Genomic DNA, 51,228 nt, shown 5'->3' with positions numbered 1-51,228 from the left:
CTGCCGCCTTATTTTTAGAGAGCGACAGCAACAACGAGGCCCAAAGGCCTCTTTTTTATCTGTTTCTACTGTTGTAGCTGTATCAGCTGTGATTTTAGGAAATACATGGTTCCTTATGAGAGATTTTTTATTGTCATTTAAAACATTTCTAACAATGGATATAATGTTTAAGCTTTCTACATTAAAATCCAGATTAAATTCATTAATTCTTGCATTACAAAGCATCATATCAAGACCATGAGATAACTTTTCATTTTCTTCTAATATACTGTCAAATACAGCTCTATTATCTTCATTTATTTCATCTTGAAGTATGAGGTTCATAACAGATACAGGAGTTTTCATTTGATGTACCCACTTATTTATAAAATTTATGTATTCCTTGTGTGTTTCTTCATATTTTATAGTTCTTTCACTACATATTTTATAAGTTTTAAGCAGAAGTTTTTTAAACATTTCCTGCTCATTAGTGCTGCAACTTCCTATATTAAGTATGTTATCTAAGTCTTCCTTTGAATTTAACATTATGTTAAGTTGATTATAAAAATCTCTATTTTTTAAGTAATCATATATCAAAAATAATATGAAAAAGATTATTGAAATTAACCAGGCATAAAGTATGTTATTATTCATAAGTTCAATTTTGTTTATAATTAAAGTAAGATACATTACAAGTATAACTGCAGCAGTGGCTAAAAAATAAATCACTGCAAAAGGTATTTTATCCTTAAGAAAGTCTTTAAAATTCATTTATTTCACCTGCTTTGTTTTACCAATTTGGTACTATTTTATAACCTTGTCCACGTTTGGTTTCAATTACATTGGTAATTCCAATTTCCTCAAGTCTTTTTCTTACACGAGTCATGTTAACAGATAGGGTATTGTCATCAACAAAATCTACATCATTCCATAAAATCTCAAGTAAGCTTTCTCTGGAAACAATTTTATTTCCATTTTTAAGAAGGGAATATAGAAGTTGGAATTCCTTTTTACTAAGCTCTACTTTTTTACTTTTATATTCTACTACATTTTGATTTAAATATAAAAAAAGTCCATTTGATTCAAATACTTCACTACTGATATTTTCTGAGTAACTTCCATAAACTCTTCTTATAACTCCTTTTATCTTTGCAATGAGTACATCATAGGAAAAAGGCTTGCTTATATAATCATCCCCTCCATTTTCAATGGCCATAACTTGATCCATATCAGAATTTCTAGCCGAAAGAAATATTATAGGAACATTAGATATTGTTCTTATATCTCTGCACCAGTAGAAGCCATCATATAAGGGTAAGTTAATGTCCATGAGAACAAGATGAGGATTATTTTTTATAAACTCATTTTTTATATTGGAAAAGTCGTCTACAGAGTAAGTTTTATATCCGTATTTTTCAAGATGATTTCTTACAAGATTGTCTAATTTTTTATCGTCTTCAATTATCATTATATTGTACATTTGATACACCTCTTAAAGCAATGTCATTTATCTTTTTATTGTATCATAAATAATATAATAAAATTGACAATTTGTTTACTTGTGGAACAAAATGGATATGAATTAAAGAAGGAAAGTTAATATAATGATTGTAAATGTTATTTGGTTTTTTGCAGTTTTTTGTTCATCAACAAAGCAAACTCAAGTGTAATTACATTATGCAGATATCTAAAGGGCGCAGCCAATTAAGGAAATGTCTCAAAATGCATATATGTGCATTTTGAGAAAACTTTTAATGATTAGAAAGTGTTATTATATATTTTTTTATCTTATCAAAGCTTTCATCACTTATTACATGTTCAATTCTACAAGCATCCTCTAGTGCTACTTTTTTATTTACACCAATAAGCATTAAAAAGCTTGAAAGTGCTTTATGTCTTTCATACATTTTTTCTGCAATAGCAAGACCATCATTTGTAAGAGAAATATATCCGTCTCTATCCATTTCAATATATCCATTTTCTCTTAATTTTTTCATGGCAATACTAACACTTGCTTTAGTATAATTAAGTTCATTTACAATATCAATAGAACGTACAGCATTAAGCTCATTTTGTAATATTAAAATTGTTTCAAGATAGTTTTCTGCAGATTCTTGAATTTTCATAGTAATTTCACCATCTTTCCATTACCAATTTGTGACTAAATTAATTTTATAGTAACATAAACAATCTAGGGATTCAATTATAAACTTAATGTACAATACGCTCATATCTATTCCATAATTTTTCGGTATTCTCCAGGAAGAATGCCTACATTTCTTTGGAATAATTCCGCAAATCGGCTGGCATTGGAGTATCCTACAGTTTTAGCTATCTGTGAAATATTCAATTCAGTATTTGAAAGTAAAAATTCAGCTTGGCCAATACGTGCTTGCTGTATATATTCTGTAATGGTACAACCGTTTATTTGCTTAAAGGCCTTTTTTAATTTTGTTTGTCCCATGCAGGCAATTTTAGATAATTGATTCAAGGTAAGTGAATAGGCAGCGTGATCATTGATGTAAGAAGTAACATTTTTTATTTGATCTTTGTCAATCTCAGAAATGTGTTTTTGATTTTTGTTGCACCTATGGAAATGTTCTACTACTAGAGAAACTGCTTCATTTACTTTTGCTTCATAGAATAACTTTGCACTTATGCCATTTCCACAATATTTTGCTAATTGATTCATAAGTAGTAGCATTTCTGGGAAATTAGATGTTTCATCTATAAAACAGAAAGCTTCATAAGGGTTGAGATAATCTTTTGGATATTTTTCTTTTAAATAACTTATATAATAGTTCGGAAGGATTTCAATGCCAATAGTTTTTATAGGTATTCGTTTATGAATGACAGCTTTATAGGTATTATGATTTCCGATGTATGTTTTAATACAATTGGCATTGATTCTTCTATATGGATTCAGTTCATGACCGGAAACAGATTGATAATAAGAAATACTCATACATTCCGGAAGCATACATTCAAATAAGTAATCTTCATGAAAATAAAAATCATGTATTTTGATAACAAATAAATTTGTTTCAGAATAAATCCAATAGAAGCCCTTTCCTAATTCTTCTGAAAGAACAAAGGTTTGACCACAAGAGTTGAATTTATCATTTGATTCCACAGGAAAAAATCCTCTTTCTGTCAATATGGTCTCATAAGAATATGCAATCTTATCTTTCATAGATCCTCCTTACAAAATATGTTTTTTTACAAATAAGAATGAAAAGCATTTTTTAAAATTAAATTTTCAATGCCTCAATTGGACGTAAATTAAACACGATTAGACGTAACTAACCTAATTCTATTGAAAGCAAAAAGGTTGTGTGGTAATTTATATATTGAGGTTAGTTGTGGCTAACATATATTTATGATAGCATATATTCTTAAAACGTCAAGAATGAAAAAGTTATCTAAACAGAACTCATAAACAGTTGTTCTACAAAAATCATACATTTAGAATAGGTTTTATGAAAGGAGAGGATTTTAAATGGAAAAAGAATCTAGTATAAAAAAGCTGTTTGCATATGCTGGGAGTTTCAAGTATTTAACAATAGTTTCATGGATATTGTCTGCAGCAAGTGCTCTTATGGCATTGATACCCTTTATTTTTATATGGAAAATTATTAGAGAAGTTTTGAAAGCTGCACCAGATTTTGGTAATTCAGAAAATCTCACATACTATGGATGGATGGCGGTGATTTTTTCTGTTTTGTCCATAATCATTTATTTGGCAGCTTTAATGTGCTCTCATATAGCTGCATTCCGTGTACAAACAAATATAAGATTAAAGACTATGCGTCATATTCTCACATTACCTTTAGGATTCATGAGTGGTATTGGAAGTGGAAAACTTAGAAAAATTGTTAATGAATGTAGTGAAGCAACAGAAACTTATTTGGCACATCAATTGCCAGATCGTGCAGGGGCTTTAGCAACTCCTTTTGGTTTACTTGCAATGCTCTTGTTTTTTGACTTTCGCCTAGGACTTTTGAGTTTAATACCAGTGGTTATAGCTTTTGCAATTATGTCATCAATGACTGGAGTTAGAATGCAGCAAAAAATGAAAGAATATCAGAATTCCTTGGAACAGATGTCAAATGAAGCAGTAGAATATGTGAGGGGTATACCTGTAGTAAAAACTTTTGGTCAGTCTGTTTTTTCTTTTAAACGATTTAAAGCATCAATTGATAACTATGAAAAGTGGGTGGTTTCTTATACCAAAGATTTACGTATGCCAATGATACTTTACACTACAGTGATTAATGGAGTTTTTGCGGTATTAATTGCAGCAGCTTTATTTTTCACAAGAAATGGAGTTAACAGCGATTTTTTATTGAATCTTTTGTTTTATATTATTATTACCCCAATCATAACTGTTACCTTGAATAAAATTATGTATTCCAGTGAAAACATGATGATTGTAGAAGATGCACTAAGTAGAATTGATAGTATATTGGATATGAAACCATTACACGAAAATACATCACCTAAACATCCAAAGGATAATTCTGTTATTCTTCATGACGTATCATTTCGTTATAAGGATGCGGATGAAAATGCATTAAAGCATATTTCATTGAAAATTAATCCTGGTGAGCATGTGGCTTTTGTAGGACCTTCTGGTGGCGGAAAAACAACCTTAGCTAGTGTAATAGCACGTTTTTGGGATGTAGATAATGGTAAAGTTTCCATAGGTGGAATAAATGTGAAAGATATTTCTAAAGAAGAACTGATGAATACTGTTTCTTTTGTATTTCAAGACAGCAAGCTTTTGAAAACTTCAATTTTTGAAAATGTTCGTCTTGCAAAACGTGATGCAACCAGAGAAGAAGTATTAAAAGCATTAAAAGATGCTCAGTGCCAGGATATTATAGAAAAAATGACAGATGGAATAGATACCATAATTGGTACAAAAGGAAATTATCTTTCAGGAGGTGAAGCTCAGCGTATTTCTATTGCTAGAGCAATGCTTAAAAATGCTCCAATTTTAATACTGGATGAAGCCACTGCATTTGCTGATCCTGACAATGAATCAAAGGTACAAGCTGCTTTTTCTGCTTTGTCAAAAGGAAAAACAGTTATTATGATAGCACATAGATTATCTACTGTAGTAGGAGCAGATTGTGTTTATGTTCTAAAGGATGGAGAAATATGTGAATTTGGAAGTCATGATAAGCTAGTACAGCAGAATGGATTATATGAACATATGTGGAGAGAGTATAATCGTGCTGCTAAATGGAAGGTTGGTGCTTAAAAATGAAATTAATAGAAAAACTACAACATAAATATGCTCTTTCAGAAAAAGGTGCAAAGGACATGATAAAAGCATTTATTTCATGTACATTATCTAACATTGCATTGATGATGCCTGTTGGTCTTCTTTATTACCTTGTTGGGGATTTAATGTATAAAAATATTGGTACAAAAAATGTTCCATTTTATGTAATTGGAGTTGTAGTATGCCTTTTATTTATAGCTATTACGGCATATTTTCAGTATAATAAAACCTTCTTTGCAACCTATGTAGAGAGTGGTGTAAGAAGAATAGCATTGGCTGAAAAATTAAGAAAACTTCCACTTTCTTTCTTTGGCAAAAAGGATTTATCCGATTTAACAAGTACAATTATGGCAGATTGTTCTACTATAGAAACTGCATCATCTCATTGGATACCAGAGCTTATTGGTTCTATTATTTCAACATTCATTGTTGCGATTAGTTTATTCTTCTTTGATTTTCGTATGGCCATTGCAGCGTTATGGGTGCTGCCTGTTTCTTTTATAATTGTACTATTTTCATCAAAAGTGCAGAATAGATTAGGAAAAAAGCAGATGAATGTAAAGATGGCTTGTGCAGATGGGATTCAAGAATGTATAGAATCTGTGAGAGATTTGAAATCAAACAATGCAGAAGCTGCTTATATGGAGAAACTAAATGTAAAGATTAAAAATGTTGAAAAACGTTCAATTATTACAGAGCTTGGAACAGCTGCTTTTGTTGTGCTTGCTCAAATGGTTTTAAAACTTGGAATTGCCACAGTTGCACTAGCTGGTGGAATATTTCTTATGGATGGAAGTTTAGATCTTTTGACTTTCTTTATGTTTTTGCTTTTGATATCAAGATTGTATGATCCAATGCAGATGTCATTACAAAATTTAGCGGCCATCATTTCGGCTAATATTCAATGTGAACGCATGGACGAAATTCTTGGGCATGGTATGCAGATTGGCACAGAAAAACTCACGAACAGAGGACATGACATTGTATTTGATCATGTTGTATTTGCTTATGATAATAAAGAAACTGTTTTAAAAGATGTATCTTTTACTGCTAAACAAGGAGAAGTAACAGCACTAATAGGTCCATCAGGCGGTGGAAAGACTACTGTATCAAGGCTAGCATCACGTTTTTGGGATGTTAGCAAAGGGAAAATTACTGTAGGAGGTATGGATGTTTCAAAGATTGACCCAGAGAGGCTAATGAGTCTATATTCTATTGTTTTTCAAGATGTTACTTTATTTAATAATTCTGTCATGGAAAATATTAGAGTCGGAAGAAAAGATGCCACAGATGAGGAAGTTATAAATGCTGGGAAGCTTGCACATTGTGATGAATTTATAGAAAAAATGCCAAAAGGTTGGAATACTATGATTGGCGAAAATGGTTCAGAGCTTTCTGGTGGAGAACGTCAAAGAATATCCATTGCTAGAGCATTTTTGAAAGATGCACCAATTATACTTTTGGATGAAGCTACAGCTTCATTGGATGTTGAAAATGAAACTATGATCCAGGAATCATTATCACTTCTTATTAAGAATAGAACAGTACTTATTATTGCACATAGAATGAGAACAGTAGCAGGTGTGCATAAAATTATAGTATTAAAGGATGGTATTGTTGCTGAAGAGGGGAGACCAGATATATTAATTAAGGAAGGAGAGATATATAAGCATATGAATAAGATTCAGTTGGAAGCTGCTTCTTGGCAGTTTTAACCATGATTACTTATTTTAATGTTTATATGAATAAAAAATAAAAAACTGTTTGGAGTGAAAAAAGGACTAAATAGAGTAGTAATAAAGAAAGCTTTTTTATATAATAGTGCTAGGTTAGTTTTGACTAACTTAGCACCATTATATTTGATATATTTAAATATACAGATAAAAAATAAGGGGGAATCTATTTGAAATTAAAAAGAATTTTAGGATTAATAGTAAGTGCCACAATGTTATTTTCAACTACAGTTTTTGCAGATTCTTCATATTCATTGAACCAAAAAAGAATTTTTGGAAGAGATAGATATGAAACTTCAGCACTTATAAGCCAAAATGGTTGGGAAGCAGCTTCTACTGTAGTAATATGCAATGGAGAAAATTTTCCGGATGCTCTTTGTGCAGCACCTCTTGCTAAAAAGTATAATGCTCCAATTTTACTTACCAACAAATCAAACTTGAGTGAAAGTACAAAGAAAGAGTTATCAAGATTAAATCCTAGCAAAATAATAATCATAGGTGGAAGCGGAGTTATAACTGATACAGTGTTATCTGAAATAAAAATTGTAGTGCCTAAAGCTAGCGATATAACAAGGCTTGGAGGTGCTACAAGATATGATACTTCAAAGATAATTGCAGATAAAGTTGGAAAAAGTTCTTCAATAGTTTTAGTCTCAGGTAAAGCTCCAGCAGACGCACTTTCTATAAGTTATATAGCAGCAAATAAGGGTATGCCTATTTTATTGGCAGATAATAAAGATTCTGTAATAGGCTATTCAAAAAATAACAGTGTAGAGAAAGCATATATAATAGGTGGAGAATCTGTCATATCAAAAGATATAGATAGTATATTTAAAAATAATGAAAGAATATATGGAAAAGATAGATATGATAGCAATGAGAAAATACTTGAGAAATTTAAAGATGATATAAACTTTAGCAATATATATCTGGCATCTGCAGAGTATAATGGAGTTGATCAATTTGCAGATGCACTATCTGTTTCGGCTTTAGCAGCTAAAAATTGTAATCCCATAATACTAGTAAATGGTGCTATAAATAAGGATTCAGTTAGTATAATAAAATCTAAAGTTGATAAGGATAGTAAAATAACAGCATTAGGAGGGACTCAACTTGTAGCTGAAAATATATTAACTGACTTAGCAAATGTAAAATCTTCTAATGAAGAAAAAAAGCCAAGTAAATCAAGTGGTGGTGGAGGTGGAGGATCATCTTCAAGCACTTATATATTTGCAGGTGGAAATGGTACTGTATCTTCTCCGTATGAAATTGCTAGTGCTGCACAACTTAATAAGGTGAGAGATTATCTTGACAAAAATTTTGTGCTTGCAGCTGATATAGATTTATCAAGTTATGCAAATTGGGAACCTATTGGTGCTTTTAAAGCTATATCTGATAAACCAGAGGATGAAGAAACACCAGATCCTAAATTTGCATTTAGAGGAAGCTTTAATGGTAACGGTCATAGTATTTCCAATTTGAAAATTGATCGTAAAAATATGGCAATAGGATTATTTGGATGCATTATTGAAAATGAAAATAAATCTGTTGTTATTCATAACTTAATAGTGAAAAATGTAAATGTAACTGGATATAATGATTTAATTGGTGGTGTAATAGGACATCAAGCATCAGGGGCTCCAATAGAAAAAATAGAACTTATTGGTGACAACAAAATTACTGGAAATGATAAAAGTGCTAATGTAGGTGGAATTGTTGGTGGCGCAATGAATTCTAATATTACCGATTGTAAATCAGAAGCAAATATAATTGTTAATGGTGATGGAAACAATCTAGTAGGAATATTAGGAGGAGGATTTGGAAATTGTTCCTTAAGTGGGTGTAGTGCTAAAGGTAGTATTACTGTTAATGGAAAAGAAGTTTACTCCATAGGTGGTCTTGCAGGTTGCATTCATGAAGGAGCATATGTAAAAGACTGCAGTTCAGATGTAACTATTGTTGCTGCTGAAAAGGACTTCATGGTTGGAGGCTTAATAGGACATGCTGGAACTTTTGATGAAAATAATCCTACTGTAATTTCAAACTGCACTGTGAAGGCAAATATCAAGGCAGCTGAAAGTGCTTCACGTATAGGCGGTGTGGTAGGTAGTGGATTTTATATAGATGGTTTTGAGTATTATCCCACTCCTTCTGTATATAAAGTAGAAAATTGTAATACTGAGGGTAGTGTTATTGGTGGTAATGAAGTTGGCACTGTTGCAGGATATGCCTATAATTCTGTTTTAGAAAATTGTACAAGCACTATGACTGTTAATGACAAAGCAGATGCGCCTCAAATTGGAAAATCAGATACAGAAGCTTCACTGTTTGCAGGAGGAAGTGGAACTAAATCTGATCCTTATCAGATTGCTAATGCTAGTCAATTTAATAGGATAAGAAGATACTTAGATAAGAATTATATACTAACAGCAGATATAGATTTATCTACCTATGAGAATTGGGAACCTATTGGTGCATTTAAACCTATATCTGATAAACCAGAGGATGAGGAAACACCTGATATAACCTTTGCTTTTTCAGGCATTTTTAATGGAAATGGACATAAGACTTCCAATATCCATATTTCCAGAGATAACTCTGCAGGAGTAGGATTATTTGGCTGCGTTGCCGGGGATAATGCTTCTATCCAAAATCTTGTAGTTGAAAATGTTACAGTTCTAGGTAAGCAGTTAGTTGGAGGCGTTATCGGATATGGTTCTTTTAAAAATGATGCAGCATCAATTTCACTTATAGGTAAAAATAGCATAAAAGGTGGCTTTCTTGTAGGTGGTATTGTAGGTGGTGGATTTTGTAACATCAAAAATTGTAATGCAAATGCAGAGGTTACTTTATTTGGAGATAATGCACAAGGTATAGGTGTATTAGCTGGCGGTATGGAAGGATGCTCTTTAATTAGCTGTAGTGCAACTGGTACTGTAACAGCATTAGGTAAGGGAAACTTCAGTATTGCGGGGTTATCTGGTGCGGCACAAGAAAGTCCATCTGTAGAGAATTGTAATGCAGATGTAATAATAACTGTTGGGGAAAACAGTAGTATGGTTGGAGGACTTCTAGGAAATGCAGGCACTTATGATATAGAAAAGCCAACACTTATTAAAAATTGTTCTGTTAATGCTTCTATTAAAGCAGCAGATAGTGCTGAACGAATAGGTGGTATAGTAGGCGGTGGTTTTTATCTTGATGCATACAAGGATGTTCGTCCAGTTCCTACTGTATATAAGGTAGTAGATAGTAAAACTTCAGGCAGCATTGATGGTGGGAAAATTATTGGTACTATTGCAGGTCATGCATATAATTCTAAAGTTGAAAATTGTACAAGTACCATGACTGTTAACGGAAATTCTAATGCAGTACAAATTGGAAAATCAGAAACAGTAAAGACTTCATCCTTTGCAGGTGGAAGTGGTACTGAAGGTGATCCATATCAAATTGCTACGGCTGATCAGTTGAATAGTGTAAGAAAATATTTAGATAAACATTTTAAACTAACAGCTGATATAGATTTAGCAAGTTACGAAAATTGGGAACCTATTGGTGCATTTGATTCACAAGCTAAGGACGAGTTAGGATATTTTGCAAATGCATTTACTGGTACTTTTGATGGAGACAACCATACTATTTCTAATTTAACTATCAATAAAAAAGATGCTGTAGGTGTAGGTTTAATAGGTGCTGCTTCAAAATCTTCTGTGGTAAAAAACCTCAAAATAGAAAATATAAAAGCCGAAGGCTCAGTGGCAGTTGGTTCTGTAATAGGTTATAATAAAGGCTTAGTGGAGAATATTACACTATCTGGAACTAATAGTATAAATGCATATAGTTGTGCTAGTGGTATTGTAGGAGGTAACGAAGGCGGAACCATTAAAAATTGTAATGTTGTAGGTGCAACGATAAATATGCTTGATAACATATCATATATAAGTCCCTTTGTTGGTGAGTGGAAAACAAATATAGATAATGTAGGCACTCTTGTAGTAGATTTTAATAATGATGGCACAGCATCTACGCATTTAAATGGTAAAGCAGCTGAATCTTTTAAATATTTTGCTTATAAAGGACTATACTTTGTATTAGATGATAATGGGAATATAGAAAAAATAGCCAAGTATAAATTTTCGGATAATGGAAAAAACCTTGAATATTATGGCTTAGATAACAGTTTAATGATTACATATCAAAAATCAGAATCATTGAAGGCTGCATCATAAATCCAACAGAAAAGGCTGTTGTTTCAATATCTAAACCTATAGTAAAAAAACAATGAAATAATTGGATTTGTAAATTGTGATATTAAATTAGATGCAATTACAAATACAACAAAAGAATGTAGTAATGATGGATGCTAAATTTGTATGAAGTTTGGTGTAGGCTTTAGTTTTATTTCACAGGAACTTTTAGCATCAATTAGTGATGTGATGAAAACTATAGATAGTGTAATACAGTCTGCCAGTGAAGGAGCAAATGAAATAGTAAATATTTCAGATAAAGTTCTTGGAATTAGTGATAAGTCAAATTATATATTAGAACAAGTGCTTAAAGAAAAAGATTGTCCTGATAAATTTAAAATTTAATTTATTTAAGTCATTTGAAGACTTTAAGTTTAAAATGACTTAAATAACTATTTTAAGCTTGCAAAAAAACAATCATAAAGATATGAAATTAAGAGTTAATAAAAACAGGTACCTGAGAGTGAATTGCTCTCAGGTGATAAATAAAATATTTCTTATAAATAAAACTGAGAGTTATATATTTAAGAAAGTTTTTCAAAATAGCCGATTCTGTTATTTTTGGGGCGTAATTTAGGTGCGATGAGTGATAAAAAGATAGGTGAAAATCTTTTCATTGTATCAGTAAGGTTAAAATCTCCTAATATTTTATACATAGGACAAAGCTTGATGAAATCATCCGTAGTATCAACTCCCCATCGAAATACCGCGGTGGTTTTTTTTATTGTATCATGGATTTTTTGGTTTTTAACCATCCACTTTGACATTAATTCACACAGGACAGCACAATGTTTAAAAGATACAGAAACTGTTTCAAATAGTCTCTTAACCTCATTTTCTTCCAAATACATTAAGAGACCTTCTGCAATTACTAATACATTATCTTTGTTTTTAACTTTTTCAATCCAAGAATTTTCAAGTATAGAACTAGATACATTAGTAACTCTATCGTTTTTGGGAAATATTGTTTTTCTGATATTCATAACATTTTCAAAATCAATGTTATACCATTGGATTTTACCATTATCTACTCGATTAAACCTGGCATCAAGACCACAAGCCATATTAATGACACTGCAATTAGGATGCTTTTTAATATAGGATGAAACTTCCCTGTCCAAAATAATGGTTCTTGCAGAACATCCCCACATGTTCAATTTACTTTTACCATGTTTTTTAAAATCATAATCAAGAGAATTAATAATATTAATCGCAGTCTCATCATAAAAAGCAGGTTTCTTCTTTTTACTTTCTAATGCTCTTGCATAGACAGGCACTAACATAGTTTCGTTGACACCAGACAAATTAATTTTTGATTTTGTCATTATCAATATTCCTCCAATCATTATTATAAACTTTATTATACATCAATATGGTTAGCTTAAACTAACTAAAGTATAGCATTGAATTTAAAGTTGTCAATATATAAGCATAACTAAAACATGGTGAAGTTCTGAGAGTTCTTAAGGATATTGAGAAACAAACTAATCTAATTGGATTAAATGATGTAATATAAAACATCTAAATAGTCTGCATTGACAAGTTTACTATTATGAATATAATATACTTATACCCATAATGGTATGGAGGTGTGAATATGAAACAATGTATGGATACAGCTAATCTGCATAGAAGATTAAAAAAAATTATAGGGCAGGTTCAGGCAGTAGACCGAATGATAGATGAAGATGTTCCATGTGAGGATGTTCTTTCACAGATTAATGCGGCTAAATCTGCATTACACAAATGTGGGCAGATAGTTTTGGAAGGGCACATAAAGCACTGCGTACGAGATGGAATCGAGCATGGTGATGCAGATAAGACAATTGAGAGTTTTACTAAAGCAGTTGAACGCTTTGCAAATATGACTTAATAAATATAACTTTGAGAGCAATCAGAAATGGTTGTTTTTCTTTTTATATTATTGACAACCTATACCCCTATAGGTATAATGCAAGTATACCTATAGGGGTATATTAAAATGCAAACAGGAGGTTTTTATGAAAAAAGCAGCGGAGAAATTAGAGCAGTTATTAGAAAAAGGAGGTATTCCAAAAGATATCATTCTGCTAAGTATTTCTGGTATTGCTCTGATTGCAAGTATTTTTAATTTGTTTACTTTTAATATGGTATGGATAGCAATTATTTTTTGTGGAATTCCTATAATAATGGAAGCGGTTATTGGATTAGTTACGGATTTTGATATTAAAGCGGATGTACTTGTATCTATTGCTCTGATTGCATCTGTATGTATAGGACAGGATTTTGCAGCGGCTGAAGTAGCTTTCATTATGAAGCTGGGTGCGCTGCTGGAAGATTTAACTGTTTCCAGAGCACGGGCAGGCATTGAAAAACTTGTTCATCTTACACCACATATAGCAAGAGTTTTAGTTGATGGGAAAGAAGAAATTATTCCTTCTGAAAAAGTTAAAGTGAATGATATCATTCGGGTATTTCCTGGTGAAACAATTCCTGTAGATGGAGTTATAATATCTGGTCAGACTTCAGTCAATCAAGCAGTTATGACAGGTGAATCACTTCCGGTAGATAAAACTATAGGTGATGATGTTTCAAGCGGTACTGTAAATCAATTTGGTGCTTTTGAAATGAAGGCTGCGAAAGTTGGAGAAGACAGTTCTATTCAGCGTATGATTCATCTTGTGCAGTCTGCAGATGCAGGAAAAGCAAAAATTGTGGGTATTGCCGATAGGTGGGCAACGGGGATTGTTGTAATAGCTTTAACAGCTGCAGTATTAACATGTTTTATATCAGGAGAAATTATACGTGCTGTTACGATTTTGGTTGTGTTTTGCCCTTGTGCACTGGTTCTTGCAACTCCTACTGCAATAATGGCAGCTATTGGTAATGTGACCAAGCATGGTTTCCTTGTTCGGGAAGGTGATGCTTTAGAGAGACTTGCCTCAGTATCCAAAATTGCTTTTGATAAAACAGGCACACTTACATATGGTACTCCGCAAGTATCAGAAATTAAGTCAATTACTTCAGATGTTTCTGTTAATGAATTATATTATTATGCGGCAGTTGCAGAGTCACTTTCGGAGCATCCCTTGGGAAAAGCAGTAGTAAGATGCTACAAGCAGCAATTTTCAGATCCAATTCCCATGGCAGAACATTTCAGCATGATTCCAGGGCGCGGTATTACATCAAGAGTAAATGGAAAAGAAATACTTGCTGGAAATCCAGCGCTTATGGAAGAAAGTAATGTATCAATCTCACACTCAGTAGTTACAGAAGCAGAAGAATTCTTAAAACAAGGATGTACGATTATTTATATTGCTATTGATAAAATACTTACTGGTTTCTTGGCATTATCTGATACTATTCGTTTGGAAAGTGCAAAGATGATTCATTCTTTATCTGCTCTTGGTGTTCAACCTGTTTTATTAACTGGAGATCATGAGAATGCTGCAAATGCTATTGCAAATCAGCTTTGTATTGAAGAGGTACATGCCCATTGCCTACCGGAAGATAAACTCAATTGTATTTCAGAATATCAGAAGAGAAAACAGGAAATATGCATGATTGGGGATGGAATCAATGATGCACCTGCTTTAAAAATGGCCAACGTTGGAATTGCAATGGCTGGAGTGGGCAGTGATATTGCAGTAGATGCGGCAGATATTGCATTAGTGGATGATGAGGTTAAAGAACTTCCACACTTGTTGGCCCTGTCAAAGAGAATGATGTTTACAATAAAGTGTAATCTTGCTTTTTCAATGATACTGAATTTCATTGCTATTATACTTGCTATTACAGGCATATTAAATCCTGTTGTTGGAGCTTTAGTGCATAATTTAGGTTCTGTATTTGTTATTATAAATTCATCGCTATTATTGAAATGGAGAAGATAGAATTAATTTAAAATTAGAATATGAAGTACAATTGATGTTTTATAGGTTAATATATCAAATAAAATAGAAACATCTATTCCAATTTTAAAAAGAATATGTTACAATTTAGGTGATAATGAAATTCATTATCGCCTAAATTGTAGAAACAAATATAAAATTTTTAATCATAATATCTGTTTTACAAAGTCATTCATACAGGAGGCAATGTAATGAATTCAATAAACAGAGATAAGCAATTATATGCTAGTGAAGTAGATGTTATAAGAAGAGGTGATGATTGCACGATTTACAGGATTAATAATTCCTATGGGAATGCCATTATGACAAGATATTCTGTATTTCCTGGTATTGAATTAATCCATAATGATGTTAATACACAGTGGATAAGTGTAGATGAGGAACAACCAAAAAATATTTTTGAAATTAATTATTGTAAGGAAGGCATAGTTGAATGTAAGACCATAAAAGAAAGATATCTTTATATTTCAAAAGGAAATCTTGTCATAAATCAAAAATATAACATAAAAAATGATTACAAATTTCCTTTAAAACATTTTTATGGAATTACTGTGAATGTAAATCTTGATGAAGCGCCTAAATGTTTGTCTTGTATTTTGGAAGAAGTTTCAGTTAATTTATTAGAATTAAAAAATAAATTTTGTAAAAACGATAAGGGGTTTTTAGTGATAAAAGAAAATGAGAGCATTGAACATATTTTTTTAGAACTATACTCAGTTTCTGAAAAAATAAGAAAAGGTTATCATAAAGTAAAAATTTTAGAATTGTTTCTTTTTCTAAGTAGTTTTGGACAGAAAAAATTAAAAGAGAGTAAGAATTACTATTCGAAAAGATATATTGATGTTATAAAAGAAATAAAGGAACATCTAACAATTCACCTTTCAGAAAAAATAACTTTAGATCAATTGTCAGTGCGGTTTAAAATTCCCCTTACAACAATGAAGTTTGTATTTAAAGAAATATATGGAGACAGCATTTATTCTTTTATAAAATCATATAAAATGCAGAAGGCAGCAGAACTTTTAAAATATACTAGTGAAGGAATTAATGAGATTTCAGGAAGTCTTGGATATGATAATGCAAGTAAATTTTCGCAAGCATTTAAAAAGGTTATAGGAGTAAATCCAAGTGTATATCGAAAAAATGTAAAAAAGGAACAGTAGTGAGAAACAAGAGTAGAGAAATAAAAATGTAATGGATAGAATTAATTCAGTGCTTGTATAATTGAGCAAAAAATACACAATAGTTAGTTAGAACTAACCCAAAAGAGGCGATGTGTAGTTATAAATTTTAACTTAAAGTAGAAATGGTAATTTATTTGACAAAGATATTAAACATATGATAAGATTTGTGATAATGATAATCATTATCATATAAAAAATAATCAGGAGGCAAGGATAATGACTAATGAATATGGTATTAAATCGAAAGTTGGTTTAAAAAGCAAATTAATAAACAGCATATTTATTGCTGCAATTTTAATAATGAGTGTTTCAATTTTTATTTATTTCATTTCTTTTTACCAAAAGATAATAATGAATATAAGTGTAACAGTTTTATTGTCAGTTAGTATTGGAGTTGCTATTATTGAATTTAAAAAAGCGAGAGGTTTGAAAATATTAAATAATGTTATTATAGAAATGAAAAAAGAAAATTTTCTAGAGATAAAAGAAAAGTATTTGAAAGATGAAACAGAAGTTGGAGAAATAAGTAGGGCATTAAATGATATAATACTTGCAAATAGTAATATATTACAACAAGTCAAGAGAGGTTCAAAAGATATAGATGCTCAAGCAATAGGATTAACATATATTTCAGAAGATATGTTAGATCTAACTTCCAATATAGCTAAATCTACAGAAATTGTTACACATGCAACTAGAAATCAAAGGAGAAATGTATCCAGTATTGTAGAAAAATTATTTCAATTTGGAGAGTATGTAAATGGAGTAAGTGATAGTACTATATGTATTGATAACTTAGCTAATGGTATCGATAAAAAATGTGAAAATACAAATCAAGAATTAAAAGAATTATCTGAAGTTATTGAAAATCTCAATAATAATTTTAGTAATTTTACAAAATTTTTAAGTATGATGATGGATGATATAAAAGGTGTAAATGAAATGACAGATATAATAAATAATATTTCTGAGCAAACAAATTTATTAGCATTAAATGCTGCAATTGAAGCAGCAAGAGCAGGAGAAGCAGGTAAGGGATTTAGTGTAGTTGCTGTTGAAATAAGAAAGCTTGCAGAAATGAGCAAAAATTCTTCAAATAAGATATATCATATGGTTGATAACATATTAAAAAATATTTTAATAATAAATAAAAGAATATCAGTAATTGATACTGATATAATTAAACAAAATCTTGCTGTTGATAAAACTATAAATGTATTCAATGATATATCAAAAGAAATTGATATTATAATACCAAAGGCACATGAAATAGTAGAAGCCTTTAATAATATAAATGCTCAAAAAGAAAATATATTAACAGGAATGGAAGAAATATCGTCAATGTCACAGGAAATAATATTAACTACAGAAGAAATTTCAGATACAGCAAAGGAATTAAATTCAATGGGAGATGAAGTAACAGGTACAGCAAGTAATTTAAAAAAATCAATAAATAATATTGAAAAGATTGAAGTTATTTAAATATATAGTATGTTATAATGGAGGTTATAAATTCATATAATGATTAATATTGATTAAAATAACGGGAGAAAAAATATGGGCAGGGCATATACTTTAGAAGAAAAGAAACAAATAAAAGAAAATTTAAAAAAATTTGCAAAAGAAATATTTAAAGAAAAAGGTGTTAAAAAAGCTAGAATTGAAGAAATAACCAAAGCTGTAGGAATATCTTTAGGTGGTTTTTATACTTTTTATAAAAATAAAGAAGAATTGTTTTTAGATATTATAAATGATATAGAAAAAGAAATGTTTAAAAAGGTTATACAAGAGGCAAAAACTACTGAGGATAGTATTGAAGAATATTTCAGAAAAGTTACCTATATAATGTGTGAAAAGATGAATAAAAATAAAATTTTTATAGATAAAGATAGTGATGTGCTTAAGATTATCAATAATTCAAGTGAAGAAGATAAAAAAAGAGCTCTGGAAGAGGATTTATTTGTGATAGAAAGAATAAAATCTATTTGGAGAGAAAGAGGTTGCAATATAGATACTCCAGCTGAAAAATTGCTAGGGGTATTTAGATGTATAACGACTATCAGATCTAATGCTGACATGATAGGTGAAAATGTTATTGATGAACTTACATTACATATTATAGATAAATTTGTAGAGATATATATCACTGAAAATAGGTAAGAACTATTATGTTAATAGAAATTGATTTAGATAAAAAACATGGTATACTAAAACAGTGCTGTGAAAAAATAAATATATTTTCATAGCACTGTTAGAATTAATTGATCAAATACTTGATATGTGGAAGCCGAGATGATTATATATAAATTTATATAATATTTTTTTATTGAGTCTATGAAAAAATATATGAATTTTCATAGATTGATAAATACTAATAGGAGTGGATTAAATGTATGTTGTTGATTTAAATCATGTAAGAAAAGATGATATTTTAAAAGTTGGAGGAAAAGGCGCAAATTTAGGAGAAATGATTAAAGCTGGTATCAACGTACCAGAAGGATTTTGTATAACAAGCAAAGCTTATTCTAGCTATATAGAAGAAAATAATATACACACTAAAATAGAGGAATTATTAAAAAAAGCTTATAAAAATGAAGATAAGCTTGATATATATGCTGGTAAGATTCAAGAAATTATTATACAAGGTAAAATATCAGAAAGTATGAAACACGAAATTATAGAATACTATACAAGGTTAGGAAAAAACATAAGAGTTGCTGTTCGTTCTTCAGCAACGACAGAAGATTTGCTAGAAGCTAGTTTTGCAGGGCAACAGGAAACTTTTTTAAATGTATATAAAATAGAAGATGTATTTGATAAGATAAAAAGATGCTGGGCATCGCTTTGGACTACAAGAGCTATTAAGTATAGACAACAAATGGGCTTTGATAAAGAAAAAATTTCTATTGCTATTGTAGTACAAATTATGATAGAAGGGCAAATATCAGGAGTATTATTTACAGTAAATCCTACTACAAATAGTAAAAATGAAATAATGATTAATTCTGCTTATGGACTTGGTGAAGGGGTCGTATCTGGCACGGTAACACCAGATACTTATATTTGTTTGAAAAATAAGAGTAAGGTACTTAAAAAATACAAAGGTAGCAAAGAAATATCAATTGTCTATGACAATGTTAAAGGTATCAAAAGTATTGAAAATTCTAAAGAAAAAAGAGATGCTTTTACATTAAACGAAAATTATATTAAAAAGCTTGTTTCTACAGGAATAGATATAGAAAAATATTATGGATTTCCACAGGATATAGAGTGGACTATTAAAAATGATAATTTATATATACTGCAGTCAAGGGCAATTACTACTTTAAAGCATAATGTAACAAAGATAGCTAAAAATACAATAAATAATTTTATAGAATACTGTCCTGTAGTTCCATATCCTTTGGATTTTCAACCTTTACTAATTATGGGTGAAGAAAAGGCAAATGTATTTAAAAAGATAGGAATGAAAATGGAAAGTGAATTAGATATGAAAGATGATGGTGAATTTGTTATAAAAGAATCTAAGCTTAAACCAACCATTAAAATCTTAAAAATTCCTTTTATATTTAAAAAATTTATGAATGAAAAGAATAATATAACGGAAACAGAAAAATTTAATAAAAACATGTTATTAAGGATACAAAAGTTAGAAAATAAAAAACTTAGTAATTGTACATTGCAAGAGCTTGGAATTTTATTGCAAGATATTATGAAAATTATTCATGAAATTGGTTATGTTCGATTTAGATATAGTATATTTCCACAAGTAATATTAGGAAAAATAATTGAACACAAACTTAAAAAGATTGATAAAAGTCTTACAGAATATGATTTACTATCTGGATTAAAATATAAAACATGGTTAGTTAATAAAGAGCTTAAAGAATTATCTCAAAATGCAAAGGATAATAGAGATATACATGAGTTTATAAAAAATGAGATGTCAGATAAAGATGAAAAAATAATTATGAATGAATTAAAAGAAAAATGGCCTGGATACTATGAACAAGTTAAGAAATTTCTGAAAAAAAATGGATGGAAGTCTTCAATGTCTTATATACCTTTTTCAACTAAAAGCTGGAATGAAGATTTAAGAGGTTTTTTATTTATAATTAAAGTAATGATGCAAAGCGAAAAAAATAAATTTGATACTTATAAATATAAAAACATTGAAGAAAAAATTATAGAAAAATTTGGAAAGCACAAAAGTGAAAAATTTTTAAAACAGATAGGGGTTTATAGATATAATCATGTAAAAAGAGAGGAAAGCTTATACATGATTGAAACATGCTATGGATTAAGTAGAGGCATAGTTAAAGAAATTCTTATAAGGATACCCAATGTTTTAGAAAGTGAAAAAGATATATTATATTTGACTTTAGAGGAAATTTACAGTGTATGTAAAATGCCAAAGAATAATATTGAAGAATTAAAGAAAAAAATTTGTATAAGAAAAAGAGCAAGAATAAAAAACATGGCATTATGGAATAATTGTGAATTTATAGATGAAAAATTAGATTGTAAAATACTTAAAGGTTCATCTGGAAGTAAAGGAAGAATTTCAGGAAAAGCATGTATTGTAAATAGTGTGAAAGAATTTAACAAGTTGAAAAAAGGAGATATTTTAGTATGTAAATTTACAGATCCAGTTTGGACTCCTCTTTTTTCAATAGCTAAAGCTGTAGTAACAGACTGTGGAGGACCATTATCTCACAGTGCCATTGTTGCTAGGGAATATGGTATACCAGCAGTGCTTGGAGTAGGAAATGCGACAGTTCTTTTAAAGGATGGAGATGAAATTGTAGTTGATGGGGATAAAGGAGAGGTGATATTTTAAAGTAGCATATTAATGATGGTATCGATAGGATAAATAAGTACTATTTTAGTTAATTTGTAGAAAGTATACTAAATATGATAAAAAATATTGACGAAATAACATTATAATGATATTATGATAATGAAAATCATTATCAAATACGAAAGGAAGAGATAGATATGAAAAACATTTTTGGAAAAGAAAGATCATTAATATTTGCAGGAGGAGTTTTAGTTGGAACTTTAGGATTAAGTCTTTTAAAAAGTAAAACAGCTAAAAATTTTTATGTTAAGACATTAGCTGGCGGCATGAAAATTAGAAATGATGCTCAAAATTTATATGAAACAATAAGAGAAGATGCAGAAGATATGTGCCATGAAGCAAGTAAACAAGCTTTAGAAGAAGAAAAAAGCTGCTGCTGCGATAGTGAAAAATAAATAGTTATGTATTAAACTTAAATTATGAAACCTAAATTATGAAACATGGCTAATTTTAAAAATTAATAAATTTATTTTTTATATAGTGTGATTTTAACAAAGCAATTTTAATTGTAAGATTAGCCATTTATAAAAAGGTGTGATTAACAGATGAAGTATAAGATAATTCATGATATGCCAGGAAGAATAAGGGTAAGATGTGGTCGATTTGCATTTTCTTTGGAAGAAAGTTATAAAATTGATTATGCATTAAGTAGAAATGGATATGTTGAAGAAGTCAATTCATGTCATATAACAGGAAGTATTTTAATTTACTACAAAGAAAGCTCCAAAATGAGAGTTCTAGAATTAGTTTCTAAGTTAAATTTAAACGATTTACCATCTATTAGTGATAAAAATATAGATAATTCAAAGGAAATTGATATTACTTTTAGAAGCAAGTTATTAAATATGGTAGGCAAAAGGTTTTTTATAAAGTTCTTTATACCAATGAGTATAGGTAAATTTTTGTTATTTTACAGATCAATTAGATTCGTAAAAAAAGGATTTAAAAGTTTGTTTAATATGAAAATAAATGTTGATGTTTTAGATGCTGCATCCATTGGGGCTGCAATGATACAGAAAGAATACTCAACAGCTGGATCAATAATGTTCTTGCTCAGTGTATCGGACTTGTTAGAGGAATATACCAGAAAGAAAACTAAAAATGTTCTTACAAAAAGCTTGGCAGTAAATGTTGATAGTGTATGGTTAGCTAAGGATGATGAGGAAGTATTAGTTCCTATTTCTAATATTCAAATAGGAGATAAAATAAGGATTAATACTGGACACATGATTCCAGTAGATGGATGGGTTTATAATGGTATTGCAATGGTTAATGAAGCATCAATGACAGGAGAACCTTTAGCAATTGAAAAGAAGGCAGAGGATACAGTTTATGCGGGAACTGTTGTAGAAGAAGGTTCAGTAATAATTGAAGTGAAAAAACTAAGTTCTGAGAGTAGAATAAGCAAGATTATTGAAATGGTTGATAAATCTGAAAATCTTAAAGCTAGTATTCAAAGTGAAGCAGAAAAGTTAGCTGATAACATAGTACCATTTACTTTTCTTGGAGCATTAGCTACATATGCAATTACAAGGAATATAACAAAAACCTTAGCTATACTGTTGGTTGACTATTCTTGTGCAATAAAATTATCTACACCTATATCAGTAATTTCAGCTATGAGGGAAGCATCAACTCATAAAGTGATTGTTAAAGGTGGAAAATATTTAGAAATAATAGGGCAAGCAGACACAATTATATTTGATAAAACAGGAACTTTAACAGTTGCGAGCCCTACTGTAGCTAAGGTGATTCCTTTCAAAGGTTTTGAAAGAAACTATGTTTTAAAAACAGCAGCATGTTTGGAAGAGCATTTTCCTCACAGCGTTGCAAAAGCAGTTGTAAAAAAGGCAGCAGAAGAAAATTTGAATCATAAGGAAGAGCATGCCGAAGTACAATATGTTGTCGCTCATGGAATTGCTTCATGCATAAATGATGAAAAGGCTTTGGTTGGAAGTTATCATTTTGTATTTGAAGATGAAGGAGTAATTTTATCAGATGAACAGAAAATTATTATAGATATGGAAGGTAATGGATATTCTATCATATATTTAGCAGTAGGAGGACAAGCAGCTGGTTTTATTTGCATAAATGATCCTGTAAGAGAAGATGCAAAGAGGGTTATAGAAGAACTAAAGAATTTAGGCATTGATCAAGTAATGATGATAACTGGTGATGGAGAAAAAACTGCAAGAATAGTAGCAGAAAGTTTAGAAATAGATAATTATTATTCGCAAGTGCTTCCAGAAGATAAAGCAAAGATAATAGAAGAGTTAAGAGAAAAAGGACATAAAGTTATTATGGTTGGCGATGGTATAAATGATTCTCCAGCTCTTGCAGCAGCTGATGTTTCAATAGCGATGAAGGATGCTTCAGATGTGGCTAAGGAAGTTGCAGATGTAACATTGATATCATCAGATTTGGAAAAGATTATAACTATGCGTGTTTTAAGTAAAAAATTATTAAAAAAGATAAATAATAATTATAGTTTTATATTGCTATTTAATACATCTTTGCTCTTGCTTGGATTGGGTGAGTATATTAAACCAACTACTTCAGCATTACTGCACAATCTTTCAACTATGGCCATAAGTGCAGTTAGCATGAGACCTTGTTTAAAAAGCTAAATAAGAAAAATGTTATTTAAGATTTGCTATAACATTTTAATAAAAGGTTAAATTATAATCTCATATTGATAATGAATATCATTACCAATATGGGATTGCTGTAATATTAAGAAAAGTATATAATAAACATGTGTTTATTATAGAAAGGTGGAATATTATGAGTGAAATTGCAAAAAGATTAAATCAATGCAAGAAGCCTAATGGTGAATTAGGAAAAATTATAGCAGATGATATGAATAAATCACATTTTGAATTAACTGGATGGGGTCTTCAAAAGATAAATATAAATGCTCAGGATACTATCTTGGATATTGGCTGTGGTGGAGGTAGAACAGTAAATAGATTGGCTGGCATGGCAAAGGAAGGTAAAATTTTTGGTATAGATTACTCAATAGATTGTGTAAAATGGTCAAAGGATTATAATGAAAAGTTGATAAAGGATGGGAAAGTTGAAATCATTCATGCTAGTGTAGAAAAAATTCCTTTTGAAGATAATAAATTTGATGTTATATCTGCAGTAGAAACTATTTATTTTTGGCCTGATTTGGTTGAAAATCTTAAAGAAGTAAAAAGAGTTTTAAAACCATTAGGAAAGCTTGTTATAATATGTGAAATGTATTCTAGTGAAAAATTTAAAGAAAGAAATGATGAATTTGTTTCTACATCGAATATGAAAATATACACGCCAGAGCAACTTAAACATATAGTAGAAATGGCTGGTTATAGAAATATAAAAATAGATTTTATAGAAGAAAAAAATTGGCTTTGCTGTACAGGTGAAAAATAGAATAATTTCAAGAAATTATCAAAAGGAGGCTAGGGATAGCTTCCTTAATTTATTTTTTGTTAGATACATTTTTGTTTGAATTTAACAAGTAGTTAAAAAATTTGTCAGTATAAGAAAAATTCACATTTAATATTATCTTCCAATAAGGACATGTTATGAATAATATGGTATAATTTAATATATTAATTTAATTGTACTCAAATATAGATTAAATTTTTAAAAATAATATAATAAGTTAAGGTAAAATCATTTTGCATTGTTAAAAGGTATAACAGATTAAATTTTAAGTTCAAATATAAGGAGTTAAAAGAAATGGAAGAGTTATTAAATTTATTAAGAGTTAAACTTTGTAACTGTACTTTAGAGAAGGAAGAAATAAATGAAATTAAAAGCTATATTGAAAATGATAATGATACTTTGGATTTAAATAAAATTCATAAGTATAATATTGAAAATACCCTTAGAGGAAATTATGAAGTAAAAAAAGAATTGTGGGACTTAATAGATGGATTTAGAGAGGATAAAGAGGTTTTTAAAAGAATTTTAAAGGTATTTTGGGCTGTAGGAGGAGAAAGCTTTTTTAAGATAGTATACTCTAGACTTTTTTCAATTCCTAAATTTGTTGATTATTTGAAACCTATGGATAACAAAGAAAGAATATTGGTGTGGATAATAAAAACTTCTTCAAACTGTATGGAGCTTATAATTCCAATTGTTGAAGAAATGATAGAGGAAGATGAAGAAATACTTTTTAAGGCTTTTTCAGAAACAGAAGATAGCTTTGTAAAGTTGATTTTATCAGCTTTAGCTGTTAAAAATTCTTGCAAATTTACTGAAAATGGAGAAGAAGTTATAAAACATCATTTAGAAAATGCAGATGATATAAATAAATACTTAAGAGATAAACAAACAGCTATAATTGAAATTTTAGCCTATGCATGTAATGAAAACAAGGTATTACGAGAAATTATTAGGGATGCAGTTAATAACAGTACTAATAGAAGAATGCTTTTTGATGAATTAGTAAGGTTTATTTCTTCCTGTGATAACGAGGATCAAAGTTATGATATTGTAAGAGAATTTGATATTGATAAAAAATTATATGTACTTAGGCTTATAAACTTGTATGTTAGAGAAGAGAATAACAAGGTGCTTAAAGAAATAGATCAGAGAATAAAAGAAATACCGTCAATTTTTAGAGAAAGTTTGGAATTTATTAATAAAAATAAAATAGGAAAGAACAATTTTCAATATGTTGAAAGTTTAATGCTTGCTTTTGTTATATATAAAAATTCAAAGAAAGAGGAAGATTTAAAGCAGTTTAAGAAATTTGTAGAATATATTTTAAATGGATATATAGATACCTTTAAAGGCTTTGATGAAATACTACGTATCGAGAGAGCTAAAACCTTACAATATGTAATGAATGGTGAAAATAAGTATGTTATAGATAACTATGTTTCCAAAGTGGGAAAAGCAGCAATTGGTGAATCAATGTGGCGTTACCACAGTATTTGTTTTAAACTAATTTATTCTTTAGATGAAACTAAAGAAATTATACATAGATTTTTATATTTGGTGCTAAGTAGTCAAAAATATGCTTTAGCTTCTTCAATAATATATCATGTAGTACAAAGTCAATCTATGAGTTATATAAGCTTTGCTGAAAAACTTTTGGAAATAGGTATAAATGAAAGCTATTTAATCCTTGCTGCTGATAAAAGTTCAAACACAAAAGCTAAGGAATATTTAAGAAAGTTATGTAATGAAGGAAATACAGAACTTATAGATAATATAGATAATTTAAGTACTACAAAGGATTTTGTACTTGAAGCTTTATTCAATGCAGATAAGGAAAAGTATTCTGAAATTTTAGTGAAAAGTTTATCAGATGATTCAAAACTTATTAGAGATAAAGTAGTAAGCCTTCTTAGCACTTATGATAGTTGCAAAGAAATGGTATTAGACAGTTTTAAAAGTAGAAAAACTGTAGCAAGGGAGGCTGCTGCAAGAATTTTAATAAACTTTGATATGAGAAATTTTACAGATGAGCTTGAAAAATTTGCAGAGAAAGAGAAAAATGAAAAAATTAAAGTATTGATATTAAATATTATAAATAGAGACTATTTAGATGATAAGATACTTGAAAATGCAGAAAGTATAAGTAATTACTGCAGTGAAAGATTGAAAAAAACTGCTTATAATGCTCCAGAGTGGATTTCTGTAAGCACATTTCCAGAGGTAATGTATGAAGATGGAAAAGTAATATCAAAGGATGTATTAATTTATTTAATAAGCAAATATTCCCTGGAAAATATTGTTGAGAAAAACCTTGCTGCTGAAAGAGTAATTAAAAAGTGTAACAAACAGGATTTAGATACAATGGGATTGGAAATTTTAAGTAATTGGGTTAGTGATGGTGCAGACACGAAAAAGAAGTGGATTTTATCCTTAATTTCAGCTGTAGGAGGATTCAATGTAGTAAATGCATTAAAAGATCAAATAGATATTTGGTCTAAAAGTGCTAGAGGTGCTATTGCTTGTGAGGCTATAAAAGCTTTGGCGTTAAATGGCAGTGATGAAGCTTTAATGATTTTAGATACTATATCAAGAAAGTTTAAGCATAAGCAAATTAAAAAAGCAGCTGGAGAAGCCTTTATTTCTGCAGCAAAGATGCTTAAATTAACAGAAGAAGATTTAGCAGATAAAATAATACCTGATTTGGATTTTAATATAAGAGGGGAAAGAGTATTTGAATATGGAAGTAGAAGTTTTACAGTAACCTTAGGAGTGGACTTTTCGTTAAAGATTGAAGATAACAATGGAAAGACAATGAAGAACTTACCAAAGGCAAGTAAAACTGACGATGAATTAAGAGCTAAAGAAGCTTTATTAGAGTTTAAAGTAGTGAAAAAACAAATTAAAACTGTAGTTTCAACTCAAACTTTAAGATTGGAAATGGCTCTTTCTTCAAATAGATTGTGGAGTAAAAAAGCTTGGGAAAAGTTATTTGTTAGAAATTCCATTATGCATAATTTTTCTCTTGGTTTAGTATGGGGAGTTTATGAAGATGGAAAGTTAAAAAATACTTTTAGATATATGGAAGATGGCAGTTTTAATACAAAGGATGAAGAAGAATATGAATTGTTAGAAGAAGTCTACATAGGACTTGTACACGCTTTAGAAATGGATAAAGAAACTTTAGAAGACTGGAAACAACAATTTGAAGATTATGAAATAGTACAACCTTTTCCACAGCTTCAAAGAAAGACTTATAAAATAACTGAAGAAGAAAAGAAAATGAAAGATATAGAACGTTTTGCAGGCACTAAAATTAATGGACTTTCATTAGTTGGCAAGCTTACTAAAATGGGATGGTATAGGGGTTCTGTACAAGATGGAGGATGTTATTATCAGTTTTATAAAGAAGATGAAAAAGTTGGTATTGGAGCAGAACTTGAATTCAATTATCTTGGTGTTGGTTATGAAAATGAAGAAACTACGATTTATGAATTGATTTTTTACAAAGCTAGTACAGTAGAAAGAGGAAGTTATGTTTATGATGAAGTAACAGAAGAAAACACTATTTTACCATCAAAGGTACCAGAAAGATTTTTTAGTGAGATACTTTATGATGTAGATAGAGCCTTAGAAGCTAAGACTGGGGTTGCATCCAACTGGAGATTGGATCGTTAAAGTATTGGGTGTGGAATGATTTTCAAGATAAATAAACAAAAGGAAAAAAGAACTTGATATGAGAACTTATGTTTGCTAAAATGTATTTAAGAAAGTGGAAAAATTGTGTTAAATAATACAATAATATTTCATATTAGAAGTATGTGTATTCTGTTATTAGTTATATATACAAGGAAAGGAAGATTAGTATGGAGATTAAAATTAGACAGGTATCTATAGATGATTTAAATGAAATAGCAGAAGTGGAGAGGGTTTGTTTTCCAAAAGCAGAAGCAGCTGCAAAAGAGTCTTTTAAGAAGCGTATAGAAACATTTTCAGAAAGCTTTTTTGTGGCAGAAGTAAATGATAAAATAATTGGATTTGTTAATGGATGTATTATAAATGAAACTGTTATATGTGATGAGCTTTTTGAAGATTCTAAACTTCATGTTCCAAATGGACACTATCAAACTATTTTTGGACTGGATGTAATACCAGATTATCGTAATCAGGGAATTGCAGCTAAATTAATGAATCATATGATAGAAACAGCAAGATCATCAGGCCGAAAAGGAGTTATTTTAACTTGTAAGGAAAGGCTTATTCATTATTACATGAAGTTTGGATACAAAAATAAAGGAGTATCTAAATCAGTTCATGGTGGTGCAAAATGGTATGACATGATTTTAGAATTTTAGTTTTGATATAGAATGGTGTGTAGTAGAGGTTAAAAGCTTATGGTTGACAGTAAGCATTTAAAATTAGGAGTAACTAAATTAAGGTGGTTGCCATGCTGGATGAGAAAGTGTAGAAAAAAATATGAGTAAAAAGAAGAAATACAATGATACTGAAGAATGGTTTAGCCTAATTCCAGAACTTAAGGAATGGAATAATGGAAAAGGAATTGATCATGAATATTGGATAGAGATAGAAGGGAGAATTGAATATGCTTTAGCATATACCTCAATATTTTGGCCAAAATTTATTTTATTTAGAAATTGTATATTTATTGATTATATGAATGATGAAATATTTGAAAGATGGCATAAAAATTGTAATGGAAGTTTAGAGGCCTTAGAAGCCACTGTAAATCACAGACATTTAGAAGATTGGTTTGGAGGCGAAAGTACAAAAAGGCAGATGGAGTACATGGGAAGGACTTTAAAGGATATATGGGAAACTAAGCTTAATAAACAGTTTCCGGGTAGACAAGTAATTGTGGAGTTATTTGAGGTTAATGAAGAATATAAAATTACTGTTTATCAGAAAAATCATTAAGTTTTATAACAAGTAGAGGAGAAAAGATAATTTATGTTAAGAAAAGAATTACAACCGCCTAAAATTGATGAAAAGCTAGTAGAAGAATTAATACAGCTTATTCAAGAAATTTCCAACTTATCTGAACAATACTATGAAGAATATTATGAGAAAAATGAAAAGACAATTTTAAATGATAAGATAGATATACTTAATTCAAAGGTTCAAAAAGCATATGAGCCTGTGGATTTTCAAAATTATATGGGGGCCATGTCTCTTGATGAATTTGCAAAGGAGATATCTTTACCTAATCCACCAGTAGTTAGTGATATAACACTTGAAGAAGCTTCCCAAATAATAGAAATGATTATTGAACTTAAATCACCAGATGGAATTGAAGAAGTAGAAGAAGTAGAGAACTATATATGCTATTACATAGAATTATTAGAAAAAAGCATTCATCATAACAATATTTCAGATTTAATATATTGGTATGATGTGGAGGAATATGGACATGAGCCAAGTGCAAGAGAAATTGCTGAGAAGGCTTTTGAAACAAGAGAAATTAGAAATTTATAAGGGGAAAATACATGATTAAAAAGTATACAATAGAATTTATTTAAGAAAGGAAAGAAATCATGAGAAATATTATTATTAGTTTAAATCTTCCACAAGAAACAAAGGACCTTTTATGTAAAACAAAAATTGAAGAAGATGAATTTTATGATATTAATATTAACTTCTTTAATAAGAAACATGGATTTTTATGTGATGTGGTTGAGTGGACAAAGATAAATGATAGTACAGTAACAAGGTTAGATGAAAAATTTGTATCAGAATTTTTAAAAGATCTTGAGAAATTCAGATCATATTATGTTGTTGCGGACAACTTAGATAGTGGTAATTTGATAGCGATACAGGAAGTTACAGGAGAAATTTATGAACTTGAACATGAAGTTATAGAAGAAGTTGTAACATACTTTGTTAATTCTTCTTTTTCTAAATTTCATGAGAGTATGAATTATTTTAAGAAAATGAAAAATGAAATTCTTCAGCTTAAAGAAGAGGAAAATGCAGAAGAAATTGAAGCGTTATTTGAAAAGGCTGAAAAAGAACTTAGTTTGATAGATAGAAAAGTAATTATTAATGATGATGAAGATAACATGCAATTTTGGAATGGAGTATTGGGAAACTTTAGAGAGTGGTGTTTAGAGTGAAGAAAGACCTTTTAGAAAAAATAGAAAAACAAGGAGGTTTTAAACCTCCATATAGTATGGATATTTTAGTTTCTATAGAAGATTTTTTTGAAGGTAACAATGCAGCAGGATCATTTGCTGCTAATGCATGTACTGAAAATCTAGATGTACATGAATTTTATGAAATACTAAAAGGCATAAAGCTAAAGGAAAATGTTTTCGAGGTTTGGATATTAATTTGTGATATAGATGAGGAGTGGCCATATTCTGATACCATATATATTTCTACTACTGCAAATGAAGATGATATATATAAATGGTTTGGAGATGGATTTCCAAGCGAAGTATGGAAAGTTGATTGTAAAGAATGTGGATTGATACAAACATCAGAATTAAAAAATGGATTTAGAGTATTTGGAGTTTGGTGGGATTAATACAATGGAAAATTTTGAAAATCAAAATTTAGGAGGACAATAATGGACAAAAACATAGAGAGTGTAGTAGAAAAAGGATTAGAATTTTTAAATAATGGAGAGTATGAAAAAGCAGAACCATATTTTAATAATGTTTTAAATATAGATAACAGTTATGCTGAAGGTTATTACTTTAGAGGTTACTGTTATGTAAAAATGAAGGAATATGAAAAAGCTTTAATGGACTTAGATAAATCTATAAAGTTAGATCCAAGTGATTCAAGAGCTTATTTTTTTAGAAATAAGTACATATCTTTGTTTAAAGGCAATGGTTGCAAATCCGAGTTAAGCAAGAATTTAAGTATTGAAAATCTAGATATTAAAGTGGAAGATTTTAAAATAAATAATAATATAGGTTCAGCTGAATGTGATGTTAATACTGTAATTTGGGATAACTATATGTCAGTGTCCTTGGAAATAAGCCTTCAAGATGAGGATACTTTTGATGATGATAATATAAAAAACTACATTGATGAATTTAAAAAGTATTTGACATGGCTTGAAAATAGTAAAAAATCAGTTTTTGATGCTCTTGTTAAGGATGATATGATTGGACTTGCAGAAGAGTGGGCTGAAAGTTCAGATGAGGAGATAATTGATGGAGAAAAAGTGTATGTAGATGGTGAGGACATTTTTAGATTGCCAATTAGTGAAGAAGAGTTTTTTCAATCCTTATATTTTAATAGTATGTCAATAAGGATAGATGAAGATAAGGAAATAATGGATTCTAGAATAATGATAGAAGCATTTATAGATACAAAACCAGATTATTTTGCAGGTCATTCAATGGAAGTTACAATAACAGACGGCTATAAAATATCAGTTAATGGACTAGCTGGATAAGGTGAGGAATACATATAGATTTATATGCTAAACCTCATAAGAAAAAAGTAATTTTAGTATAAAGGAACACTAGATCATATAAAGCTTTAGTTCAATGAATTAATGGCTTGATTTTTGTAAGTGAGGAGAATGGTGATGAATAAAAAAATAGATTTCAGTAAATCTGGTAAGCCAATTTTTAAGTATGATTATGCTGAAACAGGATGGAGACCGCCATCCTTTGGTGTAGAAAATCAAATGGAAAAAATCGAAGAACATATTCATAAATACTTTGGTGAACCTACTTCAGTTTATCATGAATTAATGTCTGATCTTATACATTTAGATGTTTATTATATCAAACCAAATGAAGATAGAAATTTTCATACCTTTGTTACTTCTGGAATGAGTTTTATTCCTATGAATCCTATGGAAGGTTCAGAAGATGAAAAATATGCTGAATTGATTGTATGTTTGCCAGCTCAGTGGCCTGTTTCAGAAGAAGCTTTTAAAGATATGGATAATTATTGGCCTATTGCGTGGTTAAAAATGCTTGCAAGATTTCCGCATGATTATAAGACTTGGCTTGGTTTTGCCCATACTATGCCAAATTATGATCCACCTATTCCAATAGCTAATACAAATTTTCATGGTATTATGCTTCTTCCTCCTATTTTAACACCTCAATCAGCAGCAAAATTACAAATAAATGGAGATATTTCAATTAATTTTTATTGTATAATCCCTTTATATAAGGATGAAATGCAATATAAGTTAGACAATGGATATAAAGATATATTAGATAAATTTGATGAAAAAGGTATAAATGAAGTTATAAATATTAAACGCGATAATGTATGCGAAAAATATCTTTAGATTTTTTAACATTGATAACAAAAAGTTGATCCGATGTCTACCATCCGTAACATTCCCATCCTCTTAAGGTGGGAGATAACGGCTGACACGCCCCTGGATAAGTTCTTCTAAGATTCAGATGTGGAGAGGTATTTCTCATAAGTAAACTCTATCTGAGTCTAAGAATCACTTGATGAAGAAAAAGTAATTTTATGAGGTGGAAAATGATTAAAGAAGAAAACGAAGTTATAAAAAAGTACTTTGAAATCTTAAGTAAAAATCATCCCGAAAAATTTGAAATAGAAGAAATGTTTGATGATGGAGAATGTATTGTTCCAGAAAATATGAAGGATAGCAATGATGCAAACAAATGGGTGCTGCTAGAATCAAACGTGTCAGAAGAAGATATTTTTAAATTAGAGAAAAAAATCAATATAAAATTACCATCGATATATAAAGCATTTATTTCTACATATTTTCATATGTTTAAAGAATTAGATGGAGTTTTGAATGATTTTCATTGTGAGGATGGCAAGGAAGTTTATGTTGATATTTTTCGTCAACCATCAAATAAGCCGCTGCAGGTTATAGAAAATGTTTATAAAGAATGTGAAGAGATAATAGAATTTGGATATATACCAATAGGAGATTTTAATGGATGGGGTCCTCTTTGTTTTGATGCACATAACAGCTATAAGCTTGTATGGCTTGATCATGAAGAATACTATAGTTGTGAAACTAGGGAAGAGTTAGAGGAATTAGGAGAAACAATTTTTGATAATCGAGATAGTTATTATATATAATATTTCTCTCACTATCATATGACCTAATCAAAAGATAAAAATTAAGGAGAAAAAATGGAACAATAGTTTATGGATGTGAACCAGAATTTGAAGAAGTAGATGCAGCTGCAGATAATTTTATAGAATTTTTGCAGATAACAGTGAATATGGAAAGGCAGCTGTGATACTGTGACTTTGAAGATGCAGTTTTAATTGTATGTAGATAAAGGATGGTAATAAGATGTATGCAAAATCATATATAGATAAATTTTTTAACTCAATAGATGAATATGCTTCAAAGGTTGAACTGTTTTGCATTGCTTATGCAGAATTTGAGAAATGCAAAGATCCTTCACTGCAGTGGATTATTGAATTAAGTGAAATTATGAATTGGAAAGCAATGTCTGATAGATCAGGAGTTTGGACATATTATGAGGTATTGAATATTGATTCTAAACAAATATTAATTAAGAATTTAAAAGCCAAAAATGAAGGTGAAATTCTAAGCAAATATAGTGCAGGTATAAACAATTATAATAATGAACAAGTAATGTCTGAAATTGACCATTGGATTACTAAGAATGAAACAAAAATCTATAAGTATATTGAAGAAATATTAATTGTAAATAGAGAGTGGTTTTATAAATTATAAACGTGTTAAAGAGGAGGATAAATTTAATGCAATCAGAATTTAATTTTCAAAAATTTAAAGAAGAGGTTATTCTTGCTGTAAAGAAAGCTTTTTTAGAAATTATGGAAGAATACAAAGATTCTACAGTATATGCATTTTCACTAACTTGTGATTCAGCTGTTAGATCTATAGGAGTTGTGGCAAATACAAAGGAGTCATTAGAGGAACAAATAGAAGATGAAGAAGATAGGTATTATTATAAATTTTGTGAGCAAGAATGGGAAATATGGGATGCTGCAGATGATGAATTTCAGAAGCTTAGAAATATGTTAGTAGAATTTCAAGAAAATAATGAAGATGAAATAAGTGATTCGGAAACATGCATATACACAGAATTTTTTGAGGAATATAGAGAAAAAATTTTTGATATATGTGTACAAGCTTTAATAGAAATAAAGAATGAGGGATTTTTTCAAAATAAGTGTAATGAAGATATCTTTATTAATTTTATGGTGCCTGAGTATTTAGATGAAGAAGATTCAATAGAAATTTTCAGCAAAATTAATAGTGGAAAGATAGTAAAAGAATATAAAGAACACATAGAAGATTTTATTTAGCGAATAATCAAATTAGAAGTTACACATAATTGTTAAATAAAGTGGATGTTAAACTTAATGTCAATTTCTCTAAATAGATTGGAGGAAAGATTTACGAATGGAAAAGTTTAAATTAAATCAATATTTAAGAACAGTTAGGTTATGTAGGGAAGATATAGATTCATTTGATATATACCCATTTTCTTTGGAGGCAGTGAAAAATTTAAATACTTTAGATTTTCACCCAAAAGTGACATTTATTGTAGGTGAAAATGGAACTGGTAAATCAACTATACTTGAAGCAATAGCTACAGCTTGTGGTTTTAATCCTGAGGGAGGGACAAAAAATTTTACCTTTTCCACAATGAATACTCATTCAGAATTATATAAGTATTTAAAGCTGGTAAAAGGGGTTAAACGTCCAGAAGATGGATTTTTTCTTAGGGCAGAAAGTTTTTATAATGTTGCAACTAATATAGAAGAATTGGATAGAGAAGGTGGAGGTCCTAAAATCATAGATTCCTATGGAGGAGTTTCACTTCATGAACAATCACATGGAGAAGCTTTTTTATCATTACTGATAAATAAATTTAGAGGAAATGGTTTATATATTTTAGACGAGCCTGAAGCCGCTTTATCACCATCAAGACAGATGACTATGCTTGCGAGAATACATGAATTAGTTCAGCAAGGTTCCCAATTTATAATTGCAACTCATTCTCCTATAGTAATGTCTTATCCTGATTCACTAATATATGAATTAAAAGGTGAATTTAGAAAAGTAGGATATAAAGATACTGAGCATTTTCAAGTTATGAAGCAATTTGTAAATAACACTGAAAAAATGCTGGATATAATTATGAATCCATAATTCAGTAGGGATAATACATAATTATTAAGTAGAGGAGATAAAAATGGAAATAGAAAGCGTAAAAGTTATTAAACTTAAAAAAGAATACATGAATTCTATGGAGGGACAAAATAAGTTAGTTAATATCATAAATGGTGATATTAATTGTGAAGAATTAATTAAATATGAGATCAGCGACTACACTATAAGTGAAATTTTTCGCGAGGACTATTATATTAAGAATTATCAGGATGACAAGGAATATAAAAAAGAAAGAGCTGTTCATGCGTTATTATTTGGAGTAAGTGATTTTAATTATACATATAGTGCCTGGGAGACTGAGATTGGAATAGAGAATCAGGCAGAAGAACAAATTGCAGAAAGAGTAGTTCAAATGTGGGGTATAGCGCCGGAAGATAAAGAAGAAATTGAAATGATAGCAAGTAGTTTTGCAAATCATGATAATCTTGCCTTAAGATATATGTCAGTAGAAAACATAGAAAGAGTAATTTCTGATTTAGAGAATTTAGATGTATTAAGCGTATGTAGAAGTATAGAAAAAGAACTTAATTTGCAGGGGATTTCTTTTGATGAAATTAGTGAAGGGGATATTGAATTTATAAACTCTTTAAAAGAATTTTTTAAAGAAGCAGTAAAAGATAGAAGTGGTATAGTATATGCTTTAAGTGACAGTTGTGATTTTTATGAAGAAGATTAATAAAATTTTATTTAAGGATAGGTAAATAATAATGAAAAATTCAATTATAGAATTAACAGAAAGCTTAGAAAAATATAGGGATAAAATAGAAAAAACTATAAAACCATATGTAAAAATAAAATTGAAAGAACAAGAAACCAAACCTTGGGAAAGTAAATTAGGAGGAAATCCTTATTTAGAAATTGGCATGGAATATCCTAAAGCATCTAATGGAGAATGTTTAAGATTATTAGCTCAAATTAATTTTGAAGAAGTTCCTAAAATAAAATCTTTTCCACAAAAAGGTATATTACAGTTTTTTATATTGCCAGATGATGTATATGGGCTCAATTTTGATGATCCATGCATGCAGGATACATTTAAGGTAATATACATACCTGATGTTGAAAAAAATGAGGAAAACTTAATAAAAGATTTTTCATTTTTAGGCGACCTAGAAGAGGATTGGTACATGCCTTTTAGCAGCGAAGGTAAAATGAACTTTTCATTAGAATATATGCCTATACCTTGGGGGGAATATAGATTTAATAATGTGTACAAGGATATAAGCTTAACAGATGAAGAAGATGATGAATATATGGAAAAGTTAAATATTGATGGATGTAAAATAGGAGGATATGCTACTTTTACTCAAGATGATCCAAGAGATGAAGAAGAACTAAATAGTTTTGATACTTTACTTCTTCAGCTTGATTATGAAAAAGAATGTGATTTGATGTTTGGAGATGCAGGTATTGCAAATTTTTTTATAAATGAGGAAGATTTAAAGAAGCTGGATTTTAGTAAAGTTTTGTACAATTGGGACTGTTGCTAAATTAGAGGGTTTATATTTGAAAAGAACTTAATAAATTAAAGAAATAAGGTTTAAAGATATGGTGATATTGTGAGATATGAAAGAGAACTTGAAGCATTAAAATATATAGATCAATTAGATGCTGAGATGAATTCACGTCAAGAAGAAAGAGAAGTGTACTCTAAAAAACAGATAGAAGAATTACGAAAAGAATATCCTCAAATTCCTGAAGATTATCTTGAGTATCTTTCAGAAATAGGAGCAGGTAGTTTTGGAAAAGAGTTTTGTACTATTTTTGGGGATCTATGTGAAATTGAAGATTTTTATGATGAGAGTCTTTTAGAATTTTTGGATTTTGAAGAGAAAGTATTACAATTTGGGTGTGATCCTTCTGGTAAAGCTTTAGTTTTTATAATTGATGAGAATTGGGAAGTAGGAGAAATTTGGGACGATGATTTAGGAAGTGTATCTAGAGCTGAAAAAACATTTTATGATTATATTTGTGAAGTAATAGAGTGCCTTTACAAAGTCCAATAAAAAAACAAGGAATTAGTATTTCATAGAAGGAGTTAGAAAATGAATTTAAATAAGGAAGAAATAGAAAAATGTAATGACTCTAGTGAACTTGGAGATATGCTTAGAGGGGCAGCAGAAAAAGGAGAACTAGATTTAGTTAAGTTAATTATAAGGAAAGACATGGTAGATATAAATTATAATGGTGCTGATAAAGTATTTGTATGTAAACCTACTCCTCTTCAATGTGCTGTAATAGGAGGAAATTTAGATATTGTTAAATTTTTACTACAAAATGGTGCAGATGTATCAATAACAGACAAATGGGGATATAGACCTTTTAATGAAGCGGTGGAAGCAAGTAATGATAGGTGGTGTTATAGAGCTTATAATGAATCAGCAGGAAAAGATGATAAGGAAATACTTAAGCTTATCAAAAGCTGTGAACCTAAAGAATGGCATCAGCGTGAATGGTGTATTGAAAGATTAAAAAAATTAGGATTACCAAATGATGCTATTGAATTTCTAGGTTCTGAAAATAGAAGGATAGATTTGCAGGAATCTGAATGGACAAACTATGTTGAATTTTATGCACTTGATGAGGTAAGAACATTTAAGTGGAAGGACATGACTTTTGTTGATTTGGTATATGATATAGATGATTATGGAAATATAGGAGTAATATCCTGGATTCCAGAACATAAAAGCTTTGCATGTTTAGACATGGAACATGGAATGTTTGGTTTTATTAAAGAAATGACCTGGAATGAATTTATGAAAAATCCTACTAAGTTTATTGATGGATCTTTATCTTGGGAATTTTTTGACTTAGATTGTGAAGAGTAGTTTGTAATTATTTTAATATATTTTGTGTCTTTGGAACATTGAAAGGAATGGATGTTTTATGAAAGAATACATAGTAGATAACATGAAAAATAAGATGAGATATCATGATTTACCTGGTGAAGATACACCTATATTATTTATTCATGGGTTAGGTTGTGCTGGATCATTTGATTATCCTGAAGTAGCAGCACAAACTGATTTAATAAATCACAGACGAATATTAATAGATTTGCTTGGCAGTGGATTTAGTGATAAACCACATAATTATTTATACACTGTAAAAGAGCATGCAAATTATTTGTATAATTTCGTGCAGGATTTAAAGCTCTCTAAGTTTATTATTTTCGGTCATAGTTTAGGTGGTGCTGTTGCACTTGAACTTGCTAATAAATGTAAAGATAATATTGAGACAATTATTCTTAGCGAAGCTAACTTAGATAAAAGTAATAAGGGTTCATCAACTTATGAATTTGGAACTTATAAGGAAGAAGATTTTGTAAATGGAATATTTGATGAAGTTGTCAATGAAAATTCAAGTGAAAATTCTATGTGGGCAGCAACATTATCAGTTTGGTCTTCTACAGCAGCTAGTAGAATTTCAAAGTCAGCAGTTGAGGGGGCAGAGCCATCATGGCGCGAGATATTATATTCATTGAAATGTAAAAGGACATTCATTTTTGGTGAAAAATCTTTACCAGACGATGACCAAACTGAACTTAAGAAACACATGATAAATATTGAAATCGTAAAATCAGCGGGACATTCTATGGCTTGGGAAAATCCAAAGGGATTAGCAGAGTCAATTAAGAAAGGCATTCTTTATGCACGACAATTATAAATTTTAATTTGTTATAGGATTTCAAAAGATAATTATGCAAAGGAGAGATTTGTAATGAGCAGAATTAGTGAATATATGAAGTAAATAAAGATCAATGGGAATAGTTAAAAAACTTGAGAAACTTTGTATTTGAGAAAACTAAATTTAATAGAAAGAAGTGTTGTAAATGGGATTGTTTTTATCAATGTCTGGTGTGATAGGTAAGAATGCAGCAGAAGTAACAAATGCATTACAAGAATATATTAATATAAACGAAGGCATAATAGATGAAGTTCAACCAGTAAATGAAGCTTTTGATTTATGTGTTATTGGTGAAAATGAAAAGAATACTACTATTGTTTATCCAAATGATTTCTTCGAATGGGAAGAAACGTCAGAATATTTATCTAAGGCATTAAATACTAGTGTATTTTCATTTCATATACACGATGGTGATTTTTGGATGTATAATTTTTATAACTGTGGTGAAAGTAAAGATAAGTTTAATCCAATTCCTGATTATTGGGAAAATTTACCTGAAGAAGAAATAGAAAAGTGGAAAGGAAATCCTCAGATCATATGTAAGTTTATTAAAGATATATCTTTCAATGATATTGAAAATTATTATAAATTTTGGGGAAAAGATAATGTGAAAAATAAGAAAGCTTATGAAGAAGATGAGTTTAGTTTTGGAAATGATTGGCAAGTGATAGATTTTATGGACAAGCTTAATATTATATATCCTTTTGAGCAGGAAAATGGATTTCCAATAGGAAAAACTTATAAGATTACATTAAAAGATAAATTTCAGGAGTTTAAGGAGAAGTTGTATGAATCAATTTCAAAAATTAAATTTGATTAGGAAAATATAAAAAATCTAAAGTTTATGTATAAATGAAGAAGAAACTCTAATATACATAGATAACTATTTTATTAATATAAAAATTGGTATTAACTAAAATAGGAGGAAATTATGAGTAAAAAAAACAGCGAACTGAAAAACTTTGAAGATAGATTTTCACAGGAGATATTTGAGGTGTCTGCTGTAACAGCTTGTTCAGGAGTTGGTGCAGGCAAGGCAGGAGGAGAAGAGTTATGGGAAGCTTCCATAGATATTATTGCTTGGAAAGATTTAAACAACAGTGAACCATTAGTAAAAAAGGAAGTAAGAGTAGCTTGGCTTACTGATGATAAAGGTTTAAAGGAATGGCAAAAGACTATTAAAAAAAGCTCTATAATTAAAATTAAGCTTAGAAAAGGAGAAGGATCCTTTATGTTGCTGGAGCTTATAGATGCAGATTACAAGGATGAAGAACTTCAAAACATATTGCTAGAAGATCTAAAACCAGTATTTTATGAAGATGAGATTCTTGGAAAATTTAAATTAGATAAGGGCATTAATCTTTTCGAAACTGACATCACCTGGGCAGGAGAAGAAGGACGGTTATATTTTGATCTAGATGAGGAAGAAACAATGAAAGCTTCTTTGAAAACTGCATATGAGCTTTTTAAAAATCAAAAGTATTGGAGTGATAAAATTAGAGAATATGCTGCAAGTGAGCTTTTAGATCTTGCAAATGATTGGATTGACGAAGAAGATGATATTGACGAGGTTAGAGAAGAAATGTTTATTGAATCCATAGAGTTAGATACCATAAGTGTTTATCCTAAAGGTGAGTTTGAGATTTTCTTCTTTGATGGAGACTTGTTTGCAGGACACTGTATCATAGTCAGTGGAAATATAAATGGAAATTTAGATTCAGCAGAAATTGCGGGATAATAGGATAAATTGAAAGTGGTAGTTGTATATGCTAGATATGAAATATATAAGTTTTAGAAGGTGAAAATTAATGAAAAGTGTAATTGCAGCATGTTTTGATGTTTATTATTATGAAAATTATGCAAAAGCTAGCTGTGTTGTGTTTCAAAAAGATGAAGAGGAACGTATTCTAGCTGAGTATAATATACTAAGTGATGAGATAAATGAGTATATTCCGGGACAATTTTATAAAAGAGAATTGCCATGCATATTAAAACTTTTGGAGGAGGTAAAAGAAAATTTAGATTTTATTATTGTTGATAGTTTTGTTTGGCTTAATGATAGTAAAAAAGGATTAGGTGGATATTTATATGAAGCTTTAAATTATAAAACACCTGTTATTGGAGTAGCAAAAACATTTTTTAAAGATAGCACAAATTATTCAGAAGTATATCGTGGAAATAGTAATAAACCTTTATATGTTAGTGCGGCTAACTTAGATTTAAATTATGCTGCCCAATTTATAAAAGAACTAAATGGTGAGTATAGAATGCCGCAAATGTTAAAACGAGTTGATCAATTATCTAGGGACGCGTAAAGGGAGAAAATGGTATATGGCAAAGAAAACATTTAATGATGAGGTATATGGAAAAATTACATATAAAGAAGACTATTGGTTGTTAAAAGATAGAGTAACATTTAAGATAAACAATAAAGAAATGATTCCTAAGGCAGAGATAGATCTTTATAATTCAATTTATGAAAATTTTAATATAGGACTAATGAGTGAAGGATTAATGAAATTCCATGAAGATAATCCAGAGCTTCTTAGAGCTGATGAAGCAGAAAAAATAAAAAATAATCAAAAATTATTGTATAAAAAATAAATTTTAACTTCTTGTGAAATTTACAACACCAGATTTTATTCCTTTGCTAATTTATGAATATATAAATAATAGATGGGTAATATAATATTGGAATTAAGGAGTTATTTCCTTTAATTTACTAAAGTGTTTTATTTAAAAATGCATGTTTTAACGAAAGGGGTAAACTTATTATGAATAATAATAAAGGTGATTTACAAGAAGCAAAAGAACTAAATAAAAAATCCAGAGCAAATTTAACTGCTGGAGCAATGAATAATTCAGCAAATGGTGAAATGACTAGTGGAATGAATGATGCAGATTTACAAGAGACAAGAGCATTAAATGCACAGTCAAGAGCAAATTCACCTTCAGGAGCAATAAATAGCTTAGTAAATAGTGGAATGAATGATAATGCAGGTTTACAGGAAGCAAGAGAATTAAATCAACAATCTAAATCAAATTCATCTGCAGGAGCAATGAATAACTCAATAGACAGTGGAATGACTAGTGGAGTTAATGCTGGTGATTTGCAAGAAGCAAGAGAACTAAATAAAAAATCAAGACAAAATAAAAAATAAGAATTTATGACAATAACTTAGGCATATATAAAAAAATAATATATTGGATGTGTTGCATTAAGGATAAAACATTGTGTTTAATTTTCTTAATGATACATTCCGATGTCATTAAAAAGCAATACCATATGTAGATTTGTAAAAATTCAAAGCTATATATGGTATTTTCATGTATTAGTATAGTTCTTGGTAATTTTGAATTGATTTTGTAGGTATAATGAAATCTGATTTATTGCTGCATCTGCTTTGTTTGTAATTTTATCCATTGTAATAAATCCATGGGGAACGCCCTTATATTCAGTAATGGTAACATTAATTCCTGCTTCTTTTAATTTGTTTCCATAAGCTTCACCTTCATCTTTTAATGGATCAGCTTCTGCTGTTATTATAAGAGTATCAGGTAATTTTCTTAAGTCTTTAGATAAAAGAGGAGAAGCATAAGGATTTTTTCTATCTTCTTTTTTAGGAATATAGAGTGATATATACTTTTCCATATCATTTATTGAAAGATTGATAGTATTAGAAAATTGTGACCAAGAATTACTATTTAGTTGAAATATGTTTGTGGATGGATATATTAACACTTGACAAGTTATAGAAGGACCGTTTTTGTCTCTTGCCATTAAGGAAACTACAGCAGAAAGATTTCCACCTGCACTATCTCCTACAACAGCTATATTATTTTTATCACCATTTATACTTTCTGCATTTTTATAAGTCCAATCTAGTACGGTGTATACATCGTCTACTGCAATAGGAAAAGGATTTTCTGGAGCAAGATGGTAGTTTACAGATATTACTATTGCTTTGGAATTTTGAGAAAGCTTTCTGCAAACGGTATCATGAGTATCAAGGTTTCCTCCAATCCAAAAGCCACCATGTGAATAAATAACTATTGGAGGGTTATTGTTGTTATTAGGTGTATATATACGTAATGATATTTTTTTAGAGTTTTCCGAAATAGTAATATTCTTAATATTAGAAAATGGTATAGGTTTTCTTGACCATATAGTAGATTGAGAATTTAATCCTTCCCTAAGCTGTTTTATAGATTTATTATCAATTGAGTTAGGATTAAGCATTTTATTTAATTTTAAATTTATTGAAAGGTATGTATCAAGTTTACCAATACCTGTTTTAACTAAAATCCTAATACCTAAAAAGATTGCTATGATAAATAAAATAATTGATACTGCTTTAATGCTTTTTTTCATTCTATTTATACCTCCAATAATTATATGAGATTATATTATAAGGCTAGATTTATGTGTGTATTTTTTGTTGGATCTATTTTAATATACCTAAAATTACCGAAAAGTTTTCAATTGTAGTATGTATTTAATATATGCATTTATGAAACATTATATTTAGAATATAAAAAGGAGATGTGATGTAAATATTTAAACATGAAAAGCAATTGCTTAAGGATGTAAAAGTGGAGAGACCCAACCCTCAATATGCAGTATTAATGCAAGAACAACTTGGTGGCGGTAATGGAGAACTTAAAGCTGCTATGCAATATATATCTCAAAGTTTTAGAATAAAAGATCCTGCAATTAAAGATTTATTTTTAGATATAGGTTCAGAAGAATTGAGTCATATGGAAATGGTAGCACAAACTATCAATTTATTAAATGGTCATGCAGTGGATTTTAATACTGTAACTAGCGGAGAAATTGAAACACATAATGCATTATTTAGAGAAGCTCTTAATAATGTTAAAGATACTGGATCAAATAAGAACTTTGGAGTTACAGAGGATTCAAAATTATATTTCGATTTATCAACACCAGGTAGATTTTATCAAAATCCTAATCCTACAGAGCCAAGCTTTGCAAATCCTAGAAAAGAATCTGAATTGGCAGGAAAACATTAATTAGAGAATGATGATAAAATACATTTTTGAAGCTATGAAATATTTAAATATTTCATAGCTTTCATGATTTACATGAGTATAACAATACATAGGCTACCTCCTGAAAAATATATACAATACACAATATGTAGCCTTTATGAATATTGTTACATTGAATTTTAATTATATTTTTTATAATATAGATTATACTATAAATTATAATTAGAAAAGTTTATAAAGTTAACATACTTTTCATGTATTTACTTTTGCGTAATTTACATATTAAAAGATTATTTAAGAGTTATAGTGAAAATATTAATTGGAGTGAATGTTTATGAATAAAATTAAAAAAGATAGTAAATCTAAAAAACTTCATTTAATTTTGTTAATATTATTTGTTTTAAGTTCTATTATATCAGCTATTCATCCTAAAAGTTATTCTACATGGTTTTTTGAGTTTTTACCTGCATTTATAGGAGTTATAATACTTATATTTACTTACAATAGATTTAAGTTTACGGATTTTGTCTATGAACTCATTTTAATTGTAACAATAATAATGTTGATTGGAGCACATTATAAATATAGTGATGTACCTATATTTAATTCAATAAAACAAGTATATAATTTAAAAAGAAACTACTACGATAGATTTGGGCATTTTATGCAGGGGTTTATACCAGCTTTTATTATTAGGGAAATATTAATAAGAAAGATAAAATTAAAAAAGGGAATAGGATTATCTATAATTGTTGTTTGCATTTGTTTAGCAATAAGTGGTTTCTATGAAATATTAGAAGGTGCAGCATGTATTTTATATAAAAGAGTTCCAGAGGATTTATTGGAGTATCAAGGAGATAAATTGGATACTCAGTGGGATATGTTTTGTGCACTAATGGGATCTATCTTAATGGTAACTATGTTTCGTAAAATTCATGATACAAATATAAATAATTTAGAAAATCACAAAAAATAGTGGTTACTATTTTTGTGATTTCGTACATGCAAAGATTTTTTAGTAGTATGCTTATGTTAAGCTGAAATTTTACATGTGCAAAATTTCAGTTAGTTAAAATCAGTTAATAAGTTCTACATTCATATGTAGAATCTGTTTCTATATCTTCTTAAATACAAATAATATGGCTTGAAAAATCAATCTTTCATATCTTTCACAAATTATTTTAATATAATAATCATATTTTTTAAAGATGCTATAATTTTTCAATTACTTAAAATCTAAAAAGGTTAATAGATGAACAAAAATCTGCATAGAAAAAATAGTAAATATATGGTAAAATATTAGCTATAAGATTAATTTATCCTATAAGTTAATTTCTATGTCTAGTACAGTAATGAATAAAATTTTTTATTTGAAGATGAGGTGAATGGAAGAGGGAGAGATATTATGTTTGTAGGATTTAAACTAAAGGTTGATGGGAATTTATTTAATGACTATGGCATTCATTGTTATAATACTGGCAAAAAATTGTTTAATATGAATAGAAAAAAAATTGAAAAAAATTTAGACAATTTTATTTTAAAGGATGGTTCTTTGGATGGTTCAAATATTCAATCAGGTTGGTTTCCACAAATTGATGCAGATATTTTTATTTCTCATTCATATAAGGACAAAAATATGGCAATTGCTTTATCAGGATGGTTAAGCAGAAACTTTCAATTAAATGCATTTGTTGATTCATGTGTATGGGGTTATTGTGAAAATTTGCTCGAAGAAATAGATAATAGATATTGTTTAACAGATGATGGACATTATGATTATATAAAAAGAAATTATTCTACTAGTCATGTTCATATGATGTTAAGTACTGCTTTAGCTATGATGATGGATAAAGCAGAGTGTTTATTTTTTCTTAATACTCCAAATTTAATTAAAGCTTCAGACATAATAAAAAAAACCCAATCGCCATGGGTGTACATGGAGATTGCAGCAGCAAAATTAATTAGAAAAATACCTAGAGAAATATTTGTAAGTAAACAAAATTTTAATATTAATTATGACTTAAATATGGAACATTTATATGAAATTAATGATCAGGATTTAGAAAAATGGAGAATTAACTGTTTGAAACCTGAGAAAAAATTAGATAAATTTGAAAAGTTAGATGAATTGTATAAAATTAAGAATATAATAGTAACTTAATAAGTTTATAGATTAGGCGTACTGAATATAGTATAAAAGTAATTATGGAGGCATATAAAAATGTCTGAAAAGAAAATCAAGCATTTAGAAATGATTGAAGCAGACATAACACGTATGGCATCTAATTCATTTAAATTAAAGAGTTGGTCAGTGACATTAGTAACTGGAGTTTTTGCATTATCAATAAAGGATAATAAACTGGTATATCCATTTATAGCATATATACCAGTTGTTTTTTTCTGGATATTAGACACATATTATTTAAAATTAGAACGTCAATATAGAAATTTATTTGATGATGTTCGTGAAATGGATGAAAATAATATTAATTTTTCAATGAAAATATTATTAAAACATAATACGAAAAAGACAACATTTATTAACTGTTTTTTTTCATCTACAGAAGTATGGTTTTATTTTCCATGTGCAGTATTTATTACAGTAGTGCTTGTTTTACTAATTGTACTAGAAAAATAGATAGCTATATAGCATTATTTTGTTATTAATATGAATTTATTTTAAAAAATGTAACTAAATAGTCACAATTCAAATATTTATTAATATAATAGATAATGAAGAAACTTTACTGGAGGTAAAATATGGAAGAGAATAATTCCGACACTAGAGAAGTTAATGAGAGTGAAGACTTCGAAAGGGAATGTTCATGCTCAGGTTCAAAGATGTGTAATTGTCCAATGATGCAAGGTCATATGCCAATGCATTCTAATCCGATGATGGGAGTAAACCCAATGATGGGAGTAAACCCAATGATGGGAGCAAATCCAATGATGGGAGCAAATCCAATGATGGGAGCAAATCCGATGATGGGAGCAAATCCGATGATGGGAGCAAATCCGATGATGGGAGTAAACCCAATGATGGGAGCGAATCCGATGATGGGAGCGAACCCAATGATGGGGGCAAACCCTGCTATGCAAGCTCCAATGCAGGAAAATAATATGATGAAGCAAACTCTTCCGCAAGCTGGAATGAAGAAGGGAGCAGAAGGCGAACAACCAACTTTTAGTATGTTCGACGATCTCTATAGGCCTGTACATGGAGGAATGCACGGTGGTGGAATGCATGGAGGAATGTATCATGGAGGTTTCCATCACGGAGGATTTGGTGGGTATTATCCATATTATAACTTCTACAGTTATCCATATTACTATCCATATTATTATCCTTATCCATATTATCCATGGATGTATTAATTCATTATAGGTAATATTTGGAGAAGGCTGGCAGAAAGTTAAAGCTGCTAGCTTTTATTTTTTATAATAATTCTAATAAAAAGTATAAAACAAATATTTTTTTGTATGTTGAACATAATAAGTAATAGAGGTGGTAAGTGTGGTAAATAAGCGTAAGATAAAGAATAATCAGTATGAAAAGTTAGGGATAAGAAAAAATTCAAATGGAGATTTTGAATACATAAATTCAGAAGATAAAAATACATCAAAATATAAAGAAATTAAGAAGTAAATTAAAACCAGCTTATATTTTTTAATAAGCTGGTTACAATCTGTACCGGTGTGAAAATTATTTTTGAAAGTCAGTTATTAGACTAGCAAGAGCTTCTGCTCTATTTTGGTCTAATCCAAATTTTTTTATTAAAGTTTTAATTATATCTTTTTTCTTGGATGGTTCAAGTAAATCTCTAGGATCAATATGTAATCCTTGCAATATAGCCTTCATCAAATGTTTTCCAATTCCAAAAAAATTAGCTAGTCTTTCCACATCGCCATCAGCTCTTTGATTCATTTCTTCTTCTAATTTTTCACTAAAATTTTCATCTAGTTTTTGAGTAGAAGAATTTGATGTAATTGTTGAATTTGGTTTTATTGAATTGGCAATTTTATTAAAAATGCTACCAAAAGATTCACCATTTAAATTTTTAGCAGCATTTGATATTTTTATCTTATTAGTTGAATTACTTGTAGATAAAATGTCTGCACAATTATTCATATATAAACCTCCAATTTTTAAAAAATATTTACATTATTTTCTGTATGTGTAATTTATTATAGCATGAAATGTAATGCAACTCAACTTTTCAGAGGATAATGAATGTTGAGTAAAGTAAATTTATTAGTTATTTGGATAACTAATGAAGGATTATATGTAATTATGTAGAATATTTATTAATGTAACTTAGAAAAGAGGGAGTACATATGAAGAAAAAAATAATTCAAAATTTAACTGGCTTGGTAACTATGGCATCTTTATTATTTTGCTTTTCTGCATGCTCTAGTAATAAAAATGCTTCTCAGCAAAAGGCTAGTACATCAAAAACTGAAACACAAAAGTCAGATGAAGGAAAGTCAAATACAACAAAATCAGAAAGTCAGAAATCAGATACTTCAAAAGTAAATACAGGAGCTCAGAGCACGGGAACATCAAAAAGCAATAATTCAAAAACTGATGTACAAAATATAAATACCAATACTTCCCAGACGAGTACACAAAAAATAGAGGGATCAAAAATAAGTACATCAAATACAAATAAGCAAAATACAGATAAGTCAGATAAAGTAGAAAGCAAGACTTCAGGTACAGATAATAAAAGCAGCTATAGTAAATCTACAATAACAGGACCTAAAGAGCCTACACCTCCTAAAGAACCTACAAGTCCATGATTTATAAGCATGTATGTGAAATAGAAGGGTTACTGCGTTAAAAATGGATATTTTAATATATTCTATATGAATTAGTTAATGCAGCAACCTAATTATATTTATTTTTGTTTAATTGGAAAATATACTTCAGTTACAAATTCATCAGGACTACATTTGGAATCTGGGCCCTTAATATATTTATCATAAGGAGCACCAATTATTTCATAATTATTTTTTTCAATCCAGTCAGTGAGTTCTGCATAAGCTTCTCCAATTTCACTGTATGCACCTATAAAGGTAGTATGCACATGTAGACCTCCTTTTAAAATCCTTGTTTTAATGGAAGTTGTTTCAAATTCTTTGTCTACAGGTATGCAAACTTCTATATCTGCATTACTTTCGTCAAAATCTTCATCATAATAAATAGTCATTATATTTCCACAAACTTTTAGATTATTTCGGTATATATTTTCAAAAACCTTTCCAATTAAGCTTGCTATATTATCCATTGAAATTCTATCTCTTAAACTTAGAATTAATTTATCATCTAAGTTATCAATTAAAATTTTAAAACTTCTTTTAGAAGTCATTATATCATCACCTTTCTTCAAATCTTTTACACAACTTTTTAATTCAAATAAAATATTATTATTTTGATTTATTTCATTTGTAATATAATATATTTGTTTTTGAAGTAATTTTTTTAAAGTTTCATTACTTTTATCTTCAATAATTTGTTTTATTTCATCTAGGGAAAATTTGTATATTTTGAGTTTATTTATCTTTAGAATATCTTTAACCTGGCATCTTTCATAATATCTATATTGATTTTCAGGATTTACAAAGCTAGGTTTTATCAATCCAATTTTATCGTAATGCCTTAGCATTTTTGTTGAAACCTTTCCAATTTTCGAAAATTGTCCTATAGTATACATTTAAAACCTCCTAAATTTTAATCTCCTTCGAAGTGATTAATTATATTTTAAACTTTACCATAATGTCAAAGTCAATATGTTTTCTTTATAAAAAATTAAAATTTTAATCAAATGTTTTAGATTAATTTTTTATAAAACTACATAAAATAAAATGTCAATGAAGTTAAAGTACGAAGGAGGAGGTATTTATGTCAAATAAGCCTTTAGTTCCAGAGACACAAAGTAAGCTTGATAAATTAAAAATGGAAACTGCAAATGAATTAGGTATTGATTTAAATAAAAATTATGTAGCAGATTTGAAAACTAAAGAAATTGGTGGTATGGTTGGACCTACAGGAGGGAATATGGTAAAAAATAGTTGAAGCTTATGAAAATAAATTGAAATAGTAAAAAAGCCTGTATCTTTTTTAGATGCAGACTTTTTAAGTTTTTTGTGATGTAAAAAATTTATAACAGAATAGAAATTATAAATATATTATGATAATTATATGAAATTATAATACAATTAAAAAATATATACTAAATCTTTAATATTGTGTCGGAAGAAATATAATAAATTTATATTTTATTACAGTATATAGACTTATTTGGATAAAAATAGAACAATAATTATAAAATTTAATCAAAATTCGTTGAAATATGAAAAAAATTATAGTATGCTATTTGTAACAATTTCAAGTGAAAGAAAAAGCTTTAAAGAAAATTTTCAGAAAAGTGGGTTAATTGTAAAAAATCAATATTCAAAGGGGGACAAATTATGAAATGGTATTATAACATGAAGATTAGTTCAAAGCTAATATTAGGATTTATTATAGTTGCAATGTTAGCAGGTTTTATAGGAATAATCGGTATTTTTAGCCTTCAATCAACTCAAAAAACCTCTCAGTATATAATGACCAATTATGGCAATTCTCAAGGAAAGTTGGTATTTATAGTTGAATCATTTCAACAGTCTAGAGCGGCTGTAAGGGATTTAATAATAGAAACTGATCCCAATAATTATAAAACCTATCAAGATATAATATCCAATAATGATG

Annotated in this window: 52 protein-coding genes (1 of these 52 cut by a window edge); 44 read left to right on the top strand and 8 right to left on the bottom strand. The window is 29.1% G+C overall.

The features are described 5' to 3' along the window. The 4 genes from EG57_RS0216450 to EG57_RS0216435 all read right to left on the bottom strand — a co-directional run. Positions 1-750, bottom strand: a 750-nt coding sequence (locus EG57_RS0216450; protein ID WP_052037984.1) for an ATP-binding protein, incomplete at its 3' end; no start/stop codon positions are given. A 19-nt stretch (positions 751-769) separates the two neighbouring features. After that, on the bottom strand, positions 770-1,459 hold the full coding sequence (locus tag EG57_RS0216445) for a response regulator transcription factor (protein WP_032078267.1): 690 nt from the start codon (positions 1,457-1,459) through the stop codon (positions 770-772). Positions 1,460-1,730: 271 nt separating this feature from the next. Then, positions 1,731-2,105 carry a metal-dependent transcriptional regulator gene (locus EG57_RS0216440; RefSeq protein ID WP_032078266.1) on the bottom strand — a complete coding sequence of 125 codons (375 nt, stop codon included), beginning with the start codon at positions 2,103-2,105 and terminating at the stop codon, positions 1,731-1,733. 107 nt (positions 2,106-2,212) lie between these two features. Continuing rightward, positions 2,213-3,172: a helix-turn-helix domain-containing protein gene (locus EG57_RS0216435; RefSeq protein ID WP_032078265.1), complete on the bottom strand. Its 960-nt coding sequence runs from the start codon at positions 3,170-3,172 to the stop codon at positions 2,213-2,215. Between the two features lie 306 nt (positions 3,173-3,478). On the opposite strand from EG57_RS0216435, the gene EG57_RS0216430 reads away from it, so the two are divergent. The 4 genes from EG57_RS0216430 to EG57_RS0216415 all read left to right on the top strand — a co-directional run bounded on the left by EG57_RS0216430 (position 3,479) and on the right by EG57_RS0216415 (position 11,594). Then, a complete protein-coding gene (locus EG57_RS0216430) occupies positions 3,479-5,245 on the top strand; it encodes an ABC transporter ATP-binding protein (protein ID WP_032078264.1) in 1,767 nt (588 codons plus the stop codon). Positions 5,246-5,247: 2 nt separating this feature from the next. Next, positions 5,248-6,984: an ABC transporter ATP-binding protein gene (locus tag EG57_RS0216425; protein ID WP_032078263.1), complete on the top strand. Its 1,737-nt coding sequence runs from the start codon at positions 5,248-5,250 to the stop codon at positions 6,982-6,984. A gap of 188 nt (positions 6,985-7,172) precedes the next feature. Next, a complete protein-coding gene (locus EG57_RS0216420; RefSeq protein ID WP_084572261.1) occupies positions 7,173-11,231 on the top strand; it encodes a cell wall-binding repeat-containing protein in 4,059 nt (1,352 codons plus the stop codon). 144 nt (positions 11,232-11,375) lie between these two features. Next, a complete protein-coding gene (locus EG57_RS0216415; protein WP_032078262.1) occupies positions 11,376-11,594 on the top strand; it encodes a hypothetical protein in 219 nt (72 codons plus the stop codon). 179 nt (positions 11,595-11,773) lie between these two features. On the opposite strand, the gene EG57_RS0216410 is transcribed toward EG57_RS0216415, so the two are convergent. Continuing rightward, entirely contained in the window at positions 11,774-12,574 is an 801-nt protein-coding gene (locus EG57_RS0216410; protein ID WP_032078261.1) for a class I SAM-dependent methyltransferase, read from the bottom strand. A 272-nt stretch (positions 12,575-12,846) separates the two neighbouring features. Between EG57_RS0216410 and EG57_RS0216405 the strand changes: the two genes are divergently transcribed. The 31 genes from EG57_RS0216405 (at position 12,847) to EG57_RS0216255 (ending at position 42,625) form a co-directional block, all read left to right on the top strand. Beyond that, positions 12,847-13,122 carry a metal-sensing transcriptional repressor gene (locus tag EG57_RS0216405; protein WP_029159568.1) on the top strand — a complete coding sequence of 92 codons (276 nt, stop codon included), beginning with the start codon at positions 12,847-12,849 and terminating at the stop codon, positions 13,120-13,122. A 127-nt stretch (positions 13,123-13,249) separates the two neighbouring features. Then, positions 13,250-15,121, top strand: coding sequence for a heavy metal translocating P-type ATPase (locus tag EG57_RS0216400; protein WP_032078260.1), 1,872 nt, complete (start codon positions 13,250-13,252; stop codon positions 15,119-15,121). A 209-nt stretch (positions 15,122-15,330) separates the two neighbouring features. Then, positions 15,331-16,302, top strand: a complete 972-nt coding sequence (locus EG57_RS0216395; RefSeq protein ID WP_032078259.1) for a helix-turn-helix domain-containing protein — start codon at positions 15,331-15,333, stop codon at positions 16,300-16,302. 237 nt (positions 16,303-16,539) lie between these two features. Further along, complete coding sequence (locus tag EG57_RS0216390; RefSeq protein WP_052037982.1) at positions 16,540-17,805, top strand: methyl-accepting chemotaxis protein; 1,266 nt, start codon at positions 16,540-16,542, stop codon at positions 17,803-17,805. Between the two features lie 75 nt (positions 17,806-17,880). Continuing rightward, positions 17,881-18,483 carry a TetR/AcrR family transcriptional regulator gene (locus EG57_RS25555; RefSeq protein ID WP_052037980.1) on the top strand — a complete coding sequence of 201 codons (603 nt, stop codon included), beginning with the start codon at positions 17,881-17,883 and terminating at the stop codon, positions 18,481-18,483. A 229-nt stretch (positions 18,484-18,712) separates the two neighbouring features. Beyond that, positions 18,713-21,163: a PEP/pyruvate-binding domain-containing protein gene (locus tag EG57_RS0216380; protein WP_032078258.1), complete on the top strand. Its 2,451-nt coding sequence runs from the start codon at positions 18,713-18,715 to the stop codon at positions 21,161-21,163. A gap of 158 nt (positions 21,164-21,321) precedes the next feature. Beyond that, positions 21,322-21,579 carry a DUF6110 family protein gene (locus tag EG57_RS0216375; RefSeq protein WP_032078257.1) on the top strand — a complete coding sequence of 86 codons (258 nt, stop codon included), beginning with the start codon at positions 21,322-21,324 and terminating at the stop codon, positions 21,577-21,579. A 150-nt stretch (positions 21,580-21,729) separates the two neighbouring features. Then, positions 21,730-23,811: a heavy metal translocating P-type ATPase gene (locus EG57_RS0216370; RefSeq protein WP_032078256.1), complete on the top strand. Its 2,082-nt coding sequence runs from the start codon at positions 21,730-21,732 to the stop codon at positions 23,809-23,811. 157 nt (positions 23,812-23,968) lie between these two features. Then, entirely contained in the window at positions 23,969-24,598 is a 630-nt protein-coding gene (locus EG57_RS0216365; RefSeq protein ID WP_032078255.1) for a class I SAM-dependent methyltransferase, read from the top strand. 312 nt (positions 24,599-24,910) lie between these two features. Further along, on the top strand, positions 24,911-28,294 hold the full coding sequence (locus EG57_RS0216360) for a DUF4132 domain-containing protein (protein ID WP_032078254.1): 3,384 nt from the start codon (positions 24,911-24,913) through the stop codon (positions 28,292-28,294). A gap of 188 nt (positions 28,295-28,482) precedes the next feature. Beyond that, on the top strand, positions 28,483-28,971 hold the full coding sequence (locus EG57_RS0216355; RefSeq protein WP_032078253.1) for a GNAT family N-acetyltransferase: 489 nt from the start codon (positions 28,483-28,485) through the stop codon (positions 28,969-28,971). A 121-nt stretch (positions 28,972-29,092) separates the two neighbouring features. After that, positions 29,093-29,551: a hypothetical protein gene (locus EG57_RS0216350; RefSeq protein ID WP_032078252.1), complete on the top strand. Its 459-nt coding sequence runs from the start codon at positions 29,093-29,095 to the stop codon at positions 29,549-29,551. 33 nt (positions 29,552-29,584) lie between these two features. Then, the gene (locus tag EG57_RS0216345; RefSeq protein ID WP_032078251.1) at positions 29,585-30,109 is read left to right on the top strand and encodes a hypothetical protein; all 525 of its coding nucleotides are present in this window, start codon (positions 29,585-29,587) and stop codon (positions 30,107-30,109) included. 59 nt (positions 30,110-30,168) lie between these two features. After that, a complete protein-coding gene (locus EG57_RS0216340) occupies positions 30,169-30,747 on the top strand; it encodes an SUKH-4 family immunity protein (protein ID WP_032078250.1) in 579 nt (192 codons plus the stop codon). After that, entirely contained in the window at positions 30,744-31,160 is a 417-nt protein-coding gene (locus EG57_RS0216335; protein WP_032078249.1) for a hypothetical protein, read from the top strand. Before EG57_RS0216340 ends, EG57_RS0216335 begins: the two co-directional genes overlap by 4 nt. 42 nt (positions 31,161-31,202) lie before the next feature. Continuing rightward, positions 31,203-32,042, top strand: coding sequence for a DUF2262 domain-containing protein (locus tag EG57_RS0216330; protein ID WP_032078248.1), 840 nt, complete (start codon positions 31,203-31,205; stop codon positions 32,040-32,042). 135 nt (positions 32,043-32,177) lie between these two features. Then, the gene (locus EG57_RS0216325) at positions 32,178-32,897 is read left to right on the top strand and encodes a suppressor of fused domain protein (protein ID WP_032078247.1); all 720 of its coding nucleotides are present in this window, start codon (positions 32,178-32,180) and stop codon (positions 32,895-32,897) included. A 203-nt stretch (positions 32,898-33,100) separates the two neighbouring features. Continuing rightward, a complete protein-coding gene (locus EG57_RS0216320; protein ID WP_052037978.1) occupies positions 33,101-33,679 on the top strand; it encodes an SMI1/KNR4 family protein in 579 nt (192 codons plus the stop codon). Positions 33,680-33,899: 220 nt separating this feature from the next. Then, a complete protein-coding gene (locus EG57_RS0216315) occupies positions 33,900-34,310 on the top strand; it encodes a hypothetical protein (RefSeq protein ID WP_032078246.1) in 411 nt (136 codons plus the stop codon). Positions 34,311-34,336: 26 nt separating this feature from the next. Beyond that, positions 34,337-34,906, top strand: coding sequence for a DUF4303 domain-containing protein (locus EG57_RS0216310; RefSeq protein WP_029159590.1), 570 nt, complete (start codon positions 34,337-34,339; stop codon positions 34,904-34,906). A 97-nt stretch (positions 34,907-35,003) separates the two neighbouring features. Beyond that, positions 35,004-35,756, top strand: a complete 753-nt coding sequence (locus tag EG57_RS0216305; protein ID WP_032078245.1) for an AAA family ATPase — start codon at positions 35,004-35,006, stop codon at positions 35,754-35,756. Between the two features lie 43 nt (positions 35,757-35,799). After that, positions 35,800-36,453, top strand: a complete 654-nt coding sequence (locus EG57_RS0216300) for a hypothetical protein (RefSeq protein WP_032078244.1) — start codon at positions 35,800-35,802, stop codon at positions 36,451-36,453. Positions 36,454-36,484: 31 nt separating this feature from the next. Next, positions 36,485-37,267, top strand: a complete 783-nt coding sequence (locus tag EG57_RS0216295; RefSeq protein WP_032078243.1) for a YwqG family protein — start codon at positions 36,485-36,487, stop codon at positions 37,265-37,267. 69 nt (positions 37,268-37,336) lie between these two features. Then, positions 37,337-37,783 carry a hypothetical protein gene (locus tag EG57_RS25225; RefSeq protein WP_052037964.1) on the top strand — a complete coding sequence of 149 codons (447 nt, stop codon included), beginning with the start codon at positions 37,337-37,339 and terminating at the stop codon, positions 37,781-37,783. Between the two features lie 39 nt (positions 37,784-37,822). Continuing rightward, entirely contained in the window at positions 37,823-38,605 is a 783-nt protein-coding gene (locus tag EG57_RS0216285; RefSeq protein WP_029159594.1) for an ankyrin repeat domain-containing protein, read from the top strand. Between the two features lie 58 nt (positions 38,606-38,663). Next, positions 38,664-39,443 (top strand): alpha/beta fold hydrolase, encoded by a 780-nt coding sequence (locus EG57_RS0216280; protein WP_032078242.1) that lies wholly within the window; start codon positions 38,664-38,666, stop codon positions 39,441-39,443. Between the two features lie 166 nt (positions 39,444-39,609). Beyond that, positions 39,610-40,284: a hypothetical protein gene (locus EG57_RS0216275; RefSeq protein WP_052037963.1), complete on the top strand. Its 675-nt coding sequence runs from the start codon at positions 39,610-39,612 to the stop codon at positions 40,282-40,284. A gap of 111 nt (positions 40,285-40,395) precedes the next feature. Continuing rightward, positions 40,396-41,202: a DUF2262 domain-containing protein gene (locus EG57_RS0216270; RefSeq protein ID WP_032078241.1), complete on the top strand. Its 807-nt coding sequence runs from the start codon at positions 40,396-40,398 to the stop codon at positions 41,200-41,202. Positions 41,203-41,272: 70 nt separating this feature from the next. Then, positions 41,273-41,779 carry an endonuclease V gene (locus EG57_RS0216265; protein ID WP_032078240.1) on the top strand — a complete coding sequence of 169 codons (507 nt, stop codon included), beginning with the start codon at positions 41,273-41,275 and terminating at the stop codon, positions 41,777-41,779. 16 nt (positions 41,780-41,795) lie between these two features. Continuing rightward, positions 41,796-42,068 (top strand): hypothetical protein, encoded by a 273-nt coding sequence (locus EG57_RS0216260; protein WP_032078270.1) that lies wholly within the window; start codon positions 41,796-41,798, stop codon positions 42,066-42,068. A 170-nt stretch (positions 42,069-42,238) separates the two neighbouring features. Further along, a complete protein-coding gene (locus tag EG57_RS0216255; RefSeq protein WP_032078239.1) occupies positions 42,239-42,625 on the top strand; it encodes a hypothetical protein in 387 nt (128 codons plus the stop codon). A gap of 164 nt (positions 42,626-42,789) precedes the next feature. On the opposite strand, the gene EG57_RS0216250 is transcribed toward EG57_RS0216255, so the two are convergent. After that, positions 42,790-43,836, bottom strand: coding sequence for an alpha/beta hydrolase (locus tag EG57_RS0216250; RefSeq protein ID WP_032078238.1), 1,047 nt, complete (start codon positions 43,834-43,836; stop codon positions 42,790-42,792). A 182-nt stretch (positions 43,837-44,018) separates the two neighbouring features. Here EG57_RS0216250 and EG57_RS0216245 point away from each other — a divergent pair, with 182 nt between their 5' ends. The 6 genes from EG57_RS0216245 (at position 44,019) to EG57_RS27325 (ending at position 48,123) form a co-directional block, all read left to right on the top strand. Then, positions 44,019-44,498, top strand: coding sequence for a manganese catalase family protein (locus EG57_RS0216245; protein WP_032078237.1), 480 nt, complete (start codon positions 44,019-44,021; stop codon positions 44,496-44,498). 313 nt (positions 44,499-44,811) lie between these two features. After that, complete coding sequence (locus tag EG57_RS0216240; RefSeq protein WP_032078236.1) at positions 44,812-45,453, top strand: DUF2238 domain-containing protein; 642 nt, start codon at positions 44,812-44,814, stop codon at positions 45,451-45,453. Between the two features lie 429 nt (positions 45,454-45,882). Next, positions 45,883-46,638: a hypothetical protein gene (locus tag EG57_RS0216235; protein WP_032078235.1), complete on the top strand. Its 756-nt coding sequence runs from the start codon at positions 45,883-45,885 to the stop codon at positions 46,636-46,638. A 60-nt stretch (positions 46,639-46,698) separates the two neighbouring features. Next, entirely contained in the window at positions 46,699-47,115 is a 417-nt protein-coding gene (locus EG57_RS0216230; RefSeq protein WP_032078234.1) for a hypothetical protein, read from the top strand. A 122-nt stretch (positions 47,116-47,237) separates the two neighbouring features. After that, positions 47,238-47,852 carry a hypothetical protein gene (locus EG57_RS0216225; protein WP_032078233.1) on the top strand — a complete coding sequence of 205 codons (615 nt, stop codon included), beginning with the start codon at positions 47,238-47,240 and terminating at the stop codon, positions 47,850-47,852. Between the two features lie 139 nt (positions 47,853-47,991). Then, positions 47,992-48,123, top strand: a complete 132-nt coding sequence (locus EG57_RS27325) for a hypothetical protein (RefSeq protein WP_278246485.1) — start codon at positions 47,992-47,994, stop codon at positions 48,121-48,123. Between the two features lie 57 nt (positions 48,124-48,180). Here the strand turns inward: EG57_RS27325 and EG57_RS0216220 are convergent, their stop codons facing one another. Then, positions 48,181-48,606: a hypothetical protein gene (locus EG57_RS0216220; RefSeq protein ID WP_032078232.1), complete on the bottom strand. Its 426-nt coding sequence runs from the start codon at positions 48,604-48,606 to the stop codon at positions 48,181-48,183. A gap of 206 nt (positions 48,607-48,812) precedes the next feature. Between EG57_RS0216220 and EG57_RS0216215 the strand changes: the two genes are divergently transcribed. Further along, positions 48,813-49,277 carry a hypothetical protein gene (locus EG57_RS0216215; protein WP_032078231.1) on the top strand — a complete coding sequence of 155 codons (465 nt, stop codon included), beginning with the start codon at positions 48,813-48,815 and terminating at the stop codon, positions 49,275-49,277. A gap of 98 nt (positions 49,278-49,375) precedes the next feature. On the opposite strand, the gene EG57_RS0216210 is transcribed toward EG57_RS0216215, so the two are convergent. Further along, positions 49,376-50,191 (bottom strand): MerR family transcriptional regulator, encoded by an 816-nt coding sequence (locus EG57_RS0216210; protein WP_032078230.1) that lies wholly within the window; start codon positions 50,189-50,191, stop codon positions 49,376-49,378. 188 nt (positions 50,192-50,379) lie between these two features. Here EG57_RS0216210 and EG57_RS25220 point away from each other — a divergent pair, with 188 nt between their 5' ends. Next, on the top strand, positions 50,380-50,553 hold the full coding sequence (locus EG57_RS25220; RefSeq protein WP_242859870.1) for an alpha/beta-type small acid-soluble spore protein: 174 nt from the start codon (positions 50,380-50,382) through the stop codon (positions 50,551-50,553). Between the two features lie 395 nt (positions 50,554-50,948). Next, positions 50,949-51,228, top strand: the 5' end (the start) of a protein-coding gene (locus tag EG57_RS25215) for a HAMP domain-containing methyl-accepting chemotaxis protein (RefSeq protein ID WP_034853656.1). The gene runs 1,826 nt beyond the window's last position; 280 of the gene's 2,106 nt are visible here — the first part of the coding sequence; the start codon lies at positions 50,949-50,951; its stop codon lies off the right edge, out of view.

It is taken from the genome of Clostridium drakei (genome assembly GCF_000633595.2).
Lineage (GTDB): Bacteria > Bacillota > Clostridia > Clostridiales > Clostridiaceae > Clostridium_AM > Clostridium_AM drakei.
Note: the sequence above shows the minus strand (reverse complement) of the source record. Positions and strands in the feature narration are given on the sequence as shown.

Excerpts from the sequence above, each read along its gene's own strand:
- EG57_RS0216445 (WP_032078267.1), bottom strand. The coding sequence starts at position 1,459 with ATGTACAATATAATGATAATTGAAGACGATAAAAAATTAGACAATCTT.
- EG57_RS0216440 (WP_032078266.1), bottom strand. The coding sequence starts at position 2,105 with ATGAAAATTCAAGAATCTGCAGAAAACTATCTTGAAACAATTTTAATA.
- EG57_RS0216435 (WP_032078265.1), bottom strand. The coding sequence starts at position 3,172 with ATGAAAGATAAGATTGCATATTCTTATGAGACCATATTGACAGAAAGA.
- EG57_RS0216430 (WP_032078264.1), top strand. The coding sequence starts at position 3,479 with ATGGAAAAAGAATCTAGTATAAAAAAGCTGTTTGCATATGCTGGGAGT.
- EG57_RS0216425 (WP_032078263.1), top strand. The coding sequence starts at position 5,248 with ATGAAATTAATAGAAAAACTACAACATAAATATGCTCTTTCAGAAAAA.
- EG57_RS0216415 (WP_032078262.1), top strand. The coding sequence starts at position 11,376 with ATGAAGTTTGGTGTAGGCTTTAGTTTTATTTCACAGGAACTTTTAGCA.
- EG57_RS0216410 (WP_032078261.1), bottom strand. The coding sequence starts at position 12,574 with ATGACAAAATCAAAAATTAATTTGTCTGGTGTCAACGAAACTATGTTA.
- EG57_RS0216405 (WP_029159568.1), top strand. The coding sequence starts at position 12,847 with ATGAAACAATGTATGGATACAGCTAATCTGCATAGAAGATTAAAAAAA.
- EG57_RS0216400 (WP_032078260.1), top strand. The coding sequence starts at position 13,250 with ATGAAAAAAGCAGCGGAGAAATTAGAGCAGTTATTAGAAAAAGGAGGT.
- EG57_RS0216395 (WP_032078259.1), top strand. The coding sequence starts at position 15,331 with ATGAATTCAATAAACAGAGATAAGCAATTATATGCTAGTGAAGTAGAT.
- EG57_RS0216390 (WP_052037982.1), top strand. The coding sequence starts at position 16,540 with ATGACTAATGAATATGGTATTAAATCGAAAGTTGGTTTAAAAAGCAAA.
- EG57_RS25555 (WP_052037980.1), top strand. The coding sequence starts at position 17,881 with ATGGGCAGGGCATATACTTTAGAAGAAAAGAAACAAATAAAAGAAAAT.
- EG57_RS0216380 (WP_032078258.1), top strand. The coding sequence starts at position 18,713 with ATGTATGTTGTTGATTTAAATCATGTAAGAAAAGATGATATTTTAAAA.
- EG57_RS0216375 (WP_032078257.1), top strand. The coding sequence starts at position 21,322 with ATGAAAAACATTTTTGGAAAAGAAAGATCATTAATATTTGCAGGAGGA.
- EG57_RS0216370 (WP_032078256.1), top strand. The coding sequence starts at position 21,730 with ATGAAGTATAAGATAATTCATGATATGCCAGGAAGAATAAGGGTAAGA.
- EG57_RS0216365 (WP_032078255.1), top strand. The coding sequence starts at position 23,969 with ATGAGTGAAATTGCAAAAAGATTAAATCAATGCAAGAAGCCTAATGGT.
- EG57_RS0216360 (WP_032078254.1), top strand. The coding sequence starts at position 24,911 with ATGGAAGAGTTATTAAATTTATTAAGAGTTAAACTTTGTAACTGTACT.
- EG57_RS0216355 (WP_032078253.1), top strand. The coding sequence starts at position 28,483 with ATGGAGATTAAAATTAGACAGGTATCTATAGATGATTTAAATGAAATA.
- EG57_RS0216350 (WP_032078252.1), top strand. The coding sequence starts at position 29,093 with ATGAGTAAAAAGAAGAAATACAATGATACTGAAGAATGGTTTAGCCTA.
- EG57_RS0216345 (WP_032078251.1), top strand. The coding sequence starts at position 29,585 with ATGTTAAGAAAAGAATTACAACCGCCTAAAATTGATGAAAAGCTAGTA.
- EG57_RS0216340 (WP_032078250.1), top strand. The coding sequence starts at position 30,169 with ATGAGAAATATTATTATTAGTTTAAATCTTCCACAAGAAACAAAGGAC.
- EG57_RS0216330 (WP_032078248.1), top strand. The coding sequence starts at position 31,203 with ATGGACAAAAACATAGAGAGTGTAGTAGAAAAAGGATTAGAATTTTTA.
- EG57_RS0216325 (WP_032078247.1), top strand. The coding sequence starts at position 32,178 with ATGAATAAAAAAATAGATTTCAGTAAATCTGGTAAGCCAATTTTTAAG.
- EG57_RS0216320 (WP_052037978.1), top strand. The coding sequence starts at position 33,101 with ATGATTAAAGAAGAAAACGAAGTTATAAAAAAGTACTTTGAAATCTTA.
- EG57_RS0216315 (WP_032078246.1), top strand. The coding sequence starts at position 33,900 with ATGTATGCAAAATCATATATAGATAAATTTTTTAACTCAATAGATGAA.
- EG57_RS0216310 (WP_029159590.1), top strand. The coding sequence starts at position 34,337 with ATGCAATCAGAATTTAATTTTCAAAAATTTAAAGAAGAGGTTATTCTT.
- EG57_RS0216305 (WP_032078245.1), top strand. The coding sequence starts at position 35,004 with ATGGAAAAGTTTAAATTAAATCAATATTTAAGAACAGTTAGGTTATGT.
- EG57_RS0216300 (WP_032078244.1), top strand. The coding sequence starts at position 35,800 with ATGGAAATAGAAAGCGTAAAAGTTATTAAACTTAAAAAAGAATACATG.
- EG57_RS0216295 (WP_032078243.1), top strand. The coding sequence starts at position 36,485 with ATGAAAAATTCAATTATAGAATTAACAGAAAGCTTAGAAAAATATAGG.
- EG57_RS0216285 (WP_029159594.1), top strand. The coding sequence starts at position 37,823 with ATGAATTTAAATAAGGAAGAAATAGAAAAATGTAATGACTCTAGTGAA.
- EG57_RS0216280 (WP_032078242.1), top strand. The coding sequence starts at position 38,664 with ATGAAAGAATACATAGTAGATAACATGAAAAATAAGATGAGATATCAT.
- EG57_RS0216275 (WP_052037963.1), top strand. The coding sequence starts at position 39,610 with ATGGGATTGTTTTTATCAATGTCTGGTGTGATAGGTAAGAATGCAGCA.
- EG57_RS0216270 (WP_032078241.1), top strand. The coding sequence starts at position 40,396 with ATGAGTAAAAAAAACAGCGAACTGAAAAACTTTGAAGATAGATTTTCA.
- EG57_RS0216265 (WP_032078240.1), top strand. The coding sequence starts at position 41,273 with ATGAAAAGTGTAATTGCAGCATGTTTTGATGTTTATTATTATGAAAAT.
- EG57_RS0216260 (WP_032078270.1), top strand. The coding sequence starts at position 41,796 with ATGGCAAAGAAAACATTTAATGATGAGGTATATGGAAAAATTACATAT.
- EG57_RS0216255 (WP_032078239.1), top strand. The coding sequence starts at position 42,239 with ATGAATAATAATAAAGGTGATTTACAAGAAGCAAAAGAACTAAATAAA.
- EG57_RS0216250 (WP_032078238.1), bottom strand. The coding sequence starts at position 43,836 with ATGAAAAAAAGCATTAAAGCAGTATCAATTATTTTATTTATCATAGCA.
- EG57_RS0216240 (WP_032078236.1), top strand. The coding sequence starts at position 44,812 with ATGAATAAAATTAAAAAAGATAGTAAATCTAAAAAACTTCATTTAATT.
- EG57_RS0216235 (WP_032078235.1), top strand. The coding sequence starts at position 45,883 with ATGTTTGTAGGATTTAAACTAAAGGTTGATGGGAATTTATTTAATGAC.
- EG57_RS0216230 (WP_032078234.1), top strand. The coding sequence starts at position 46,699 with ATGTCTGAAAAGAAAATCAAGCATTTAGAAATGATTGAAGCAGACATA.
- EG57_RS0216225 (WP_032078233.1), top strand. The coding sequence starts at position 47,238 with ATGGAAGAGAATAATTCCGACACTAGAGAAGTTAATGAGAGTGAAGAC.
- EG57_RS0216220 (WP_032078232.1), bottom strand. The coding sequence starts at position 48,606 with ATGAATAATTGTGCAGACATTTTATCTACAAGTAATTCAACTAATAAG.
- EG57_RS0216215 (WP_032078231.1), top strand. The coding sequence starts at position 48,813 with ATGAAGAAAAAAATAATTCAAAATTTAACTGGCTTGGTAACTATGGCA.
- EG57_RS0216210 (WP_032078230.1), bottom strand. The coding sequence starts at position 50,191 with ATGTATACTATAGGACAATTTTCGAAAATTGGAAAGGTTTCAACAAAA.
- EG57_RS25220 (WP_242859870.1), top strand. The coding sequence starts at position 50,380 with ATGTCAAATAAGCCTTTAGTTCCAGAGACACAAAGTAAGCTTGATAAA.